The sequence below is a fragment of the Candidatus Cloacimonadota bacterium genome, assembly GCA_020532085.1.
In the GTDB taxonomy this organism is placed as follows: domain Bacteria; phylum Cloacimonadota; class Cloacimonadia; order Cloacimonadales; family Cloacimonadaceae; genus Syntrophosphaera.
Genome location: JAJBAV010000007.1, coordinates 1 through 56,940 on the forward strand (window position 1 = coordinate 1; position 56,940 = coordinate 56,940).

Sequence of the window (56,940 nt, forward strand, 5' to 3'; positions counted from 1 at the left end):
ATAGAGTGACAAAATATGAGCCTATCTATTTTGTCAAGAATTATTTGCAGATTTCAAAAACTACTTTTTGATCCTAAATGCTCTTACTTTTTAACCAGACCCTGAGGATTATGTGCAAAGGTCTTATAGTAGAAATAGCGGGGTTGATTGGCAGCGCCGCTATGCGGGCAGGAGGGACTGCTGAGGCCGCTCTGCAGCAGGCTGAAGCCGGAGTGGGGATCGCTGGAGAAGTAGATATCGTAGGAATCCGCCCCTGGCACCACGTCCCAGCTGATCAGGATGTCGTTTCCCGAGGGCGTGAGGGTGAAATCCACCGGGGCGCGGGGTTTGGCGTTCCAATCCACAAAGAAGCGCCAGGTGGGGCTGAAGGTCTCATTGTTGCTGAGATCGGTGGCTTTCACTTTCCAGTAGATGAGGCTGCCGGGGGCGCAGAAGCCGGAATAGATCTGGGTGGCGTCAGTCGTGAAGGTTTGGGCGTTCTCAAAGCCGGCGGAGATGTCCTGATAGATTGTATATGTGACCAGGTCGCCGGGATCCGGATCGACCGCTTCCTCCCAGCTGAGCAGATTGCTGGTGAAATGCACCGTCGCGTTGTAAGCTGGCGAGAGGGGATCGAAGGCCTGGGGCGCTTCCGGCACCATGGTGTCGAACCACCAGTAGTTTTCGTAGCAGAGGGTGACTTGTTCCTGAAGGTCGGTGGCCTTCACGCGCCAGTAGTAGCGGCTGTCGTCTTCAAGCACCGCGGCCGGGAGGTGGTAAACCGAGGCGGAGAGCGGCGTGATGGTGATCAGGCCCAGGGTGAAGCCGCTATTTTCAGCGATCTCCAGGGTGTAGGTGACCACGTCGCCCGGAGTGGGATCGATGGCTTCCTCCCAGTCCAGAACTGGCTCCAGGGTCTCCAGCACAGAGGTGTCTGCCGGAGAGAGCAGATGGAAGCGGGCCGGGGCGTCGCCGATGTCGGTGTCGCGCCAGTCGCCGTAATCCACGTGATCCGAGACGGGATCGCCTCCGCCGCTGGGATTTCCCGTGTGAGTGGGCCCGGATTCGTGGCCCCACCAGTTGTATCTCGCGTTCACGCTGAAAGCGGTGCTGGTGTTTTGCACGGCGTAGTCGGTGTTGCCACTGAAGCTGTTGCCGTCACCGCTGCTGCCGCCAATGAGGGGATTGGCGCCGTTGGAGCAGTGAATGCCCACGGGGTTGCCCTGGATGTAGTTGCGGATCAAAGAGGGCTGGCTGTTGGCCCCGTAAACCCTGATCCCATAATTGCTGCCGTGGCGGATCACGCAGCTTTCCAGCAGGGGAAAGGCGGAGTTTCCAAAATAGACGTTGCTACCGGCGTATTCCACCACGCAATTCCTGATGTAGCCGCTGGGAGCCTCGTATAAATAGGGGTTCAGGGTGATGCCGGCCCAGCCGCCGGCGGTTCCGTTCAAAGCTGAAAAAGTGGCGCCATCGGCCTGGAGGCTGCCCTTGTAGGAGTTACTGGTGTAACCCACTGAAAGTCCTGTCGATTCAGTGAAGAGCAGTGTAAGGCCGGAGTTTATCTTCAGGAGGCAGCCGGCCCCCGACCAGACATTGATGCTCGAGGTCACCTCCACCGGCACGCTGGGATTGCCCCAAACGTAGTTCTGGTCCAGGGTTCCGCCAGTGATCTGGATGCGGTTGGGGGTGTTGCCGCTGAAGAAATTGCCGGTGCCGCTCACGGCCTCGAAGGCTTTGGCGCTGGTGCGCACGGGATGGGAGCCGTTGTTGATGAAATCGCAGTCGGTGAGGGTGAATCTTGCCAGGTCCGACCCCGCGATCCCGCTGCCGGCATTGTTTTGGAAGCTGCAGCCAAGGAAGCTGGGAAAGGAGTTGTTTACATAAACGGCGGTGTTGTGGCTGGCATCCCGCAGATTCTCAAACACGCATCCTTCCAGCACGCAGAGGGCATGCGTGAGATAGGGATTGAAGAACAATCCGTAGGAAATCCCGCCGCCGGGAACGCTGGTGAATATAACGCCCTCGGCTTCCAGGGAGCCGAAAAACGAGGCGCTGGTGTAGCCCACGGTCAGGGTCCCATCCGCGGGCAGATAGAGCACCGTTCCCGGCAGTATCTTCAGATGGATGTTGCCGCTGCCATAGATGCCCATTGTGCCGGTGAGGAGATAGGGCACGCCGGGGTCGATCCAGGTGCAGCTTACGTTCACGGTTTCGTGCCGGACCTCCACCCGGTCGCATTCAGGCAGGTTGTTGCCGCTGAAATCGTTGCCCTCCCCGATGGCGCGCACGCAGTTGGCCGGTAGGGAAAGGGGATAGGAGCCACAACCGCTGATGCTGTTTCCGGTGAGGGCCACTTGGGTTTGGCTGGTCTCGTAGCGGATGCCGACAGCCAGGCAGTTCAGCACCTGGCAACCGGTCATGGTGGCGGCTGGGACCTTGAAGCGCACTCCGGCCACATCCCCGTAACCGGCATCGCGGATGGTGCAGCCGGAGAGCAGGCTGCTGCCTCCATAATATTCGAACAGCAGGCCCTGCCAATGGCCGGCGCTGGGGCTTTCACCCCTGAAAGTGACGCCAGTGGCACTCACGGCCCCGGTGTAGGAGTTGCTGGTGTAACCCACCGAAAAACTGGTGTTGGAGGCAAACTCCAAAATGGTTCCCCAGGGCAGGGTCAGAAAGCCGGCCGCGCTGAAACGCAGGTTGATGCTGGCCTGAACCAGGACAGGGGTGCCCTGGTTGGTCCAGAGGGCAGATTCATAAACGATGCCGCCCCGGCAATGCACCCGGTTGTCCGTGTTAAGCTGGTAAGTGTTTCCCGGGCCAAGTTTGTGCAGGTCCCTGGCAGCCACGGACACGCACTTGTTGTTGTTCTGAAAGTCTGTCCCGCTGAGGCTGAAGGGGGCATTGTCATTGGCATGGAGCCCGTAGCTGTCATTGCAGCAGATTTCACAGTCCGTGATGCTCACAGCGAAGTTGGTGTTGCGTAGCCAGACCGCGCCGGTGGCGGTGGAAACCACATCCCTCACCGTGCAGTTGTCCAGCGAGCTGGCGGTGATGTAGGGCTGGAACTGGATGCCATTCCAGTCCATGCCGTCACAGCCGCTGAAAGTCGCTCCCGTTGCCACCAGACCGCCATGGAATGAGTTGGATGTGTAGCCAACGATCAAGCTGTGGCCGCCACCAAAGCGGATTTCCGTTCCTTCCATTATCTGCAGCAGTCCGCCCGCGCCCATGCGCACCTGCAGATCATTCTCCGCTTCGTAGGGCACACCCTGGTCCAGCCAGGTTTGCGGCGTTGAGATGATGACGTCCCGCAGCAGGATGCGGTTCTGAACATTGCCCGTGTAGCTGTTGCCCGCGCCCAGTTTGCATGCCTGGTTGGCATTGGCCTGCAGCGGGTAACCGGCGTTGTTTTCAAAGACGCAGTTGCTGACGCTGGCGCCGATGGCCGCGTTTGTGGAAATGTGGTATAGGCCTTGGTGGGAGGAATGGCTGAAGACGCAGTGATCGAAGCTGGGGGCGAATTCTGGCTGGAGATTGTTAACGTTGAACATGCCGGTTGAGGAGCCGCCGTATGCGAATGCGGTGTGGGTGAAAGTGCTGGCCACATGGGCGTAGGCCAGGGTTTGCAGGCAGTCCCAGAAACCGGGCACCGGGGTGTCGGAGTTGGCGGTAAAGACCACCGGTTCGGCCTCGGTCCCGTTGCTCACGATCGCGCCACCCTGAGTGGAGTAGGGCGTGCCGATCGAAATGCTCACTCCACCGTTCAGCCTTACCTCCACCCCCGCCTCGATGGTGAGGACTGGAGTGGCGCTTCCGCCCACGCTGATGCTGTTGGTGATGATGTAGGGCGAGCCGGCCAGGGTCCAGGTCTGGGAAGTGCTGATGTTGGCGCTGATGCTTGTCTCGCCCGCGAGCGGGAGCACCAGCAACAGACAGAAAAGAAGGAAAAAACACGCTTTCATGATATTCTCCTTGTGATGGCCAGGGTGGGGGGGCCACCGCTTATCAGTATCTTTTTTTGTTTGCTAGCATATTCTTCCGATATGTGTCAAGCAAAAGGAGGGGCAGGTGCCGATTAAATTGTTGACAAAACTCAACACCGTCAAATCTGGGTAACATCCTTCCGCGGTTTTGGAACCATCCGGAACAGCAGGATGGATATATTTTTCAAGGACAAACATGAAACAAGAATACATACGCAACTTCTGCATCATCGCGCACATCGACCACGGGAAATCCACCCTCGCGGACCGCTTTTTGGAAAGCACCCACGTGGTGGGCAAGGTGGACATGGCGCAGGTGCTGGACAGCATGGACCTCGAGCGCGAAAAAGGCATCACCATCAAGAGCCACGCCATCCGCATGGTGCACAAGTACAAAGGACAGGACTACGTTCTGAACCTGATCGACACCCCCGGGCACGTGGATTTTTCCTACGAGGTCTCGCGCGCGCTGGCTTCCTGCGAAGGCGCCATCCTGCTGGTGGACGCCTCCCAGGGCATCGAGGCCCAAACGATGAGCAATCTCTATCTGGCGCTGGACAACGATCTGGAGATCCTGCCGGCCCTGAACAAGATCGACCTGCCCAAAGCCGATGTGGAAGGCACGGAACACGACCTCTGCGAGATCATGGGCTGCCTGCCGGAAGACATCCTGCGGGTGAGCGCCAAGGCCGGAACCGGGGTCACCGAGCTGTTGGACGCAGTCTGCGCAAGGCTTCCAGCCCCCAAGGGCGATCCCGAAGCACCGCCCAAGGCCCTGATCTTCGATTCCTATTTCGACATGTACCGCGGCGTGGTGGTGCTGGTGCGGCTCTTCGACGGCTCGCTGGCCAAAGGCGACAAGATCAAGCTCTTCGCCACCGAACGGGAATACGAGATCGAGGAGATCGGACACCTGGGGCTGAAATTCGCCCCCCAACAGCAACTGAACACCGGCGAGGCCGGCTACGTCATCGCCAACATCAAAGAGGTGGCGGACGCCCGCGTGGGCGACACCCTCACCCTGGCCAAAGGCGGCTGTGAAGAGAGCTTGCCGGGCTTCATGGAGCCCAAGCCGATGGTCTATTCCGGCATTTTCCCCATCAACGGCGAGGACTATGAAAACCTGGTGGAATCGATCGCCAAGCTGAAGCTCAACGATGCCTCCCTGATCTACGAAAAGGAAAACTCCAGCGCCCTCGGCTACGGCTTCCGCTGCGGCTTTCTGGGCATGCTGCACCTCGAGATCGTGAAAGAACGCCTGCTGCGGGAATACAACATCCCCATCATCGCCACCACGCCCAGCGTGCGCTTCCTCATCACCCTCAAAAACGGCGACGAGATCGAAGTGAACAATCCCATCGATTTTCCCGATCCCAACTACATCGAAAGCATCATGGAACCCTTCATGGACACCGAGATCATCGTTCCCACCGACTTCATCGGCAACATCATGAAACTGGCCCAGGAACGACGCGGAGTGCAGAAAAACATCCAGTACATCGATGAAAAGCGCGTGGCCCTGCACTATGAGATGCCGCTGATCGAGATCATCTTCGATTTTTACGACAAATTGAAAACCGTGAGCCGCGGCTACGCCTCGCTGGACTATGCCTTCAAGGAGTTCCGCCCCTCCCGCGTGGTGAAGGTGGACATCCTCATCAACGGCGAAAAGGTGGACGCCATGAGCTTCATCTGCCACCAGGACAAAGCTCACAACTGGGGCAAAAGCGTCACCGACACCCTGCAGGAGGTGATACCCCGCCATCTCTTCAAGATCGCGCTGCAGGCCGCCATCGGTGGCAACATCATCGCCCGCAGCACCATCAACCCCATGCGCAAGGATGTGCTGGCCAAATGTTACGGCGGCGACATCACCCGCAAGCGCAAACTGCTGGAAAAACAGAAGGAAGGCAAGAAAAAAATGAAGGAGATCGGCTCCGTGACCGTGCCGCAGGAAGCCTTTCTGGCCGTGCTGAAGGCCGACCGCGATTGACCTTCCGGCCATGACACGCTATCTGCTGGCCGCAGTTCTGCTTCTGGCCTGGGCTCTGGCCCCGGCCTTGAGCGTGGGCAAGATCAGTTTCTCCGCCAATTTCCCCCTCGACGAGACCGCGTTGCTGCAGGCTTCCGGATTGGTCACCGGCAGCGATTACGCTCCCGCGGATGTCAACGCCGCCATCGGCCTGATGCAAGCCTGGCTGCAGGCGAACGGCCATCCTTTCGTGAAGATCGCCAATCCGGAGCTGGTGCCCCTCTCCGAAACAAGCCTGGAACTGGCCTTCAAGCTCACGGAAGTGCAGCCGGCCCAGAGCTGCGAGCTCCGCTTCCGCGGCCTGCGCTATTTCTCCGAGGGCAAGCTGCGCGACCTGCTGCTGCTGGCTGATGAAGGGAAGGTGGGCCTGTCCGAACTGCCCGGCCTCATGGACCGCGTTCTGGACGAATATCACCGCCGCGGCTACCTTTTTGCCAGCGTGCGGCTGGATTCCCTCACCTTGGGGGAAAACCTCGCCGCCCATCTCGGCATCGACGAAGGCAAGCCGCTAAAGCCCGAAAAATACTACTTCCAGGGCAACAAATACACCCGCGACCAAACCCTCATCAAACTGGCCGGCTTCAGCTCCGGACAGGTGGTGACCCCTGAGGCCATCCGCGCCGCCGAGGACAGGATCCTGGGCAAAAGCTACATCGAGGCCTGCCTGATCGAGCCAGTGGACCCCGCCAGCCTGCTGATCAAGATCGAGGAAGGCAAAATGACCTCGCTGGAAGGCGTGCTGGGCTTCACCCGGGTGGGTGAGAAAAACGAGTTCACCGGTTTCCTCAACCTCGGTTTCCTCAACCTCTGGGGCAGCGACCGCGCCCTGGCCCTGAACTGGAGAAAGCTGCCGCGCTCCAGCCTGCTCAGCTTTTCCTACCACGAATCCGGGCCAAACAGCTTTCCCCTCTCCGGAGACCTTCGGCTTTCCCGTGAAGAGGAAACCGAAAGCTGGATCAAATCGGCCGTGGGCGCCGATGTCTATTCCTATTTCGACGCGCACCGCTACGGACTGGAACTCGCCGCGGAAAGCGTGAATTACTATGTGCCCGCCGCCAGGGACAGACTACCGGTGGAAACCACCTCCAGCCGCGGCATCGGTGCCTTCTGGCGCCTGGACAGCCGCGACCGCGCTTTCAACCCCTCCCGGGGTATGCAGACCAACATCACCTACCGCCTGCGCCAAACCGCAGAGCGCGGCTGGAACAACGCCCTGGAGGCCGACCACACCCAATACATCGGACTGGCGCCACGCTGGAACTGCGCCCTGGGCGTACACCTGCGCAGCCTTTCCGACAGCAGTTCCGTGGCCTATGAGACTTACCGCCTGGGAGGCTACAACTCGCTGCGGGGCTACCGCGAGGACGAATTCAGCAGCTGGCGCCTCGGCTGGGCCTCGCTGGAACTGCGCTATCTGATCAGTTCCCAAGCCCGGATCTACCTCTTTTACGACCACGGCCTGCTCGCCCGGGCCGAAAACAGCCTGCGCGCCGATCTGCTGGCCCCCGGGCTGGGCATCAAACTGCGCACCCGGCTGGGCGTGCTGAGCATCGAATACGCCCTCGGTTACAGGGAAAACGGCTTCGCGGACTTCGCCGCGGGAATGGTGCATGCCGGCCTCGATGCAAACTTCTAAAAAAAATAACTTGCCAAAAAATGCGGCTCCTGTAGTGTGGCCACAATTAAGCAAGCACATAGACGTGTCTAAGGACTGTGTGAGAGGTTGCTAAAGGCTTCGCGGCGCTTCAGCCCCCTCAGCAAAAAGCCCGGTACGGCTTTAAAATGCCAACCAAATCAACAAAAAAAACAAAACCAAAAATACGATTTCACTGAATGGAGGAATCAAAATGAAAAAACTTACTCTTATTGCTCTTCTCGCAATGATGCTCATCGGCATGCTGGCCTTCGCGGCTTGCAACGCTAAAGACGCCGAAGAACCCACCGACGAAACCGTCATGACCCATCAGGATTCTTTGGATCAGGGTTTGACCCAGATGACAAAAGCCGACTCGATCACTGCCGGCCTTATTGACGAAGCCGGAAACGCTCTCCAGAAAGCTGGCGAAGCTGTCCAGGAAGCTGGCAAAGCTGTCGAAGAAGCTGGAAAAAAATAGCTGATAACAATTAGCGCAGTCCTTAAAAAACGGGTGTCCACTAGGATGCCCGTTTTTTATCTCTCAAGACAATAAGAAAATAGGAGGAACAATGAAAAAGATCATCAGCCTTGTCCTGTTGGCCACGCTGCTCCTCGGAGTCCTGGCCTTCGCGGCCTGTCGGGCTCCGCAACCGGAAAGCGAAAACGCCACGGAAACCGAAGTCCAGTCACCCGGTTCCGATCAACCCGCGTCGGACACAGAACTCATCAGCACAGAACAAGATACGACCACTATCCCTCAGGATAAAAACTGATCTGACCAAAACTCAAACCCCAAACAAAGTTACCGGCACTACATTTCGGTTTTCTTGTAAAGTGGTTTTCACGGCTTATAGACTGATAGTAAAAGAGGAGTTATGATAATTTTCCAGCCAGTTTCGATTATTAAACCAGGAAAATTCCTTGACGAATTTGCGGAGTTTTAAAACCATGTTTGCATCTATTTAGGGTAGGATTTGACACTGATCTAAAAGGAAAATAAGCCTCCGGCGGAGGCGACAGGAGCAAGGTGGTGAAATTCGAACAGGGCGCGAAACTCAATAATTATCAGATCATCCGTCTGCTCGGCGAAGGCGGCATGGGCGAAGTCTGGTTGGCCCGGGACATTTTACTGGAAAGGGATGTGGCGATCAAATGCCTCAATCCGTTGCTCACCCGGGACCAAGAATTTTCCGAACGCTTCCTTCGAGAAGCCCGCATCCAGGCCAAACTTACCCATTCGAACATCGTGGGGCTGCACGCCTTTTTTGAGGCTGAGGGCCACTATTACATGGTGCTGGAATACGCCCCCGGGGTTACGCTCAGAAATTTGATCGACAAAACCGGCCCCATCCCCGAAAAACGCACCCTGGCAATTTTCAACCAGATCCTCTCCGCGCTGGACTACGCGCATTCCAAGGGTATTGTCCACCGCGACGTAAAACCCGCGAACATCATGATCGACACAGCATGCAACGACGCCGTGAAAGTGATGGATTTTGGCATCGCGCGCCTGATGGACGACGTACACATCACCCGCACCGGAACACGCTTGGGCACCATCAGCTACATGAGCCCGGAGCAGGTGCGCGCCGCCAAAGACATCGACCAGCGCTCCGACATCTATTCTGCCGGCATCATCCTCTACGAAATGCTCAGCGGCAGATTACCCTTCGAGGCAGATACCGACAGCGAATATGACGTCCAACACAAGATAGTTACCGAACCCGTGCCCGATCCGCGCAAAGTTTACCCCTACATCGGCGACACCTCCATCTCCCTGCTGCTAAGAATGACCCAAAAAGAGCGGGACCGACGGCCGCAGAGTATCGCTGAATTGCTTTCAGCGTCAACCGCAGGAAATCGAAATCAAGATTATATTGCTCCTGTGAAATCGCCCATGATATCGCCAAACTTGGATGAACATTCTAAATATGAAAAAAGTGAAACATACAAGTACGGGGGTATATTTATCCTAATACTTGTTGTATTTGTGATTATTGGCATATTAACTATCGAACCTTTCGGTTGTTCCAAAGAGGATGAATATGTGGAAGAAACCACCGAAACCGTTGTTGACAGCGCAGCCGCTGTTTTCGACACAGTATGGTATCCCTATTATTATCCTGACTATGACGCTATTGTCGACACTGCAATGGTTAACGCTACAGAAGCTTTCTAGGAAGCTGGCAAAGCCGTCCAAGAAACCGTAACGAAATAATCCAAGCTGATAACAATTAGCGCAGTCCTTAAAAAACGGGTGTCCATTAGGATGCCCGTTTTTTCTATGAAACCAGCATAATCCAGAACATAGGAGGATCCATGCAGAAGATCATCAGCTTCATCCTGTTGGCCGCCCTGCTCATCGGCATGCTGGCATTTTCAGCTTGCCAGCCCCCGCAGGAAAAAACCGAAACCGAGCTGGAATCTGCCGCCCCGGAATCCGGCTCCGACCAACCCGCCTCGGACACGGAACTCATTAGCACGGAAGCGGATACCCTAAGCACCACCCAAGGTCAAAACTGATTTAGACAAGCATCCCACCCAAGCAGTATCACCGGCAGCACCCTGCCGGTATTTTTTTCCCGCTGAAGAACGGACAGAATAATCTGGCTCTCTTTCAAACCGAGTGGGTTGAGTGACAAAATGACCGAAGAACCTTAACCCAACAAGTATCGTTCGTCATTCCGGACACAGGTGCTTTGGCGCCGGAGATCCGTCGGGGTCCTCGCCGGACAACCTGTTGGCCGGAGCCGGTTTCCGGGTCTGGCACAGCTGGAGTCGATGCTCCTGCGTCGCTCGACTCCAGCATCTCTCGACTCCAGCTTCACCGCCCGGAATGACGGAACGGGAGAAGGCGTTGGAAAGTTTGTATCCAGCCGATCCCTCCACCCACACGATGCGAAAGAGAGCCAAAAATGCTTACCCCCCGCAACGTCCTGTCAGTTACGCCATGAGCGCTCGCTTCCATCCTCCTCCCACGTTGCCCGCGTGATCATCGCATCAAACGCGGCCATCAGGCGGGAGGCGCGTCCGGAACCCGGGAAATGGCCTTAATGGCCAAAGGGGCACCGTTTCGCTCCTCCGCAGGGTCCCCGGCCACTTCACCCTCACGCCAACGTATTTCGCGTCTGGGCTTTACCCACCCGATTTGAAAGGGTGCCAATAATCTGCTCACTACAGGGAGGCCGTCTTTCTGGCTCAGATTCATTTATTCTGGGTGAAACAGAGGACGCTCCTTCGAACCAGGCGGGAGATTCGGTGGTTTTCGCAAGGTTCAGCCCGGAGTGGGTAGATCATGGCGAGGGCGGGAACCGAGCGCCAAGACGGAAGGAGGGGGCGGGAACCGAGCGCTAAGACGGAAGGCGAGGGCGGGACTGAGCGCCAAGACGGAAGGCGAGGGCGGGACTGAGCGCCAAGACGGAAGGCGGTGGCTTCAGCCACCGTGTCCCGAAATTATTGGAGCAGGAAAAAGACGATGTCCGGTCGGCTTCAGCCACCGGAGATGGGATCGGCCTGCCCTGGCGTTGGTAAAACATGCCGGCGGTTGAAACCGCCGGAGATCGTATCCCTTGGGCCGCTGATGCCCGGGAACGGTGGCTGAAGCCACCGCCTTCCGCCTTGCGCATCAGGGTTTCACATCAAGGAAAATCAGGGGAGGTAAATCAGGGTCTCACATCAGGGTAAATCAGGGAGGATATCAGAGGATAAACCAGGTGGGCAAAGCAAGGATAATCAGGGGGGCAAAGCAGGGTTTCACATCAAGCAAAATCAAGGGGTAAATCATGGTTTCACGTCAGGATAGATTTGGGCAGATAATCAAAGAAGCATAATTCCTCTTCCGCTTGAAGACCCTGCTCCCATGTCAATATGGGATCAACCAAGAATTTCCCAGAGTGAGGGTTCTGAGCAAAGCTTTGGCCAAGATCCCAAGCCGGAAAACATCTCTCAGAAAACACAAGTCCAAACCGCTGCCTGTAAAGCGATTGCGGCTCCGAAGCCAGGCCCGGTCCAGGCTGCGTTGCGTCCGGCCGGCTCAGCCCTCCGCCCGGTTCATTTCCCGCAGGTGTTTGGCCAGGGGGCGTTTCACCAGTTCAGTAACCGCCAGATAGAGCAGCGCGAGGCCCAGGATCAAGCCCAGGTGGGCGGGCCGGGGAGCGTGGAATTCGAAGAATCCGGCGGTCCAGGGCAGCGTGGGCAAAGCCACCGCCAGCAGTATGGCGATGCCTGAAAGCGCGATGATCATTGGTGCCGGCCAGCCGGCTTTTTCGATGTTTTGCAGCGAACGGATGGAAAACAGCAACAGCAGTTCCATGGTTACGCTGGCGATGAACCAGTTGGTTTGCAGCACGCCGGGCTCAAGGCGGAAAAAGAGGCCGAAGCAGATGAGGTCGAAGATGGTGCTCACAAAGCCCAAAGCGAGGAAGGTGATGTAGAGCGAGCGGAAATCGTAGGTTTGGGGGCGTTCCACCTCGTTTTTGGGCACGCGGTCGAAGGCGATGGCCAGCATGGGAAAATCCGAGAGCAGATTGAGCAGCAGCAGTTGTTTGGGCAGCATGGGCAGAAAGTTGATGAAGACGGAGCCGATGGCCACGGCGTAGAAATGGCCAAAATTGGCCACCAGGGTGGCCCGGATGTATTTGAGCGTATTGGCATGGGTTTCCCGCCCGGAGCGGATGCCGTCCACGATCACGCGCAGGTCGTTTCGCAGCAGCACGATGTCCGCTGTCTCGCGGGCCACGTCGGCGGCGGATTCCACCACCAGCGAGACATGCGCGGCCTTGAGGGCCGGGGCGTCGTTGATCCCCTCACCTAGAAATCCCACCGTGTATTGCCGTTTGAGCAGTTTGATCAGCTGGAGTTTCTGCTCCGGGGTGGTGCGCGCGAAAACCCTGATCCGGCCAGCTTTGGCGGCTTGTTCCTCCGCGGGCAGGGCCAGGAAAGCGCCCGCTTCCGTGACCTCGTCGGCGCCGGTCACCAAGCCGGCCTCACGGCCCACGGCCTCCGCCACCAACAGGGCGTCGCCGGTGATCACGGTGATCTGAACATGCAGTTCACGCGCGGCTTTCACCGTTTCCAGGGTGCTGTCTTTCAGCCGGTCGATGAAAGAGACAAAGCCGGCGAATCTGGCCTCGCCCTCCTCGCGGTAGCTCACACCCAGGATGCGGTGGCCCTGGCGTTCCTCCTCCAGCAACCAGGCATTTAGGCTGTCCATGCCGGCCAAACCCTGGTCCATAAAGTATTCCGGGCTGCCGCGGCGGATGTGGACGCGGGCGCCGGACGGGGTTTGCACCAAGGCCCCGTTGCTGCGCAGAGCGGGATCGAAACCCTCTTCTTCCAACACTTTAAAACCATCCAACTGCTTCCGCAGCTCATCCGAGACCGCTTCATCCAGGGCCCGGTCGAAGGGTTCGGGATTCTGCCTGTCCAGGTCGTGGGCGGCCAATCTGGCCAGCAGCAAAGGTTCGAAGGCCGCGCCCGGCGCTTGTTTGGCGCCCACCAGCGTGAGCTTGTTTTCAGTGATGGTGCCGGTCTTGTCCGTGCAGAGCAGATTCACTCCGCCGAGGTCCTGAACGGAGGAGAGCCGCTTCACGATCACGCCTTTTTTGGCGAAACGCAGGGCCCCGCGGGAAAGGGAAAACGTGAGCACCAGCGGCAAAGCTTCCGGGATCACGGAAACCGCCAGCGCGATGGCGAAGATCAGCAGGGTCGGCAGGTCCTTGCCCTTGTTCAGAAAGAGATTGGCCAGCACCACGAAGACGAGGGTGATCAGGGTCACGCGCAGGATGAATTTGCTGATGCGGTCGATGCCTTTGGTGAGTTCGCTTTCCTGCTGCACCTCGGAGGTGGTGGCGGAGATCGCGGCCAGCCGGGTGGAGGTTCCGGTGGCGGTTACCTCGGCCAAAGCGTTGCCCCGCACGATCACCACGCCCTGCAGCAATTGGTTCTTTTCAGTGGGTTCAACGCCTTCCGCCACAGCGTGTTTGGCCACCGGAATGCTTTCCCCGGTGAAGGTGGTCTCATCCGCCGTCAGGTCCCGCGTCTCGCGCACCACGGCGTCGGCGGGAACGATGTCGCCGGGCTTGAGTTTGATGATGTCGCCCGGAACCAGTTCCGCTGTGTCAAGTTCCTGGTCGCGCCCGTCCCGCAGCACCGTGATCCTGTTCACCAGATAGCTCTTGAGGCTGGCCGCGGCGGCGTTGGCCTTGAATTCCTGATAAACGTTCAGGGCGGTGCCCAGAATGATGAAAAAGAGGATGAAGCCCGCGTCGGTGGCCTCCCCCACAAAAAAGGTGACCACCGCGGCGGCCAGCAGCAGGAGGTTGAAGATACCCTTAAGTTGGCGCCAGATCAGTTTAAACAGGCTGAACCGGCTTTCCGGCAACACGTTGCGGCCGTGAGCAGCCAGGCGGTCGCGGGCTTCCGCGGCGCTGAGTCCTGTCCATTGTTGCATTGCTGTCATCCTTGTGATGCGATTTTTGGCGGCGTGAGTCAGGTTTCTGATCAGTGATCGCCTCCCACGCCAACGGCTTTGCGGGCCAGGCGCGGAGGCAAGGTTTGCAAAATCCCCGCGCGGCGGAAATGTCAAGCTAAAATTCCGCGGGCGGGAAAAGGGTTGACTTCAGCGGCGGGAGCAGGGAAGTTGTCCGCAAAAGCTTTCCGAGGTGATCGATGTCCCGATATTTGGTGTCGCTGGTGGGGGAATTGGTGATTCCCAACCTTCTGTTGATCAAGACTTTGAGCGATTGTGACCACTATGTATTCCTCTGCCCCAGGGGCGGGGAGGCGCGGCAACAGGTCCAGCGCCTGTGCGCCGTTTCCCACATCGAAGCACCCCTGGTGCTGGAGATGAACGAATTCAGCCTCGAGAATATCGACACGGTCCTGAAAAACCAGCTGAACGACCCCGCGGCGGAGTATTGGGTGAATCTCACCACCGGTTCCCGGATCATGGCTCTGGCAGCCTTTGAGCACTTCCGGAAACTACGCTCCCAGATACTCTATCTACCGCCGCAGAGCAACACCTTCCAGCAGCTCTGGCCCAGCCACGTGGAACAGCACTTGCCGGTGAAGCACAGGCTGGATTTGGACAGCTGCCTGCAGGCCCACGGCGTGCAGGTTACGCGCAAATCACTGCAGCAGCACAGCCTGGGCCAGATGGAAGCCATGTTCGCCATCATCACCCAAAACTCCAATTCCCGCTTCATGAGCAGGCTGAACCGCCTGGGCTCGGAAAACCGCGGGGCCAATGAAGAGAAAAGCCTGGCCCAGTTGAACCGAAAGTTCAGCCAGGCTTTGGGCATTTCCAGCCACGAAGTTGAAAGACCCGGCTGGCTGTCTTTCATCAAAGGCGCCTGGTTCGAGGAATACATGGCGTACTGGCTGGGCAGAAGCGTGGGTGAGGTCTTTCACGGCGTGGTGATCGAACGGGACGGAGTGCAAAACGAACTTGACTGCGCCTTCATGCACGAGAACCGACTCCATTTCGTGGAACTGAAAGCCTCGGCCAACCTCGGCGACCTCAACGAGTTTCTCTACAAACTGGATTCCCTGGGCAAAGATTTCGGGCTGTTGCCCCGCTGTTTCCTGGGCATCGCCGATCCCGACGTGGAGCAGGGCCTGCGCCACAATCAGCATTACCTGCGCCGGGCCAGAATTATGGGCATCCGGATCCTCACCTACAACCAGCTGAAACCGCAAAACATCGAGAAAAGCCTGCGGGAGGCACTGTTCAGTAACGGATGAGGGCTTGACGCGGAGGGAAAGGGCGCTTGTTTTGAAAAAGGCTCATGTTTAAATAGAGTGGGTGCGACTGTGTCATCCCAGCGTAGGCTGGGATCCAGAACCTACTACCCGCCCCGCCCGTCATCCCAGCACAGGCTGGGATCCAGAAAGACATTCACATGTGCTAATTGCTTTAATTAACAAAGTGTACCAGTTCTGGATTCCAGCCTGCGCTGGATGACGCTCGATTTTTCCCACCATGAATGAACTTGAGCCGAAAGAAAACCAAAAGAAGAAGCGATATAATCAAGAACTTATTCAGAGGGATAACCTGATGGTTTTAACCCCAATACGCAAACCCGATCTCTGTGTCTCTGTTCCTCTGTTTTTGTAATGGACTTTCAGACGATGGCGACGTAACAGGGAAGGTCTTTTACCACAAAGCGATGGATCGCCTCGGCACCCAGTTCCGGCCAGAAGTATGTTTCACGTGAAACCACGCACTGGGCCAGAAGGGCGGAAATGCCGCCCACACAGACCAGATAGAGCGCGCCGTGCTGACGGATGGCGGTTTCGATTTCAGGCGAACGCTCGCCTTTGCCGATCATGACCTTCAATCCCATATCCAGCAAAGGAATAGTGTAAGGGTCCATTCTGTAAGAGGTTGTGGGCCCGAGCGAGCCGCTCGCCTGGCCTGGAGGAACCGGAGCCGGTCCGCAGTAAAAGATGGCGGTGGCGCTGATATCGAAGGGAAGCGGCTCAGCTTTGTTGATCATTTCCACCAGGCGTAGATGCGCCTGGTCCCGGGCGGTGTAGATCTCACCGCTGAGCAGGACCTTGTCGCCAATCTTATAACCGGAGTATACCGCGGGTAAGGCGGGGAGGGTAAGTTCATGTATGATCATGTTTTGCTCAAGCTGGCCGGCCATGTTTCGCGTGAAACATCAGATCACCCGGGTGCTGCTCCGGTGGGCGTGGCAGTCAAGATTTACCGCCACGGGCAGGGAAGCTATGTGACGGGGCCGGGTGAGGATGGAAACTTTCAAGGCGGTGGTGGAACCGGCAAAGCCCATCACCCCCCTGCCAAGTTCATTTATGCGTTTGAGTATCCTCGCTTCCATCAACTCCAGTTCTGGGTCTTTGGGTTCATTCAGCATTAAAGCCCGTTTGGCCAGGATCGCGCAAGCTTCGAAATCACCTCCGATGCCGACACCCACAAAGACCGGCGGACATGGTTTTCCTCCGGCCGAAACAACCGTTTGGACCACAAAGTCCTCTATCTCCGCCAGGGTGGCGCCGGGCAGGAACATCCTCAGCGCGCTGCAGTTTTCCGCGCCGCCACCTTTCAAGGCCAGGTGCAGGGTCAGTTTGTCACCCGGAACCTGGTTGAGGTGCAGAATGAAGGGCAGGGAAGTGCCTAGCGGTTCTGCTCCGGAAAGCCTGGCTTCACTGTCAGACACGCTGTTCCGCCCGGGATACGCGGCGAGGGAATCCCGCAGGTAATATTTACGCCAGGCCTCGCCGGCCGCCTCGCCGATCAACTCTTCCAGGGTCCCACCCGTGATCAGCAGCTCTGTGCCGATTTCGGCGAACACGATCAGCAACCCCGTATCCTGGCAGAGGGGTAGTCGCTCCCGCGCGGCGAGCTGGTGATTTTGCAGAATGGCGGCCAGCATGTCGCGGGCGATCTCATCTGGTTCGCCGTCCAGGGCCCGGAGCAAAAGCTCAGCTGTTTCAGACGTAGGCCGGCAGAAAATTTCCCCAATGCCGGAAATCACCGCGGCCTTGATCTGAGTGGCGGAAACGGTTTTTACCGCCATGGCCCTTTAAACGCCCTCAGAGGCGTGTTTTTGGAGTTTTGGCCGTTTGCGCACATGCAAACCCTGCCTCATCCCTTTTTACGCATCAGGAGGTATCTCAGAAGCAGGTCTTCCAGCGGGGTGGCAGTGCTTACAGGGTTGTATTCCACCTGATATTGGTGACAGCCGGATTTGAGCTGGTTGATATGGCCGGAATAGCGGGACAAATATTCGCCCCTGATCTGCCAGGGGTTGACCACGATCTTTTCACCGGTCTCGCTGTCCACGAATTCGGTTTCCTGGCGGAAGCTGAATTTGTCTTCCTGGAGGTCGGTGATGTGGAAAACCAGCACCTCGTGATGCTGGGAACGGAAATGCTTGAGGCCCTCGATCACGCGGGCGGGGTCATCCAGCAGGTCCGAGATGAGGATGATGAGGCTGCGTTTGCGGATGGAGGACGCGATCTGGTGGAGGTTTTCCAGCAGGCGGGTGGAATCCTTGGGCTCCAGTTCGGCCAGCACGCGAAAGATCTGGCCCAGATAGCCGCGGTATGCCTTGGGCGGCAGCATGGAGGTGATCCGCTCGTTGAACGTGACCAATCCGGCGGCGTCTTTCTGCCCCACCATCAGCCAGGCCAGGGCGGCGGCCAGACGGCAGGCGTAGTCGATCTTGGTGCTGTCACCGGAGCCGTAAAACATGGAGCGGGAATGGTCCAGGATGATGTGGCAGCGCAGGTTTGTCTCTTCCTCGAAGCGCTTCACGTAATAGCGTTCGGTTTTGGCCACGATCTTCCAGTCGATGTTTTTCACGGGATCGCCGCTGTTGTATTCGCGGTGGTCGGAAAATTCCACGCTGAAGCCGTGGTAGGGGGATTTGTGCAAACCCACCAAAAAACCCTCCACGATCGCCCGGGCCTGCAGCTGATAGCGTTTCAGCCGGGCCGCGGTCTCCTCTGTGAGCAGGGCCAAGCCTCAATCCTTGGGTTTGCTTTTATAGAGCAGCCCAAAGGGGATCAACACCACATAGGCCAGGATCAAAAGCAGCGGCGAGATGGTGATCTCGTTGGCGGACATGATCACATAACCCAGGATGAGCAGCACCGCCGCCACTCCCAGGATGATGAAATTTACGGGGCCCAGTTGCAGGCGGTCGTTGTTCTTGGCCATGATATCTCCTCTGTTATGATGAAAGTTGGGTGTCGTAGCTGTTGAAAGTGTCGCGAACCCTCTCATAGACGAGCTCCGCCAGTTCGCCGCGGTTTCGCTGGGGATCGTATTCCACCGGGTCCAGAAAGCAGATCTCAGCCTCTAGCCGGCGCGCCATCAGGTTCCAGTAATACTTCAAAAAATTCACGCCTTTGTACCAGCAGATCACGGAACGGTTCTTATCCGTGACCGGAGAGCCATCCAGGCGCAGATAGCGGATGCAGACTGGCACCACCGTGCAGGCGGCGTCCACGGCCACCTGGAACAGCGAGCGGCGGAATTCCTTCACCTGGGAGCCGTCGGTGCCCCGCTGTTCGGGGAACAGCACCAGTTTGAAGCCAGCGCGCAGAGTTTCGGAAAAGCGCCTGATCTCGTCGGGCAGGCTCACCTTCTTTTTGCGGTCGGTATAGAGGCAGCCGGCTTTGCGGATCACATCGCCCACCACCGGGGTTTCGCTCATGTCCACCGAAGTGATGAACACAAAGTTTTCCACGGCGCCCAGCACAAAGATGTCCAAAAAAGAAGCGTGATTGCCCACCAACAGATAGTTCTGGTCCTTCAGCTCCTGCAGGCGCTCGGGATTTCTGATCTTCAGCTTCACGTTGAACGCGCGCAGAAATCGCCTGGAGGTGAGGGTGGTGTTTTTGATCTCCAGCCAGCGGCGTTTGATCGGGTTCCGGGCAATCAGCCGGATAAAGAAAGACCGCACGAAGAATCTGGCCAGAATAAAGCTGTGCCAGACAGTGTGCAGGGTCCTGATCATCCACTTCACGGCTACTCCCATGTGCGTTTTTGGAGGTGGTTCCACGGAATCCGCCTCGGATGGGCAAACTGCCGTTGACTTGCAAATCTGTCAAGGATTTTTGGGCTCCTCCCCCTCATCCCCCTGTTTCCAGGCTGTGGGAGGCGACATAAAACGATTACCAACGGTTCTGTCGCCCACAGGGGGGGCTCATGTGTTCTTTGGACGCCGACATCGAGGGGCTCCGCTCCGCTGCGCGCCCTCGCTATCGTTCCGCCGCCTCTGCAAGGCTACCCTCTGTCTCTCTGTGCCGCTGTTTTCATAAAATCTTCTGCTTTTCTCAACCCGTCTCTGCTTTTCTCTGTGGTGAAAACCCCTCACAAACAGACGGTTGAGCCGGGGATTGCAGGATTGGATCAGTCAGTCGCATTCACCTAAACAGGCTTGGAGCGTGTTTTTTCAGATGGCTTTCATGTTTCTTGCCCTGAAACCGCCCTTTGCCCCATCCTACTCACATCCCGGTAACAACCCACTTAGTTCCCACCTGACAGGCGGGAACTCAACGGGAAGTGAAGGGGATGTGAGTAGGATGGGGCAAAGGGCGGATTCCGGCATTTTAAGGGGGATGTTTGTGGGTGTGACCAATTCTCCTGGCGAGGGGTTCCGATCGCTACGCTCACTCCACGTCCTCGTTATCGTGCTGTCGCCCTCCGGGCTTTACCCACCCGGTGTGAAAGAGTGCCTTAAAAAAACCCATGGGAAAACGATAAGCCGGATTCTGTGGCCCGTGCTCACGCGCGGGCTGATGTCCATTCCTCTGGACCCGCTCTCACGAACGGGTTCAAGCTGCCTACCCGGAAGCCGTAACCGCGCGGGCCGCGCTTCGTGGCTTCCCTATTTGGCATTGCACCGGATAAGGCATTCCCGTCAAGCCCTGTCACCAAGGCTTCCGGTGGTCTCTTACACCACCATTTCACCCTTGCCCGGCACAAAAAAGCTGCGGTCTCTCAACGGCAACCAAAAAAGGAGCGCGCCGGGCGGTTTGTTTCTGTGGAGCTGCTCCGCATTGCTGCGGCTTCCCGTTAGGAAGTATCCCGCCCTGTGGTGTCCGGACTTTCCTCTGCACCCGCGAGGGATACAGCGGACATCTGGTTTTCCCATGGGTCTGGAAACAATTTAAGCGGGACAGTGATATAGTCAAGGGAAAAACGCAGATTCTGCCTAAGTATATATTTGAGGTGAAGTTATGGTTTTTGTTCGTATAATGTTATGATCAAGTTGGTTTTAATGATGTTTTATGTCTGCCCAGACGGAAGGGATCAGGCGCTTCAGCGGGTTTTGACCACCCGGCGCAGTTCCAGGCCTGGGCCGGATTCCGCGCGCAGCAGATAGATGCCGGCCGGAGCGGGTTGCCCGGATTCCAGAGTGCCGTCCCAAACGCAGCGGGAGCCGTCCGGGGAGACCTCCAAGTCTCGAATCCTGGCTCCGCGAAGATTGTAGACGCGCACCCGGGGTGGGTTGGGGCGGGAATCCAGATCGAGGTTGAGTTGGCTTGTGAAGGGATTGGGCCAGGTGCCGCGGATGAGGTGGAATTCCGGCTGCAAATGGTCTTCGGCCGCGGTTCCGGGATGGGCGGCCACGCTCACGACGCGGCTTTGCATGGCGGGAAGGTTCACCTGCACGTAGCAGACGTTTTCGGCATCTGAACAGTCCACCTGGAGCAGGGTGCCGTTGGTGACGCTGTAAGACCAGTTCCCGGGCGGCATGCGAAACTTGAGCAGGCTGTGCTCGAAAGCCACGCTCTGGTTGTTGTTGAACATGGCAGCCACGCTATCGGCGACAGCTGTGTTGGAGGGTAACCAGATCACGTTCACCGCCTGGGAGTTGCTGCCGGCGTAGATGGTGTTCAGGGGCTGCAGTTGGGTGCCGTTCACCCTCACCAGGCGGTAGGCGCGGTTGCCGTTGCAAACGCTGCGGGTGGCAAGGTTGTAAGGATACGAGGAGATCGAGCCGCTGTTGGAATGGATGTGGCCCCAGAGGGCAAGATCGATCCCCAGCGCGGACAGGTCCAGCTGCTCCGAGAAATCGTAATGGTGAAAGAGAACCCTGGTCTTGTCCGGATGCATGCTCAGACGCTGGTTCAGCCAATAGAGCTGGTCGTAGATGAAGCTTTGCCCGCCGTAGATGTTGGCGCGCCAGTTGTCATAGTTGTCGTAGGCCTCCAAACCGATGAAGTGGAGGTCACCGTAGATGAAATCGTAATCCTGGGTGTGCAGCGGCCAGTTGGAATCGGGGTTGTTCAGCCAGGGCCAGCCGAAATAGCGCCACCAGTTGCGGCGCGAACTGCCTTGTGGTGGCGGCGTGGCGTTCCAGCCACCCACGTCGTGGTTGCCGATGGTCACGTAGCAGGGGACCTCAAATTCCTCCAGCAGGCGCTGGGTCCAGCCAAACCAGTGCTGTCCGGCAAAGCCTTCGAGTTCGCCTTCGTTGAGCAGATCGCCGGTGAGAAGCACGAATTCGGGATTGATGAGGTTGATGTCGTCGATCACGGCGCGGAAATCGTTCACGGAGGTGGAGTCACTGTCGAAGCCGCTGTCCGGGTAGTAGATCCGGGTGGGCAAATGGAGATCCGTGATGTGGACGAAATAGTAGCTGCTTTTGCGGGTGGGCACCACTTTCACGGCGTTGGCGGTGGTGTCGTCGAGGCCGCCGGAGGCGGAAACACGCAGATCGTAGAGCTCGAACACAGGCAGGGAGGGGACCACGGCCTGCAGCTCCCAGCGGTCGGGAGTGTTCAGATACTGGCTGGATAACAGTTCCAGGTTCACGGACTTGTGTTTGTGCCGCAGCCACACCTGCCAGCCGGTGGTGGAAGGCGGCGCGATGCAAGTGATGGTGAGGGTTTCGCCAGGGATGTGGATGGCCGGCACGTTGAGCAGGGGCAGTTGGATCAGGGTGAGGGTGTCGCCCAGAGCGTTGTAGGGGCTGAGCGCGGCCACAGGACCCAGCAGCAGCAGGAACAGGAGGGTAGGGAAAACCGCTTTGCCCCAGCCACGCCATCCCGCGGTGACGGGATTCAACCGGCCCGCACAGCACACCTGGACAGGGGTTTTGGCACTCAGCTTCAAAGGCCGCCCAGGATCGAGCTCACCTGGTCCATGGGAATGGCGAAACCGATGCCGATATTGCCGCCGGTTTCAGATACGATGAAGGTGTTGATGCCGATCACCTCGCCCTTGATATTCACCAGCGGGCCGCCGCTGTTGCCGGGATTGACGGCGGCGTCGGTTTGGATCATGCCGCGGTAGCTGCGTCCTTCCTGGGGTTCAAAACTGCGGTTCAGAGCGGAGATCACGCCCACGGAAACGGTCGGTTTGGGATCGCTCATCATGAAACCGTAGGGATTTCCCAGCGCGATGGCCCACTCGCCGATCATGAGGTTTTTGGCGCTGCCGAGCTTAGCCACGGGCAGATTGGAGCCGGTGATCCGGAGCTTGGCGATGTCGTGAACGTCGTCGATGCCCACCAGAACGGCTGGAAACTCCCGTTTGTCGGGCAGCACGACGGTGATCTCGGAAGCGCCCTGCACCACATGGGCGTTCGTGACGATCAGGCCCTGGGGATCGTAAATGACCCCGCTGCCGATGCTCTCAACCTGGCGCTGCATGGGGATATCACCAAAGAAATCGAAGAAGCTGAAGCCCGAAAAGCGGCGCACATACTGGACCTTGGTCACGTTGACGCTCACCACTGCGGGTTCCACGGCCTGAACGGCGGCGGTGATCTCGTTGTGGCGCTGGTTATCGGAGACAGCGACCTTCGCGGTTGGTTCGGGCAGGAGGTTGAAGCCCTTTTGGTTGATCAGGACGAGGGTGATGCCGGCGTTCAGGATCAGCACCACCAGGGCCAAAACTATGGCGGTGGAAGTTCTCATGGCTACACCTACTTGAATTTTTTGATGGCGAATTCGATGCTGGCGATGCTGACGGTGGTTTCGTGGCAGGGTCCTTTGGGCCGTTCGTTCAGAACCGCGTAGATGGGATACTGCCAGGCGTCGCGCAGGCCTTCCAAAAGGTCGCGGTGACAGGCCACAGCCACGATCACGTTGGGTTTTTTATCCTGAATGAGCTTGCGGGCCAGCGAACCTCCGGTGGCCACGGCCGCCTCCACTTTTTGCTGCTCCACCAGCTTCTTGATGGTGGCGATGTCGCAGCCGCCGCATTCTTCGCAATTGATGATGTCCGTGGTGATGCGAACGGTGCAATCGTCCTTTTGCAGGCAGTGCGGCAGCAGCACCAGGATGTTGGAATTGCGCACGTCCTTCTGGTCTGTGAGCACGATCTCATTGTTGAAATTGAGAAAGGATTCCGTGAGCACGTTCCGCGAGGAAAAGGTGATGGAGCCCACAGCGCGGGCCAGGGGGTAAAACACGTGGGTGAGCATCCATTTGCTAAGCCGGCTCATCAGGCGTGATTTGATGCGGATATGGGTGGACATCAGGGTCCTCACCCAAGTGAAAACCATGAACACGATCGCGACCAGCAAAACGATCAGCAAACCGCGCACCAGATATGGCACCGTTGCCGGTTTCTGCAGCAGAAAATAGACCAGGCCGAGATAGACGGCGCTGATGACAAGCAGGCTGAGACTGACAAAGGCGGGGAATTTGACTACGGACAGATATTGGTCCTGATCTTTCATTCTTCCTCCCGAAGGGGGTTTGAGGGTTGAGAGGTTTGGGGTTGAGAGAAACTGTCGCCGCTGGCCAAACGCGCCCCGAGCTGCCAGGCCCAGGCGTCCATGACCTTTTTTCCGGCGGCTTGCACCCGGGTGAGCAGCAAACGCTGGGCGCCGCAATTCACCTCAAATCCGGTGTTCTTTACCAGGGCGGCCAAAGTTCCGGGCGCTCCGCTGGCGGGTTCCGGCACCAGTTGGGCAGCCAGGATCTTGAGAGGTTTTCCTCGCAGCCAGGCCTGGGCCCCAGGCTGGGGTGAAAAAGCCCGGATTTGGTTTAGAACCTCAGTCGCGGGTTTATACCAGTCCAGATCGAGGTCCTCTTTGCCCAGTTTGCGGGTGTAGCTGGCCGCGGAGTCGTCTTGGGCCATAGCTTCACAGGACCCGCTTTCCAACTGGGGCATGAGGTTTCGCAGCATCAGGGCTGAGAGATTGGCCAGCCTTTCGTGCAGGCTGCCGAAATCGTCTGTTTCAGTTATGAGCACTTGATGCTGCATCAGGATCGGCCCTGCGTCCAGCCGGGCGTTGAGGCGGAAAATGCTGACCCCGGTGAGGGTATCGCCATTCAGCAAAGCGCTCTGGATGGGCGTCGCGCCGCGATATTGGGGCAGCAGCGAAGGATGCAGGTTCACAGCTCCGAAGCGGGGCAACTTCCTCAGCTCACGCCTGATCAGGCCGCCATAGGAAGCCGTGACCAGCAGATCGGGAGCGAATGCCCGGATCCGGGCCAGGCTGTCCGGAGCGTTCACATCCTCAGGCTGAAACAGATCCAGTCCACTCTGGCGGGCATGTTTCGCCACTGGACAGGGCTGGCGGCGCAGATCGCGGCCGGCCGCCTTGTCCGGCGGGCTGATGATCAGCAGTGGAGCATTCCGCGCTTGAAGCATTTGCAGGGAAGGCATCCCAAAGGCTGAACTGCCGGCAAAGATGACGCGCATGGTGGCGGGTTGTCTGGCTCAGTCCTCACCGCGGAGGTTGACCCCGTTCACGGCCTTGCGTTCGATATCCTTGAGCTTGCGTTTCACCTTTAGTTTGGCCACGGTGCCAAGGCGGTCCACAAACAGGATGCCGTTCAGATGGTCATATTCATGCTGGACCACCACAGCCGGGTAGCCCACCAGCTTCATCAGCCGGCGCTCGCCGCTGAGGTCGGTGAAGGAAACGCTGATCCGGTCGGGCCGCAGCACCCGCGCGTAGATGCCGGGAACGCTGATGCAGCCTTCTTCCGTTTCGGTTTCGCCTTCGCTGGATTCGATCTCGGGGTTGATCATCACCAGTGGTTCGCGGCTGGCGCCGTCTTTGCTCCAGTGCGGGTCCACCACCACGACGCGTTTGCTTACGCCGGTCTGCGGCGCCGCCAGGCCCACCCCGTCACGTTTGTACATGGTGTGGGTGAGGTCCTCGGCGAACTGGCGCAGCTCGTCGTCGATGGCTTCAACTTCCGCGGCCCTGAGGCGCAGCACGTTATCGCCGTAGATGCGGATATCCAGAAGTTTGGGGCTGCGGGACATCAGGACTGGACGGCGTTGGTTTCCCCGGTGACGATCGCGGCAACGGCTCCGCGCTGAAATTCAACCCGCACGTGGTTGGTTTCGTCGATCTCGATCACGACGGTGTTTTTGTCCGGCTTGATGGTCGCGACGCGGCCGTAGATGCCGGAAGTGGTGATTACCCTGTCGTTCACCTGCAGGCTGTCCAGCATCTTCTGCAGTTCTTTCTGCTTCTTTTGCTGGGGCATGATCATGAGGAAATAGAGCAGGGCAAACATGATGATGATGGGCAAAAAGGACATCAGCGGATTGCTGGTCCCACCAGTGCTTGTGGCTCCGCCGGCTCCGGTCATTAGTAGTGTGTACAGCATTGTGTTCTCCTATGAGCCAAAGAAACTTGGCTTCAGTATTTTTATGAGTTGGATCACCAGATTCGCGTACACCCCGGCGATGAGGTCGTCGATCACGATGCCCCAGCCGCCGCGCAGGCGCTGCGAAAGGTTTATGGGAAAGGGTTTGGCGATGTCGAAAACCCGAAACAGAACAAAGGCGTAGAGGGCCAGCAGCGGTGATTTCGGCAGCAGCAGCACGGCCACGAAATAGCCGCAAAACTCGTCGATCACGATGGCCGGGGCATCGTGGCCCAGGGTTTTTTCGGCCCGGCCGCTGATCCAGACCGCCGCCGCGGACACCAGCAGCAGGCCTCCACCCAGCCACCACCAGCCCTGCCCGCCAAAGAGGCTGGAGGGCAGCAGCAGATAGACCCCCGCGGCAAACAGGGTGCCAAAAGTGCCGGGGGCGAAGGGGATGAAACCCACGCCCAAAAGTGTGGCCAAAAAAGTGATCGGGCTGAGACGCCGGGCAATCATCGCGGGATGATCCGCACGAAGGAATCGGCGATCAGAGCTTTGATCCATTCGTCGTACGCGGCGTTGAATTGTTCCTGGTTGAGGTAGTTTTCCAGAAGGGGTTTCACCTCTTCATAGCTGAAGATGCGGGTGGGCATTTCTTCCAGCCGGGAGAAAAGCAACAGCACCCCCTCGTTTTCCAGCACGGGGGTCATTTGTCCCACTTCGGTGGCAATGATCTGCGGGGCATAGAGCTCAGGAAATTCATCCAGCGCCAGTTCGCCGAGGATGCCGCCATTGGCGGCGGATTCCTGGTCATCCGAATAGAGGGTGGCCAGGTTGGCAAAGCTGTCGGTCCCGGAGTTGAATCTGGCGCGCACGCTTTCCATCAGCTGATAGGCGTCCAGAGTGTCCTGTTGGGTGGGGGAGAGGATCTTCAGAATGTGCCTGGCGCGCACTTCGTTGTCACGTTTTTCCTCCACCTTGATGAGGTGATAGCCAAACTCCGTGCGCACGACGGGCGAAACCTGGCCCTCGTTCAGCGCGAAAGCCGCGTCCTCAAAAGGCTTCACCATCATTCCCCGGCTAAAGAAACCCAGGTCCCCGCCCCGTTCCTTGCTGGGGCAGTCGCTTGTTTCAGTGGCTAGGGCGGCGAAATCCGCGCCCTGGTTGAGGCGGTCCTGAATGGCGAGGATCTCGGCCAGTTTCGCTTCTTCGGAAGCTTGGCTGGGCTTGATCTCGTGGATGATGATGCCGGTTTTCCAAGTGACCGGTTTCACGGCCAGGCTGTCCTTGCTGGTTGCGTAGAAGGCCAGCATTTGCTCTTCGGTTACTTTCACCTTGGACTTCACATAGAGGTCGATCAGCTGTTGGGACAGGTAGCTTTCCTTGATCTGTTCCATGTAGAGGTCCAGAAGCTCTGTTTCGGTGAGGTTTTCGCGTGCGAGGTCGGCGGCAAAGGCCTGCTCGGAAGGGTATTTTTCCTTGGTTTTTTTGATCTCATCCTTGGCATATTTCTCCACCCGGTTGGCATCGATCTTGAGATCCATGGCCGCGGCTTTTTGGAGGATCACCTTCTGTTCAACTATCTGGCGCAAGGCGGCTTCTTCATTGATGGCATCAGCAGGGTAACCCGCCGTCTGCATCTGAAACATCAGTTTGTACACATCACTCATCAGCACGATATCCGAGCCGACCTTGGCGACGATGCGGTCAACCAGCTCCGCGGACAGCCCGAGTAGCAGCAACGCTGCCAGCAGGGTGAGCAGGGTCTTTTTCATAACTTTCCTTGTTGGGTTGGGTTGGGGTTGATCAAGACTAGGTCAGTAATAGTAAATTTCCGGGGTTTTCATCTTGAGTTCCCGGATCAGATCATCGTAAACTTGCTGTTTGCGTTCCTTGAGCAGGATGGAACGGATCTCGGCCTGATATTCGGCGAAATTGGCGTCCTGGGTGCCTTCACGTTGCTGGATATGGCGCAGGATATAGGTCTGGCCATTGATGTTGGCGATCCCCGGAGTGTTGGCCGGCAATTCATGGGCGGCGCGCCAGAAGAGCGAATCAGGACCGGCGGCAGTTACAAAGCCCATCCTGCCCTGGCTGTTCTTCAAAGTTTCCTGGGAATGTTCGGCGACGGCCAGATCGAATTCGTAGCCTTCATTCAGCAGCCTTGGCAGGAGGGTGGCGGCGCTGGCGGCGTCGGAGCAGAGGATGCGCTGGATGTCGTATTCCATCAGCTTGCCCTGAAACTCACTCAGGTGGATGCGGTAGTAGTTGAAGAGCTCTTCCTCACCGATGGCGATGCTGGCCAGGCGTTTGGAGATCAGGGCGTTGGCCTTGATCTTTTTGGCGGCATAATCCACCCGTTGCTTCACGGCCCTTTCCTCATCAAGCTCTTGGGCCTCGGCCTCCTGGGCCAGCAGGGTGAGGTTCACCCAGTTTTCGATCTCCTGCTTCTTTTGCTCGGCTGTGAGGTTATTCCACTGTTCGTCCGTGAAAGTGGAGCGAAATCCTTCCAGGGTAAGCACATCGCCATTCACCTCGGCCAGCGGGGTAAGCTTTTCCCGGGCATCTTTATCCCGGTCGCAGGCGGCAAACAGCGCCAGCAGCAAGACCAGGAGCGGAAAGAACTTACGCATGCTTTACAGAAACGGCGGAGTGTAGGTGAGACGCAGCTTGGGCCGTTTGTCCGGAGGAGCGTCCTCGAAGTGCCAGAATTCGATCCTGCCATAGTTGATAAGTTCCTGCAGCGAGCGGATCACGATGCCGTATGGCACCTTGTCGCCGGAGCTGTAGGCCTGGATGATGGGCGTGATATCCACCACCAGGCTGTCGCCACTCACCAGTTGCGCCGTCTCTATCCCTGAGGCCAGGCGGGAATCGGCAATTTCCACGGGCAGGGTAACGTCCAGGGAATCGTTGAGCCGGTCGGCCCGTAGCTTGTAGGTGTTGCCGCCTGTATAGTAGGGGTTGTTTTTCACATACAGCACCAGCCTGGCTTGGTTGATGGTGGTGCGCCTGCGGCTCAAACTGTCCATCACATTGCCCTGCATGTCTTTGAACCAGGCGTTGTCGATGGCGAAATTCATGTAGATGCGGGAAGGGGTGATGTTGTTTACGATCCAGCGGTTTGTGAGCAGCGGCGCCGCGTCCTCATCGACCCTGTAACTGTCACGGGTGGGTCGCTGTTCATAGTTGCTGTCATCGGTGTTCTCTGTATCGTCCAGACGGTAGAGGAAACGCAGTTGTGGGCCCCGTCCGGTTTCCAGCGACATCGCCTCCATCCAGAAACCGTTCATGGTCCGGATGGCCAGGGTCAGGCCCAGGGAATCCGCAGGGGTTTGCCAGGACTCGATGGCGTCGATGGGAATGGGTATCCTGATCTCGGTGCCCATGGTGCTGATGCTGTCGGGGATGGGCAGGTTGATATCCGAGATCTGGATCAGGTTGGCGTCTTGGATCTGTTCAGTATGGATTATGCCGGTGCTGTCCGCGGCCCAGGTCTGATCCAGCTTGTAGATCGTGAAGTTGATCGGATCTCCCTGAGGGGCGGAGCGTCGCGTGAGGGTCAGGGTAAGAAAGGTGGAATCCGCGTAGGCCGCTGGGATGTGGAAAGTGCCGGGATCCGGCAGGCCAGTGAAGCGCATGAAGGCCACGGATTCGATCCCCTCGTAATTTCCGCACAGCAGTGAGGGTTCGGTGCCGGTTATTTTGGCACTGCCGGCAAAGCTGTAGCCGGCGATCATGTCCAGGGTATCCGTCACCGTGATGGGTCGCACGTTCGACCAGTTGTTTCCGGTGGGGTTGCCATTTTTGATGCAGCCTGCCCCAACCAGAACCAGCAGGGCTGTCAGCAGCGGCAGAAACGTTCTCTTCAATATCATATTTATTATACCTGTAAAAAGATCCTTTCTCAAAAAGTAGTATTAGTAGGCATCGTGGATAAGTGGATTATCGGTCAACCTTTTTTTTAAGTGGCTGTCCTCAAAGCCTTGACAAAGCCATCTGGATTGTGGATAACTTGTGCGCAAGCCGTGCCTTGCGACCGTTCTTGTCCACAGCGGCAGGCGCGTGCAGATTCAAAACCGGCTTGTCCACACTTATCCACATAAATTATCCACTTATCCACAAAATAAAGCGCTCAAGCCCTGATGTTCTTGATCAGCTGTTCGATATGCGAGCGGAAAGTGATGTCTTCCCGGAAGCGGTTGTCGATCATTTTTTTGGCGTGCAGCACGGTGGTGTGGTCCTTGCGTTTGAAATAGTCGGCGATCTCCTTCAGGGAAAGCTGGGGAATGAGCAGATTGGCCAGGTACATGGCGATCTGGCGGGGATAGGAGATCTGCTGGCGGCGGGTTTTGTCCACGATCTGGGGAATGGTGATGTTGTAAGCCAGGCAGACCTGCTGGGTGATGGCGTCCAGGGAGATTTCCTTGCGGTGTTCGGAGATCATGTCGCTGAGGATGTTGCGCACGGTCTCGGTGTCCAGATCGGTGGGGTTGAGTTTGTTGTAGGAAGCGTAGGCCAGGATGCGGATCAGCGATCCTTCGAGGGCGCGCACGCTGGAGGAGATGGATTCCGCGATGAAGGAAAAGACATCATCGGAGAGTTCGATGTTTTCCGGCTCGGCTTTCTTGCGCAGGATGGCCACCCTGGTTTCGAAATCGGGGTTTTTGAGGTCGCAGAGCAGGCCGCTCTCGAAGCGGGTGACCAGACGTTTTTCCAAATCCGGGATATCCTTGGGCGGCCGGTCAGAAGTGAGCACGATCTGTTTGCGGCTGTCAAAGAGGGCGTTGAAGGTGTGGAAAAATTCTTCCTGGGTGCCTTCCTTGCGGGAAAGAAAATGGATGTCATCAACCAGCAGCAGGTCCACCTTGCGGTATTTGGCGCGGAAATCCGGCATCTTGTTGGAACGGATGGAATCGATCATCTCGTTGGTGAATTCTTCGCTGGTGGTGTAAAAGATGGAGCAGTTGCGCCCCTCCCGGGCCACGAAATTGCCCACAGCCTGCATCAGGTGGGTTTTGCCCATGCCGCTTTCGCCGTAGATGAAGAGCGGATTGTAGGTATAGCCCGGCGCTTCGGCCACCGCCTTGGCCGCGGAGTAGGCAAAGTTGTTGTTTCGTCCCACCACGAACTGTTCGAAGCTAAAGCGGTCATTCAGCTTGGTGTTGAGGATCACCCGGTTGCCCGAATACTCGGTTTGGGCGGCTTTGTTATCGGCCAGATAATGGGGAGGAGAGGTGAATTTCACCTGATAACGCTGCTTGTAAAGGGCGTAAGAGATCTCTCCCAAAGTGTCGGTGTAATTCTGGTTCAGGTAGTTTGCCGCGAATTGCGTTGGTACCCTGATCACCAGGGTGTTGTCCAGCATGTCCACCAGCTTGGTGTCCGAAAACCAGGTCCGGAAACTCTGGTGATTGATGTTGTCCTCGAGCTTGTCTAAAATGTTTTGCCAGATATCTTGGTCCATCATCTCTATCCTATTGAAAAAATCGTCTTTATCCACACGCGGCAGCTTTCTCATCCCCGTGCTGGATGGCTTGAATCAAACGCTTGCCGCTCAATGCTTTATGCCGTATAAATGTAACCCTGAGCCACCCTCCCGCGAAAAGTTATCCACATCTTGTCCACAATTGCCGGGGGCCAGGCCTAAAAGCTGCTGGCCTTGCAGTTACACAACCGCGCAGGATCGAGCGGCAAAGGCATCCCAAGCTTTTTTCCCGGCGTTCTTTTGTCAAGCAGCTAAATCGTTTAACACAATAACCCATGGATACATCACATTCGCTAAACGAACTTATTTGGAGGCAATTAAAGGCATGCCGGAGCAAACGGGGGATTGGGTGAAATGGTGAGATTCCTCTGTGGGCAGGCAGTTTAGGGAAATTTTTCCGCCCCGGGGGCATTTCCAGCATGCCTGCTCCACAGGAAGCGGAGTTGAACATCGGGCTTGACAGATGGCCATGGCCCGCACAAGCTGCATTTTAGCCCCAAAGGAGTTTAACATGGCCAAAACTTGTCTGCCGCTGATCCTGCTGGCACTGCTCTTTGCGCTGTCCTGCCGCGCGGAGGACCCTTCCCCGCGGGAAAACCCCGCGCCCCAGCCATCCGCGGGCGCGTCCAAGGTATATTTCACCAGCCGCATCGATGCCCAGGCCGTGCGCGACGTTTACGCCCGGCTGGAGAGGCAACTGCCGGGACGCATCGGCATCAAGGTCCACTTCGGCGAGGAGGGCAATCAAAACTTCCTGCCCGCCACGCTGATCGCGGGGCTTTGTGCCGACCTGAATGCCACCCTGGTGGAAACGAACGTGCTCTACGGCGGCAAACGCGGCCAAACCGCAAGCCACATCAAACTGGCCCGGGACCACGGCTTCACCTTTGCCCCCATCGACATTCTTGACAGCGAGGGCAACATTTATTACGACTGCCGGCTCAAACATTTCAGCAAGGTCTATACCGGCAGCCATTTTGAAGGTTATGACGGCTTTCTGATCTTCTCCCATTTCAAGGGTCACGGTTCGGCGGGTTTTGGCGGCGCCATCAAAAACATCTCCATGGGCCTGGCCAGCAAGGAAGGCAAGAGGTTTTTACACAGCGGCGACTACCCCATTTACGACCAGTCCAAATGCATCTCCTGCGGCATTTGCGCCGCCTCCTGTCCGGAACAGGCGATCAGCCTCTATCCCTTGAGTATCGACCACCTTAAATGCATCGCCTGCGGAAAATGCGTCACTGTCTGCCCGGAGAAGGTGTTTCAAATCCCGCCGGACGATCAGCAGGATTTTTTGGAAAGGTTGGTGGAGTATGCCTTTGTGCTCACCCAACGCAAACCCATGCTCTACATAAACGTTCTGGCCAACATCAGTTCCTCCTGCGACTGCTATTCCCGGGCGCCCAGGCCCTTTCTGCCGGATATCGGCATCCTGGTCTCCACCGATCTGGTCGCCCTGGAAAAAGCCAGCCATGACCTCGTTGACAAGGCTCACAAATGTTCCGACGCCTTTCTGAAAGAGGTCTCGGTTTCCGGAAAGCGCCAGATCGAATTCGCGGCGGAACTGAGACTGGGAAACTTGGAATATCAGCTTATCGACATCGATGCCGCAAAATGATCAGGGATAGCTTGGAACAGCTTCAAACCAGGTCTTTGAAGCTGAGGCCTCTCTCCACCAGCTGCTGCTGTTCCTCCAGCCAGGCCTCCAGGCCGATCTCCCTAATGCGTTCGTTGTTGACGGCCAGTTTGGCATAGTGGCCGGCGTAGAAATCCTGCAGCGGCTGGCAGGGATAGTCCGGACAATCCGCGCAGAGTTCCAGTCCCTTGTCCCGCGCGCAGATACGGAAAACACACTCCGGGTTGCCGCAACCGCCCTTGCACATGGGGCAGCTTTCCTTCAATCCGCTCAGGTCGGCCAGCACCTTCCAAAATTCGGCAAACTCCGGATAAAGCTCAGGACCGTACAACTCCCAGCCGTCGTCGCGCATGATCCCCAGCAGTTTGGCAGCGGCATCCGGCAGAATGGTGGTGAGGTTGCAGAGCCGGCAGTTCAGCCCGCAATAGGCTATGTCTTTAAGGGTGAGTTTTATATCCATCTTTCGTTCTCCCTGGATGGCATCCTTGCCGGCCGGCCGGTTTTTGTCAACCGATTATCCATCCCCGTCCGCAAGGGCAGACAAACATAAGCCCTGATCCAGCATCCCGGGCGGGAATCCAGCAGGCGCAGATAAACCTTGACAAGATTTTGCCGCTTCACATTCTGTACGTACTAATGTTTCCATGAGGTGTAAGATGAAAACTCTGAAGTTATTGGCGGTTTTAATACTGGCCCTCGCCCTTTTTTCCTGCAAGGAGCCAACCACGGAGCTCATCCAGCTGGACGATCCCATGTTCAGCAACGCCAGCGGCACCTATCTCTCCGGCCAGGCCATCTATCTCACCTGCCCGGAATACGGCGCCTCCATCCATTACACCACCGACGGCAGCGAACCCACCAACCAGGACAGCCTCTACACCAATCCTCTGATCATCCCGGACTTTTTCCCGGATGGTGCCACCACCGCCACCCTGAAAGCCCGCGCTTACAAAGCCGGCTTTGATCCCAGCAACGTGGCCTCCGCCACCTACACAGTAACTTTTTTCAACACCGTGACCACGCCCCACTTCTCCCCTCTCTACGGAAACATCACCACTGATACTGAGATAAACATTCAATGCTCCACCCTGAACGCCGATATCCACTACACCCTGGACGGCAGTGAGCCAGATCAGAGCTCCGCTCAGTACACGGCGGGCTTCACCATTGCCCAGACCGGAGAGGTGACCCTGAAAGCCCGGGCCTACCGCAGCAACTGGAATCCCAGCGAGATCGCGGAGACCAGCTATACGGTAAGCGCGCCGTAATCAGTTTTCTTTAATACATATTGGGGCGGGAAAACGTTTGGGTAAAAGTTCTTAATGCTGTGCCTGGGCGCTGGTAATACCTGTTTATGGAGACAAAATGGCTGTAATACCCGGCTTAAGGATCAGAGATTTTGTGATTTTGCGTCAGCTCGGCCAAGGTGGCATGGGCGAGGTTTATCTGGCGGAGGATGTTGTTCTGGGCAGGAAGGTGGCGATAAAATGTTTAAACACTAGGTTTCTGGGCGACCAGACTTCAATTGAACGATTCACGCGAGAGGCCAAAATCCAAGCCAACCTTGTCCACACCAATATTGTTGGTTTCAATGCCTTTTTCAATGAGGGTGATAGCTATTATCTCGTGCAGGAATATGTGCCTGGCATCACCCTGCGGGAACTGATCTCAAGAACCGGACCCCTGCCCGAGCAACGCAGCCTGAAAATATTCGGACAGCTTGCCAGCGCTCTGGATTACGCCCACGCCAAAGGGATCCTGCACCGTGACATCAAACCATCCAATATCATGGTGGATCCAGAAAACGGTGATTTCGTTAAGGTGATGGATTTTGGCATAGCTCGCCTTGTGGATGATCTTCATCTCACCCAAACGGGAAACACGGTGGGAACCGTCTACTATATGAGTCCGGAACAGGTTCAAGGGGAAAGGAGCATCAACCACCGCAGCGATGTTTTCTCGGCAGGAATTGTCCTCTATGAAATGCTTACAGGCAGATTGCCCTATGATACGAACACGGACAGCGTGTTCAAGATCCAAAGCAGAATAGTGAATGAAACCTTACCAGACCCGCGCGACGTATACCCCCATATCAGCGAAGAAACGGTGCGGCTGGTTACTACCTTGTGCCAGAAGGACCCAGCACGCAGGCCAAATTCACTCTTGGAACAGCTGGCTGCCAAAACAACACCAGTGCTTCCACCAAAGTCGATCCAACTTGTAACCGAAACTTCCATTCCAGCACATAACACTATACGCAAAGTGGCTTTCATGCCTTACCTGATCGGCCTGCTGGTCCTGGTTGGCTTGGCTGCGGTATTACTACCTGTGTTTTTGAGACAGAAAGAGAAAGTGGCGGATATGGCCACAACGCAAAACATAAATGAAACCAAAACCCAAAACAACACCCGGCCCCAAAGCAACCCCAGGGTTGACGATCTGGTTCTGATACGCGGCGGCACCTTTCAGATGGGCTCTTACAATCAGGCGGATGAGCAGCCTGTTCGGGAGATCAGCATTTCCCCTTTTTACATGACTAAAACAGAACTATCCCAGAGCGAGTGGACCGCGATTATGGGTCAGCATAAGTTCGGTGAATCCGACGGCAATTTACCTGCAGACAACGTTGACTTTCAGGACGCCATTGATTATTGCAATCAAAGAAGTTTGCGTGAGGGTTTGCAACTTTGTTACAGCTATGTGGGAGATCAACTGGTCTGCGATTGGAACGCTTCAGGATATCGCCTGCCCACTGAGGCGGAGTGGGAGTTCGCTGCCCGAGGGGGAAATAGAGGCATTGGTTTGTTGTATAGCGGCTCGAACGATGTTTACGAAGTTGCTTGGTTCAAGAATAACAGCAAAACCAAACAGGCGGTGGGGCGCAAGCTTGCAAATGAACTGAATCTTTTTGACCTTAGCGGAAATGCTTGGGAATGGTGCTGGGATTTTTACGGACCTTATCAGGCTGATGTTTTCAGTGATCCCCATGGACCTAGCTATGGCTCTCAGCGCGTGGTTCGGGGAGGCTGTTACATTGATGATGAGTATAAATGCACAGTGAGCTTCCGCAGTAAACTGAAACCTTTACAGAAAGGCAAATTCATTGGTTTCAGGATTGTCCGCTCCGCCGACTGATCCGCTTCTTACCGCCCCGTCATCCGGTGGGCGTAAAAGAACATCAGCTGTTCCAGTTCCGGCTCGAAGCTCAGCAGTTCAAAATCCTCCGGCAGCTTGTCCGCCTCTTGCCGCGCGACCTCCAGATATTCACCAAACCTTTGTTCCGCGTCATCGATGCTTTCCGCTGTTTCCGGTGCGTCCTTGAATCCCAGTTCTATGTCCAGTTCCAGCGGTTTGGGCATCTTGTATTCCAGATGCCCCCATTCCCCGTTTTTCAGATTGAACTCATACTGGGAGATGAATTTATGGCCGTGCTCGAGGATAAATTTCACCGCCTCGATCAGATAATCCACCTCCGCCCCGGTCATCGAATAGTGCAGATTCAGCCGCACCCAGCCAGGTTTGATGCCGTTGTAGCCGGCGTTGGTGATCAGGCAGCGGTAATAATCCGAAACCTGGCTGCCGATGTGCATCAGTTGATGTCCATAGGGCCCGGCGCAGGAACAGCCGGCCCGGGTTTGGATGCCGAAGAGGTCATTGATCAAGCGGGTAACGAACTTGGGATGCAGGATGCGGTCGCGGTGCCGGATATTGAAGGGCACGATGGGCACCTTTTTCGCGGGGTCCAGCGGTCCGTAAAAAATGATCCTCCCGTCACCGGCGAACGCCGCCATGAACCTTTCATAGAGGTGTTTTTCCAGCCGGTCGATCGTGGCCTGGCCCACCTTGTTTTTCAGCTGGAAGGCCAGCGCCACGCGCAGGGCCTGCATGATCCCCGGCGTGCCCGGTTTTTCCCGGCTTTCGATATCGGTGAAATACTCTTCCTTGCAGTTCGAAACAAAGCTCACAGTTCCGCCGGCGGAGATGGTGGGCGGCAGGTTTTTGGGGTAGATGCTCTCGTTGAAGATCAGCACTCCGCTGGTGCCGGGTCCACCCAGGAACTTGTGCGGGGAAAGGAAGATGGCGTCGAAACAGCTTTCCGGATCCCGGTTCATGTCTATCTCCACATAGGGAGCCGCAGCCGCGAAGTCGAAACAAGCCAGGGCGTTGTGCCGGTGGAGGATCCTGGCCACTTCATAGACCGGGGTTCTCAAGCCGGTAACGTTGGAGGCGGCGGAAAAAGAGCCGATCTTCAGCCTGCCTGCATAGCGGGGGTCGGACACCATTCTTTCCAGGGCGACCAGATCCAGCTCCGAATCCTGGTTCAAAGGTATCTCCACGCTCTCGCAGAGCGTCTGGCGCCACATGATCTCATTGGAATGGTGCTCGTAGGGGCCAACGAAGACGATGGGCTTGCTGTGGTGCATGAAGTCGTGCAGGGCCTGGTTGCAGTCGATCCCTGCGGGGTTGCGCAGCAGACAGCTTTTCAACACCTCGCCGATCCTTTCGCGGGTGGCCGGAGGCCAGTACACGCCCAGGATCTGCATCAGCTTGTTCACACCGCCGGTGCTGCCGGAGCCGGTGAAAACGATCTTGCCGCCGGGACCCGCGTTCACGCAGTCCTTGATGATCTTTTCAGCGTCATGCAGCAGCGCGGTCATCGTTTTTCCGGTGAAATCGTCCTCGGTGTGGGTGTTGGCATAATAGGCCAGAATCCTCTGCGTGGCACGCTCCACAGACTTCAGTCCGCGCCCGCTGGCTGTGTAGTCGGCATAGACCAGGGGCCTCTCGCCAAAAGGAGTGGGGATGGAAATGTACCGGCCGATGATGTCTTCTCGCAGCCAGTCCAAACTTCGGATCAGTTCATTCGCGTTAATCATGGTGTTCCCAAAATGGACAGACCGCCATTTTCGGCAAGAAATATTCTTTCCGCCGGAAAAATTGCCGGATCCAAACAGGTTAAAACCTTATCAGGCTTTGTCTTTGTCAGCGAACAGCAGCCGGTAGATGAATCCGCCGCCCAGGCCGCCAATGATCGGGAACACCCAAAACATCCACAGTTGCTGGATGAAGATGGGCCCGGCAAAGAAGGCCACGCCGGTGCTGCGGGCGGGATTCACGGAGGTGTTGGTTACCGGGATGGTGATCAGGTGGATCAAAGTTAGCGCCATGCCGATGGCGATCGGCGCCAAACCGGCCGGGGCGCGCTTGTCCGTGGCGCCCATGATCACCAGCAGGAACATTCCTGTCATCACCACTTCGGTTAGCAAGCCCGGGATCACCCGGTAATTTTCCGGTGAAGCGCTGCCCACGCCGTTGGCGGCAAAACCGCTGGCCGCGAGGTCAAAACCCCTCACGCCGCTGGCAATGATGTAGATCACCAGGCCGGCTATCATGGCTCCGGCCACCTGGGCGATGATGTAGGGGATCAGGTCCTTGGCCGGAAAACGGCCGCCGGCCCACAAGCCCAGAGAAACCGCGGGATTGAGGTGGCAGCCGGAAATATGGCCGATGGCGTAGGCCATGGTGAGCACCGTGAGGCCAAAGGCCACCGAAACCCCGGCCCGGCCAATGAACGCTCCCGCCAAAATGGCGGACCCGCATCCTCCCAGCACCAGCCAGAAAGTGCCAAAAAACTCTGCCCCCATGCGTCTTGCGATGTTTGGCATGATTCGCTCCTTGCTGTTGTTTTGCCACCGGGAACGCCCGCTCGGGTGAAAACCAAAAGTTAAGCCGCGGGGGGCATACTCCAGCGCGTTTACACCTTGCCCCGGTCGGTGTTTCAAGTCAAGCTTTTTCTCAGCTCAAGATCATTCCCGGGCTCCGGCGCAGGCCTTTTTCCAGCCTGGAATTCCCCATTTCCGAAATCCCCCGGTTGGATTATCCTGTCTTCATCATCACAGCCAAGGAGAGTCCAAACAATGAAACCCCGCCCCGAATTCAGCCACCCCGTGCATGAAGTGATCCAGAAACGCTGGAGTCCGCGTGCCTTTGCGGATAAGATGTTAACTGAAGAGCAGGCGCTCACTTTGTTTGAGGCCGCCCGCTGGGCCGCCTCCTGCTTCAACGAACAGCCCTGGCGCTTCATCTGGTCGCGCAAGGACGGCTCAGCCAGGTATGAACAGCTTGTTTCCTGCCTCAACGCAGGCAATCAGGCCTGGGCCGGCTCCGCGCCCCTGCTGATCCTGGCCCTGGCCAAAACCACCTTTTCCGCCAACGGCAAACCAAACCGCTGGGCCTGCCACGATCTGGGCCTGGCCATCGGCAACCTCACCACCCAGGCCAGCCTGATGGACTTCTATGTGCACAACATGGGCGGTTTTGACCGCCACAAAGCCTCTGAGATCTTCTCCCTGCCGGAGGATATCGAGCCCCTCACCATGATCGCCGTGGGCTGGCTGGGAGATCCTGACACCTTGTCGGCCAAGGATAAACAGAGCGAGTTGCAGGTCCAGACCCGAAAAAACCTGGCCGAGCTTTTCCTCTGACAACGGATACCATGGCGGACACCACTTAATCCCAAGGGAAAATCAGTCCCCTTCGCTCCTGGTTTACGCGAAGCGAGATAAAGCTTGACACGGCAGCGCTTTCTTGGCAGATAACCTTGAAGCCGAGTCAGATGAAAAAGGAAGTTCCAATGCCAGTTACAAAGATGCTTGTTTTTTTGACGTTGCTGCTGCTGGCCAGTCTCTGTGCCGCGCAGGAACAGCCGGATTTCACCTTTCAGCCCGGGCGCTACGGCACCCTGGGTTTTGGTTATGGCCTGCCCTACGGCGGGATCGGTTTCAGCGCGGACATGTATGTTTTTGACCAGCTGGCGCTTACTGTGGATGTGGGCACCTTTTTCTACGCCGCCGGTTACGAACTGGGTCTGAAATACCTGCACGGCAACGCCGGCAAACTCTGGCGGCCCCAGGTGATTCTGCTTTACGGGGTGAACGGCATCATACCCTACAACTTCGCGAACACCGAAGTGATCCAAACCGAGGTTTACAAAGGCTTCACGGCCTGCCTCGGATCACAGTTCATGTTTGGAAAACAGCGCCGGCACGGCCTGGACCTTGGCGCCACCTACGTGCTCAGCTCAGGTCTGTTCAAGCGCCTGGAAGAACTGGAGGGATACGAGTTCGAAGTCTCCAGCCGCCTGGGATTTTATCTGGGTTACCGCTACGCGTTCCAGTTCCTTTACTGAGCCGGCCCCTCTCAGGACCTTCCCAAACAAGCTCAGATAGGCTTGGTGAACCTCTCGAAATCACGCACTTCCGGCAGCAGTCCGGCCTCCACCGCGGCCTTCACCGTGCGGCAGGGCAGGTTTTGCGCCTCGATTTGCTCGCGGGTGATGGTTTTCAGTTGCACACCCAGTTTCTTCTGCATCGCGAACATCAGTTTGTTGTAAACGTTCGTCCAGGCCTGCGCGTTCTTGCCGGCGTTGTCGGGAAGCTGGTTGTAGAGGATCAGGTAATCCTTCAGGTCGCGCTGGTAAGCCGGGGATGGTTTGAGCGCGTAGATCGCTTTTTGCGCGCCGGCGAAACCTGGCTGGCCGGGATGGTTTTTGAAGGTGAACTGCTTGCGCACGTATATTTTACCGCCAGGTTTGCGGCGGTAATAGATCAGATTGTCCAGTTTACCCGTGAACTCGCCCAGCAGATTGGCTCTCGTGGCTTTCATAATTCTCTTTCTCCTTTGCTGCCAAATGATTTGTATGCCCGGGGGCATCTTCTTTTGCCTGCAGCGTATCCCAGATAAGATAATCAGCCTGCCCCTGATGTCAATACGGGATCAATACGGATTTCATCCGTAGTGATTAGCTGTTTGCCTCGGTCCCGCGCCAGCCGCGCGAGCCAGCATCAGCGGCCACGAGACCAGTCCCGCAGCAGTTCCGCGATAACTTCCGCGCGGGTGCCTTTGGCCACGCTGTGCAGGGTCAAACCCTTGTGCTGGTGGAGTTTCAGCAGGCGCAGACAGATCCGGGAGGCCCGGTTGCCGGCACAGAGCAGCTCCCGCCATTGCGCGGAGAATTCAGCCTTGTTCCAATAGAGGTTGATGATCTTGGCCAGTTCCTGCAGCCGCGCCACCTGCTCAAAACTGAGCGCGTCGGTCTGCAACACCTGCCAGGGCGGGTCTTTAAGCCAGAGGTATCCCCTCTGGGCGGCGATGTCGCGCATCGGCGTGTCGGGCAGGATTTTAAGCATTCCCAACTGAATTTCGGCCGGCAAGGTGGAGGCCAGTTCGTCCAGGGAATGCAGCACCGAGGGATAACTTTCCCCGGGCAATCCCACCAGCAGATCGGCGTGCACGCAGATCCGGGTGCGTTCGCGGAGGGCGTTGAGCGCGGCTTTCACCTTGCGCCAGTTGGAGTTGCGACCACAGGCCCGGGCCACGGCCGGGTTCACCGTTTGCACCCCCACCTCGAAGCGGATGCGGCCGGGCGGGGCTTTCTCCAGGATTAGCAGATCCTCTTCAGTAAGCAGATCGGGGTAGATCTCGAAGTGGAATTCGCAGGCCTCGCCTTGCCGGATGGCGTGATCCCAGATCAGCCGGGCGAGGCTGGGATGCGCGTTGAAGCTGCGGTCCACGAATTTCAAGGTGCGCGGTTTAAGCTCCAGCAGGCGGTCCAGTTCGGAATACAACTTGCGGCGATCCGAGGCCAGGGAGGGATCGAAACGCGCTTCATTACGGGTGTCCAAAGCCGACAGGCAGTAGGCACAGCGGAAAGGACAACCCCGCGAGCTTTCGTAATAGACCAGTTTGCCCTGCAGCGCGGCTTGGTCGGTTTTGTGGTAGGGAAAAGGCAGATCGCGCAAGGCCGGGGCCGGAGCTTCGTAAACCCCACCGGGCAGCTTGAATCCGGCTTCCGCCAGCACGCGAAACACGCCTTCACCCGGACCTTTCACCACAAAATCGCCCTCTGACAGGCCAAAAGCGCCGTCCAGCGCCTCGGGACCGCCCAGCACGATCTTCAGGCCAGGCTGCAGTTTTTTCAGTTCCGGAAGCAGCTGCCGCAGTTGACCGCTGTTCCAAACATAGGCAGAAAAGCAGGCCACATCCGGACGGTCACGGACGATCCGGGTCAGAATGTCGAAGAGCGGCTCGGCGAGGGTGAATTCCCTCAGGCTCAGCGAATAAGGTAGCCCGCGCAGACACCCGCGCAGATAATAGAGCGCCGGATTGCTCTGGTACCAGGCGCTGTTCAACCCGATCAGGCTGATCCGAAGCTTATTTCTGGCGGACAGGGACCCAGACCTCCAGCACGGAATCCGGCTGGCCCCAGCGAAAACGCCAGTCGTAGAGCTCAAAATCCAGGGTTCCGACCCGCTCGAGAGAGTTGGCCGGCAGCCACTCAGAATAGATCTTCCGGTAGGTTTGGTGCAAACAATCCAGCGCTCCGCGATGCTCGAAAACCGCGTAATCCTGCGCTGGGATCACCAGCGCTTCCATGCCCGCGGGGATGTCGTCGGCGTTGTCAACCTCCACCCCGGCCAGATAGGAAAAGCTGGCGCCGGCGGGATCGTCGCCCTCTTCAAAATAGCAGATCCCGTACGCGGTGCGGTCTGTAACGGTGTGGGGAATGCCGGCGCAGACCTTGTTGAAATCGTCCCAAAGCTGCGGAATTACGTTGTCTTGCATGCGCGTGCGGCACTTGAGGCCCACCACCGTGAAGGCTTCGCGGCTGACCAGTCTGGGTTCCATCTTATCTCCTTTTTGACAGGACCATGTGGATCACGGTCCCCACTTCAGGCTTCAATATTACAGCCGGGCCAGACTGTCAAGAGATTTGCGGCGTCTGCTTTCATAGGGTTATGCGGACATTGAAGATACATGTTTTTGGCTCATGTTCAAATAGAGTGGGTGTGTATGAATGGCACATGGTGCCGTCATCCCAGCGTAGGCTGGGATCCAGAAAAGCCCCGTGGCGCAGGATTCCGATCCTGCGAAAAGCCAAAACGCAGCATTGGCATGCTGCGCTACGAACCCGACAAAAGACCTGGATTCCAGCCTGCGCTGGAATGACGGATAGGATACTAGAGTTTACCCACCATAAATGAACTTGAGCCATGTTTTCAGCCTGATCGTTCCTGCTTTGGCTCCCAATATCAATACGGTATCAATACGGAATCATTACGGATGAAATCCGTATTGATTCCGTATTGATACCGTATTGATATTGGGAGCGACCCTTGGTTAGTTAGGCTTTTTCCCAAGGTGGAGAGCCAGTATAAACGCAATTAATGGCATTGAGTAGAAAACCGCGGCTGGAGACCCCAAAATCAGTTCTGATGCAGATTGGAGTCTCAAGAAACTTGCGTTTGTCTGGCCTGAAATTGCACCGGCCTGGTATTGTTCCAAATGATTTAGCCCTTAGCAAGGGTACTGAATATCTTCAAGACTTTATCCAAGATGTTTGTATGGAGAAATAACTTGACAAAATTTTATGGGTTCAAGATAATCTCCTCAGCAGCTTGGCTTGCATAGATTGAAAAAAAATGCTGCCAGGTGTTCCCAAACAGCCTGAGCAAGAACGGTTGGGCTTTTCGCCAGCAGCTGGCACGCAAAGATATGAGAGGTGTACCATGCCTAAGAACCCAATCGCTTTTATTGCCTTGGCTGCACTTTTGTTGATGGGCATGTCCAGCTGCCTGACAGCACCAAGGGTGTTGTCAATGCCGGCATTCACCCCTGCGGGCGCCACCTATTATCTCCCGGTGGAAGTGACAATATCAGCTTCAATATGGGAGAAAAGCACCACCCATTATACATTGGATGGAAGCTATCCCAACTCCTCTTCAGCCGTCTATTCCGGCCCAATCTACATTGCTGAGACAACCACCCTTAAGGCAGTGGCTTGCAAGGATGGCTGGATGGACAGCGTGGCAGCCACAGCCGTTTACACCATAACCATCGAGCCCGCCCAGATGATCTACGTTCCTGGCGGCACCTTCACCATGGGCAGAACGACCGGCTCTGGTGAAAGTGACGAACTACCCGCGCACAGCGTTTCCCTGAGCCCCTTCCACATCGGAAAACACGAGGTCACACAGGCTGAATGGAAGGCGCTGATGCTCTCAATCCCCTATCAAAATTCGGGAATCAATGACAACTTTCCGGTTTGCAATGTCTCCTGGTATTCCATCCTCAAATACTGCAACCTGCGCAGCCTGGCAGAGGGGTTTGCACCGGTTTACAGCATTTCCGGCTCCACGAACCCCGCGTATTGGGGCAGCGTGCCCACCTCCAACAACGCCACCTGGAACGCCGCCATCTGCAAATGGAGCGCCAATGGATACAGGCTGCCAACTGAGGCGGAGTGGGAATACGCCGCCCGGGGCGCGACCAATGACCCGGATTATCTTTATTCCGGCAGCGATGACATCAATGCCGTGGCCTGGTATAAAGGCAACGCCGGAAGTGCATTGCCGGGTGGTGACACCAATCCGGATTATGGCGTCCATCCCGTTGGGACAAAGGCCCCCAATGGCCTCGGCATTTGCGACATGAGCGGCAACGCTTTGGAATGGTGCTGGGACTGGTATGGTTACGAATATTACAGCATAAGCCCCGGCAGCGATCCAACCGGTCCGAGCAACGGAAGTTACCGGTTGCTGCGCGGTGGCGTCTGGTACAACAATGCCAGCATCTGCCGGGTTGCCAAACGTCACGCCCATAATTCGTACATCAACAACCCTTTCTCCGACGGGTTTCGTCTCTGCAGGTCCACAGATTGATTTGTCTTTCGGCTGTTGTTCCTCCGTTTTGAGTAATGACGACGCAGCCAGGCTGTGGCGCAGCATTCCGATGCTGCGAAATGAACAAATGATCTTTATTATGGCAGAGTCGCATGATCGGCATCAGGCGCTACGGACGAATACCACGCGTGGCGCAGCATTCCGATGCCGCGAAACTTTGGTCCTGATTTGTCCACGGAAAACGCGCATGGTCGGCATCAGGCGCAACGCTGACAATTCCTCCAGATAACCGGGGGAGTTCGAAAACGGCAGATTTAGCTTGACAAGGCCCTGCCCGCGGAATAATTTGCCGGCATTAGCATAAAGAGGTTTGCAGCATGGAACTCAGGCTTGAGCAGCTTCAATTTCCCCCAAACGCCAACGTCATACTGGGTCAGAGCCACTTCATCAAGACCGTGGAGGACCTCTACGAAGCTTTGGTGAACAGCGTGCCCGGCATCAAATTCGGCCTGGCCTTCTGCGAGGCCTCCGGTCCCTGCCTGGTGCGCAAAGAAGGCACGGACAACGAACTGATCGAATGCGCGGTGGCCAACATGCTGCGTCTGGGCGCGGGGCACAGCTTCCTGATCGTGCTGCGCGATTCCTTTCCCCTCAACGTTTTGCCCGCCGTGAAAGCCTGCCGCGAGGTGGTGGGTATTTTCTGCGCCACGGCCAATCCGGTGCAGGTGGTGCTGGCCCACAGCGAGCAAGGCAACGGCATTCTGGGCGTGATCGACGGTTCCGCGCCGCTGGGCATTGAGCTGGACACAGACATCACCCACCGCAAGAAATTCCTGCGGGACATCGGCTACAAGCGCTGAATGCTGTACCGCGCCTTCATCGCCCTGGAAGTTCCGGCCGCGCCGCGCGCCTGCCTGGCCGAAAAGCTGCGCTGGCTGCGGGCCACCCCCGGAGTGAACTGGGTGAAGGAAGACAATCTGCACCTTACCCTGCTCTTCCTGGGTGACGTGGACAGTACCCGGATCCCTGATCTGGCAAAGATCCTGTCCGAAGCGGCCGGACGCAGCGCCCCGTTCGAACTGGCATTGAAAGGCCTGGAACTTTTTCCCTGGAAGGCCCCGCGGCTGGTCTGGGCAAGTTCGGAAGCGCGGGACGACTCCCTGACCCGCTGGCACAAACAGCTGCTGAGCGCGATCCGCGCCGAAGGTTTTGAGCCGGACGCCAAACCGCTGAAGCTGCACATCACTCTGGGCCGGATCAAAGCCGCCCTGCCGCCTGCGCTGGAGCGGGAGATTTTAGCCAGCGAAGTGGAGCGCGGCGGCTTCCCTTACGACAGCGTAACTCTTTACCGCAGCGTGCTCAAGCCCGAGGGACCCAACTATCACAGTTTGTCACAATACCTATTAAGATAAAACAAAAGGATGTAAACATGCAGGACAAAAACAAAGAGACCGCCCTCAAATCCGCGATCTCGCAACTCGAGAAGAAATACGGCGTGGGCACCCTGATGCGCCTGGGCGACAAACCGCTGCAGATAGTGGATGTGATCCCCACCGGCGCTTTCAATCTGGACCTCGCCCTCGGCATCGGCGGCATCCCGCGCGGCCGCATCACCGAGATCTACGGCGCCGAGGCCAGCGGCAAGACCACCCTCGCGCTGCACATCGCGGCGGAAGCGCAGAAACTGGACGGCGTGGTGGCCTTCATCGATGCCGAACACGCCCTGGACACAGCCTACGCCAAAAGGCTGGGCGTGCAGACCGAGGAACTGCTGCTTTCGCAGCCGGATGGCGGAGAACAGGCTTTGGAAATTTGCGAAACCCTGGTGCGCAGTTCAGCCGTGGACCTGGTGATCGTGGACAGCGTGGCGGCTTTGGTGCCCAAACAGGAGATCGAAGGCGACATGGGCGACAGCCACGTGGGCCTGCAGGCCCGCCTGATGAGCCAGGCGCTGCGCAAACTCACGGCGATCGTCTCCAAATCCAACACCGCGGTGATCTTCATCAACCAGACCCGCATGAAGATAGGCGTTACGGCCTACATGAACCCGGAAACCACCTCCGGCGGCGTGGCATTGAAGTTCTACTCCTCCGTGCGACTGGAAGTGCGTTTCGCCGGAGCGATCAAGACCGGCGGCGCCGAAACCGAGGTGATCGGGGCCAAGACCCGCGTGAAGATCGTGAAAAACAAGCTCGCCCCGCCCTTCAAGACAGTGGTTTTCCCCATCATCTTCGGCGAGGGGATCTCTGAACTGGACATCATCCTGGATATGGCCGTGGATGCCAGCATCATCAAAAAGAGCGGCTCCTGGTTCGCCTACAAGGATGTGAAGCTGGGCCAGGGCGCGGAAAAGACCAAACAATATTTGAAGGAAACCCCCGAACTGCTGGCCGAGATCGAGGCCGCAGTGAAACAGAGCATCAATCCGGACAAGCTTTTCGACAAAGCGAATGAAGCTGAGGACAGTTCCGAAGAATAGATACACGGTACGCGTCGAACTGGACGGAATTTGCAGGGGCACCCTGCCGACGAGGGTGCTCCTGCCGCTTTGGCCGGACAACTTCGAGGGCGAGATCGCGGCGGGCGAAGCCACCGAGCTGCTCGCCACGCTCGAAAAGCAGGCTTTTTCCACCCTGCTGGACTATCTGGCCAAGGCCGAGCACAGTGAATTTCAGTGCCGCAACCTGCTGAAAAGGAAAGAGTTCGAACCCCGGATCATTGAACTCGCGCTCAAGCGCTGCCGGGAGCAGAACTTTCTGAACGACGGGCGTTTCGCGGAGGTGCTGATCCGCTCCTACATCACGCGCAAAGCCAGCAAACGCGCCATCATCGCCAAGCTGCGCGAACAGCGCGTTCCCGGGGAACTTTGGTCAGACCTTCTGGACGAACTCTACCCCCGCGAGCAGGCCGGCGAAAACATCTCCGAACTGCTGGCCAAATACTGCGTCACACATCGCGGCCTGCCCCGCCAGAAGCTGAGGGAAAAAGCCTTCGGCTACCTCTTCCGCAAGGGTTTTGAGCTCGCGGACATCCAAAGCGCCTGGGAGGAGCTGGCTTAGGTTCTGTAAAAGGCCTGGCGTCAGGCCTGCTGTTCCAGCGCTTCCGCCAAACCACCCAGGCCGAGGCCAAATCCGAAGATGATGACGGCCATCAGGATGAAGGAAATCACAAACATCAGCAGATAGGCGCGGGCAAAATTGCGCCGGTTGGGGTTTTCGCCGGTGCTGGCGGCCCAGACGATGAGCAGGATGATGTTCACGATGGGGATGTACATCAGCAGCAGGGTGCCGATCCAGCTTCCAGTGCTCATCACCGGGGCGACGTCGGTTTGGGGACGGTAATTTTGTTGCGGGTACTGTTCCATGTTTCACTCCTTATACTGTAAGTTTAAGCCTTTCCGCCACAATGTCACGCGGAAATTTCCACCCCAATCCGGGCGCAGTGTTTGAAGACGGGACACTCGGAACAGCGGGGTTTACGGGGCGCGCAGAGGTTTTGGCCGAAGGCCACCACATGGGAATTGTAGGTGAGCCAGTATTTTTCCGGCAATACCGCGCGCAGGGCCATTTCAGTTTCGAAGGGGGATTTGGTGCTCACGTAGCCCCAGCGGTTGCTGATCCTGTGCACATGCACATCCACGCAGATGGCGGGCAGGGAGAAAGCCACCGCGCGCACGAGATTGGCGGTTTTGCGTCCCACCCCGGGCAGCTCGAGCAGTTCGTCAATTTCGGAGGGGACGATTCCGCTGAAGCGTTCTTTCAGCACGGCGGGAAGCTGTTTGAGGTGTTTGGTCTTCTCGTTGTGGAAACCCACCTGGTGGATGAGGGAGTTGAGCCTGGCCGCGCTGATCCTCTCCAGGTCGTCGGGACCGCTTACTTCCGCGAACAGGGCCGCGGAGGCTTTGGCGGTGGTCTCGTCCTTGGTGCGGGCGCTGAGGATGGTGGCCACCAGAACCTTGAAGGGGTCTTTGGTCTGCACCTGGATGAGGTCCACGATGGGGGTTTTCACCCGGTCGAAGTGTTCGGAGAGAGCTTTCATCACGGCGTCGATATTGAATCTGGGCATGGTCTTTCCTTTGCGCGGCAGGCTTGGCAAAGCGGCCGCAAAAATATATGTTGCAGAATTTCCCGGAGCGCCGAATCTGTCAATCAGAAGGAGTTAAGCATGTGCGGAAGATTTGCCCAGGTGATCAAACACGACCGGCTGCAAAAGCTGGCCAAGGAACTGAAGCTCACGCGGATGGCGGAGCAGGAGGAGCTGAATTTCAACGTGGCGCCCACCCAGACGGTGATGGCCGTGCTGAGCCAGGAAGCGGGCCGCTATCCGGGTTATTTTCGCTGGGGCCTGGTGCCCTCCTGGAGCCGGGAACTGCCAGGCTTTGCCCTGATCAACGCCCGGGCCGACACCATCACCTCCAAACCCTCGTTCCGCGGCGGCTTGCAGCGCCGGCGCTGCCTCGTTCCGGCCAATGGTTTTTACGAATGGCGCGTCAGCGACAAACAGCCCTTTTTCATCCACGCCGCAAACGACGATCTGATCTGGATGGCAGGCATCTACGACGCCTGGAGCGGTCCGGACGGCAGCTACGTTCCCTCCCTGGCCATCATCACCACGGACGCCAATGCCGCCATGGCCCCCATCCATCACAGGATGCCCGTGCTGCTCTTCGGAGAGGACCGGCTGGCCTGGCTGGACCACGTACAGAACGACGCGCTGGATTTCGTGCCGCTGCTCAAACCAGCTCAGGAAGGTGAACTGGCCCTGCGTCCGGTGAGCAGGTTTGTGAACAAGGTGGGCAACAACTCTGAGGAGTGCTGGGCTCCGTTTAAAGCTTAGAAAAAGCGGATCAGGATGTAGGCGGTGCTGATCAGCAGCGAGACGAGGGTAAAGACCACGCTGATCTTGGTGAAATCCCAAAACGAGATATGAAAATCGTTCTGCTTGGCGATGCCCACGGCCACGATGTTGGCGGAAGCGCCGATCAGGGTGCCGTTTCCGCCGAGGCAGGTTCCCAATGCAAGCGACCACCAGATGGGATCCATCAGTCCGGCGTTGTTTATCACCTGGCTGATGTGCTTGAGAACCGGGATCATGGTGGCCACGAAGGGCACGTTGTCCACGAAGGCGGAAAACACTCCGGACAGCCATAAAATAGCCATCGAGGTGGAGCGGGGATTTCCGCCTGTGGCGCCGATCACCTTTTGGGCCAGCAGGTTGATGAAGCCGGTCTTGACCAGGCCTTCTACGATCACAAAGAGCCCGATGAAGAAAAAGAGGGTCACCCAGTCGATGTCTTTGGCCATCACGGGCTCCATCTTTTTGCGGTTGCTCACGATCATCAGGATCAGCCCCGCGGTCATGGATATGCTGGCTGTGCCAATGTGCAGATATCCGTCCAGGGCCAGGGCCAACAGCATCAAACCCAGCACGGTAAGGGAGATGGTCAGCATCCGCTTGTCCGTGATGAGTTTTTCCTCCTTGTAACTCATCAGCTTGGCCCGGTTGGTGAGGCTTACCTGGAGCTGTTTGCGGTAAAAAAGGAAGATCAGGCCAAGGCTGGCCAGCACGGAAACGATGGCCGCCGGGGCCAGGTTGATCACAAAATCCAGAAAGGTCTTGCCGATGGCGCTGCCCAGGATCACATTGGGCGGATCACCCACCATGGTGGCGGCACCGCCCATGTTCGCGGCCACGGCCATGGTGATGATGTAGGGCACGGGGGTGGTTTTCAGTTCATGGCAGATCAGCATCACCACCGGCACCAGGATCATCACGGCGGTCACGCTGTCCAGAAAGGCCGCGAAAAAGGCGGTGATGGCGTACATCAGCATCATGATGGCCAAAGGATTTCCGCGCACCAGTTTGGCCGTTTTGATGGCCACATACATGAACACACCAGTTTTTTTGAGCACGGAGATCACCAGCATCATCCCGATCAGGAAGAAAATGACGTTCCAGTCCACGGCCAGAAAGGCCTCGCCCTGGGTGATGATCCCTGTGATAACCAGCAAAAAGCCTCCGATCAACGAGGCCAGCATCTTGTTGATCCATTCGGTGATAATGAATACGTAGGCCGCGGCAAAGACCAGCAGCGCAATGAACATGGTGAGGGCAGGGCTCATGCTTTGATCACCTTCCTGAAGATGTCCATGGCTGTCACCACACCCACCAGTTTGCCTTTCTCCACCACGCAGAAGTATCTGCGGCCTTCCTTGATCATGTGGTAAACCGCTTCCACGATGGAGTCGTCGGGATCCAAAACCTTGCGGTCCTTGTGCATGATTTCGCCGGCCCGGATCTCCTCTTCCTTTTCAAAGAGGTTTTCCAGCGGCTCGTAAGATTTCAGGAATTTCAGGTCTCCCATGCGCATCAGATAGTCCGGCACCCCCACCTTGAGGATGTCCAGGATGTTCAGCTCGCCCAGGTATCTGCCGTCTGTGGCGGTCACCGGCAGCAGCGAGACCTTATGTTCGTTGATGAGGCTGTCCACCAGGCTTAGTGTATCTTCCGGCCCCACGCAGACAGGGTTTGCCACCATGATGTCGGCGATGGTAACATCTGATCCCACCTCGATATTCGCCTGCCTCAGCCAGTGGATCACGCCATGCCCGTCGTGCAGGTCATGCAGGCCGCACATGGCCTCTTCGTCCTGGGAAAGTTTCAGCAGGGCGGCCACGATGTTCAGATAGACCTTGGAGGAGGATTTGTCCGTGAAAATGAGCACCACCCAGTGCACCCTGATGCCGTTGTAGTCCAAAGGGTTTTGCAGAAAAGTCATGCCGATGAGGGTGTCCGCGAGGCCCTCCACCCGCACGTGGGGGATGGCGATCCCGGTGGGATAAACCATAGGGGCTTCCTGCTCGCGTTCCAAAATGGCGTCCAGCATGGGTTGGCCGCACTTCGGGGTGTGGTGATGCCGCTGGGCGCAGATCCTCTGGATGATCTCCAGATAGACCTGCTCCCGGGGCAGGATGCGCTGCTCGAAAGCTATCGCCCGGGCGTCCAGAAAATCCGCTAATAACATCTGTTTACCTCTGCAAGGTGAAGTTTTGCGGGCAGTTTCTGCCGTGGGCGATTCCGGTCAATGTTTTTTATGTTTTACCGGGTGGGTTTTCCTCAGCCTGATGATGTTTGATGACCTTGCCGACCGCCAAATAAACCGTGTTTTCCGCCACGTTGGTGGAAAGATCGGCGATGCGCTCCAGGTTTTTGGCCACGCGCAGCAGATGCAGGCAGGATTCCGTGAGCGGGGTGTCATGTTTGATCAGTTCCACCAGCCGGTGATAGACCAAGCGGTTGAGTTCATCCACCTTGTCGTCGGCATCACAAACAGCCCGGGAGGCCTCCACGTTTTCCGCGGCAAAGGCGTCCAGACTGTTTTTCAGCATGGCAAAGGCGGCATCTCTCATCTGCGCCAGTTCCGAGACCTGGGATACCACCGCTTTGCCGGCCAGATGTTCAGCGCTTTCGGCGATGTTCACGGCCTGATCGCCGAGCCGCTCCAAATCATTGTTGATCTTGAGGATCATCACGATCTTGCGCAGGTCCTTGGCTTCCGGCTGGTAGAGGGCGATGGCGGCGATGCATTTGTTTTCGATCTCCAGTTCGAGTTGGTTGACCCGGTCCTCATACTCGTTCACGATCCTCAAAAGCCCGTTCTGGCGGGAGTACAGGCCGTCCGCTGCCAGGGCGGCCATTTTTTCCACGAGGCCGGCTTCGGTGAGCAGCATTTGCTTCAATTCCAATATTTTGCTTTCTAACATTGATCCTCCCAGATCAACCAAAAACGCCGGTGAGATAGGCTTCGGTGCGTTTGTCCGCGGGTACGGTGAAAACTTGCTCGGTGGAACCGAACTCCACCAGTTCGCCCAAATACATGAAAGCGGTCTGATCAGAGATCCGGCCCGCCTGGGCAACGTTGTGGGTGACGATGAGGATGGTGACGTTGCGCTTGAGTTCCAGGCACAGTTCCTCAATTTTGGCAGTGGATTGGGGGTCCAGCGCCGAAGTGGGTTCATCCAGCATCAGCACGTCGGGACGGTTGGCCAGCGCCCGCGCGATGCACAGCCTTTGCTGTTGCCCGCCGGAGAGGCACATGGCGGAGCAGGCAAGCCGGTCTTTCACTTCATCCCAAAGCCAGGCCGCTTTCAGGCTTTCCTCCACCCTGTCGCCAATTTCGCTTTTGCTGAAGCCACCCTGGATCTGCAGCCCAAAGGCGACGTTGTTGAAAATGCTTTTGGGGAAGGGGTTCGGTTTTTGGAAAACCATGCCAATGCGGGAGCGGAGCCGGGAAACATCGGCCCGGGGCGCGTAGATGTCCTGGGTTCCAAGCATCGCCGTGCCTTCAATGCGGGTGTTCGGGATAAGGTCGTTCATGCGGTTGAAGCAGCGCAGCAGAGTGGATTTTCCGCAGCCCGAAGGCCCGATCATGGCTGTCACCTGTTTGGCGTGAACCGGAAGATTCACATCATGCAGAACGTGGTTTTTTCCGAACCAAAGATTGAGGCCCGAGGTCTGTAATTGTAGATCTACCATTGTCTTTTTCTCCTGATGGAAGCGCGGATGAAGATGGCCACGGCGCTTACGGCGATCACCAGCAAAAGCAACACCAACGCGGTCCCGTAAGCTATCGGGACCTGCTGCGCGGGGTGGGTGCCCTCGGTCATGAGCGCGTAGATGTGGTAAGGCAGGGCCATCACCTCATCGGAAAGGCCCCGCGGCAACTGCCGGGAATAAAAAGTGGCCGCGGTGAACATGATCGGCGCGGTTTCTCCGGCCACGCGGCCGATGCTGATGATGGCGCCTGTAAGGATGTTTGGCAGCGCGGTGGGCAAAAGCACGCGCGAGATCGTCTGCCGGGTGGTGGCGCCCAAGGCCAGCGAGGCTTCGCGGAAATCAGCAGGCACGCCGCGCAGGGCCTGTTCCGTGTTGTTGATGATCACCGGCAGGGCCAGGATCGCCAGGGTGAGCCCGCCGGAAAGCAGCGAAATGTCGAAACCCAGCAGATTGGCGAACACGGCCATGCCGAACAGCCCGAAAATGATGGAAGGCGTTCCGGCCAGGGTGTTGATGGCCACACGCAAAATGCTCACCAACCAGACCGGTCTGCCGTAATTGGTTAACCACACGGCTGTGAAGATTCCCAGGGGCAATGCCACCAGCATCGCCAGCGCTGTGAGCAGAAAAGTTCCCACCAGGGCTGGATAGATGCCGCCAGCCCGCATGGCGTCGCGGGGAGCGGTGAAGATGAATTCCCAGCTCAGCACCCTGGCGCCCTGGGAGAACATGCGGGCCAGAAACAAGGCCAGAAACACGGCCGTGAGCCCCAGCATCAGCGCCATGATGCCGGTGGCCAGGCTGTTCATCAGTTTGCGGCGGTTCATCTTCCGCCCCTTTTCATCAGCAGGGTTTCCGTGATCAGGTTCGAAACGAAGGTGATCAGGAAAAGGATGATGGCCAGGGCGAAAAGTGACTGGTAATGCAGGTCGCCCATCACGGTTTCGCCCATCTCCGCGGCGATGGTGGAGGTGAGGGGACGCGCCGGATCGAAGATGGAACCGGGGATGCGGGCAGCTCCACCCGCCACCATCAGCACCACCATGGTTTCGCCGATGGCGCGCCCGAAACCCATCAGCACACTTCCAGCCAGGCCGTTTTTAGCGGCGGGCACCACGGCTTTGAAGATGGTTTCGGCGCGGGTGGCGCCCAGGGCCAGAGAGGCTTCCCGCAGGTTTTTGGGAACGCTGGAAAGCGCGTCCTCACCCATGCTGCAGATCACCGGCACGATCATCACGCCCAGGATCAGTGAGGCCGTGAACACATTCAAACCGGTGTCCAGGCCAAACCACTGCCGCACCAGCGGGGCGAGGAAGGCCATGCCGAAAAGGCCGTAAACCACAGAGGGGATCCCGGCCAAAAGTTCGATCACAGGCTTGGCGATCTCGCGCAGACGCGGTCCGGCAATTTCGGAGAGGAAGATCGCCGCCCCCAATCCCAGCGGGATGGCGATGATCAGGGCGCCCAGGGTTACGATCAGCGATCCGGCGATCAGCGCCAGGGATCCAAACTCCGGTTGCGCGTGGGTGGGATACCAGTTGTTGGTGCCCAGAAACTCTTTCAGGCCAACGCTTTCAAACAGCGGCAAGCCTTCCCGGAAGATCCCGAAGATGATCCCCAGCAAACAGGCCACTGTGAACAGCGCCGCGGTGTAGGTTAGCGCCTGGAAGCTCCTTTCCTTAAAGTTTTTCATCATTTCCTGCCTCAAACGGGGAGCCGCAGCTCCCCTGTGAATGGAGGTTTTGTGGTGGCCGCATCAGGCTATTTGAGAGCGATGAAACCCTGCTCCACCACGATTTTTTGTCCTTCGGCGGACTGGATGAAGGCGATGTAGCTGCTCACGTCACCTTTCGCCTTGCCGTTCGTGTACATGTAGAGTTTGCGTGAGAGCGGGTAGGAGCCGTCCTGAACGGTTTTGGTGGTGGGGGTCACTCCGTTGACCTTCACAGTTCTGATCTGGCCGGTGAGGTAGCCCAGGCCTATGTAGCCGATCCCGCCCGGAGTGCTGCCCACGGTGGTGGCCACGGCGTTGTTGGAGGCCAGCAGTTGCGCGCTGGAAACCACCTTGTTGCCGCCGAGGGCTTTTTCGTTGAAAACCTCGAAAGTGCCGGAAGCCACGTCGCGTGAGATCACCACGATCGGCAGGCTGGCTCCTCCAACTTCTTTCCAGTTCTTGATCTTGCCGGTGTAGATGTCCCGGATCTGGGCGATGCTGAGATTCGCCACGGAGTTGTTGGCATGCACCACGATGGCGATGCCGTCCAGGGCAATGGCGTAAGGGGTGGGGTTGATGCCTTTGGATTTGGCCTGGGAAATTTCCTTGGCCTTCATGGTGCGGCTGGAATTGGCGATCTGCGCGGTCCCGTTTTGCAGCGCGGCGACACCCACTCCGGAGCCACCGCCGCGGATGGAGATGTTCACGTCCGGATGCTTGTCCATAAAGGCTTCCGCGGTGGCCTGGGCGATCGGCAGCACCGTGGTGGAGCCGGAACAGGTGAGCCTGCGGGGCTTGGCAAAGGCTGAAGATATGGCCAGAAGCAGGATCAGGGCAATGATCAGATGTCTATGTTTCATTATTGGTTCTCCTTAATTGACTGCGGCGGCGAAGCGCCATTTAAGCTGGAGCATGACGGTGTCCGTGTCCTTCTTGCCGTTGGCGTAGTCGGAGCCGGAAACGCTTTCATCGTAATCTTTTTTCACATAGTTCAGCTGGGCCTGCAGGGCGGGATTGCCGCTTTCGTCGGCCATGAAGTTGTAGTTCAGACCGCCGGTCCAGGCGTTCAGCAGGTTTTTCTTCTTGTTGTCCGGAAGTTTGGTTTCGTCCCAGCGTTCATAGCGACCGGTTAGTTCGATGTCCTCCCCGATCAGGCTTTTCAGCTTCAGGGTGGGAAACACGCTGAGGCAGGTTGCCGAGTAATCCTTGGCGCTGAAAGCGGGCGCGTGGCTTACATCCTTGTATAAATACTCGGCCCAGACGTCCAGCGGACCGAAAGCCGCGCGCAAAATTCCATCCGCGAGCAGCTGGGTGTTGTAGGCGGAATTTTGGGTGGCGTCAGCCAGCTTGAGCATTCTCTCGCTGCCGTTGGTCATCACCGATCCCCCCAAAGTGAGGCCGGCAATGGGGGTCAGGCGCAGGTTGGCCAGGAAGGCTGGGTCGATGTTGTCTTTGAGGTTGGCGCCGTAGTTTTTGTAGCCCTCGCCGTTGTACATGCCCAGTTGGTATTCGCCCCAGCCGGCGGGCAGGAAACCGTTCAGCGAGATTCCGTAATCCGCGGAATTGGCCAGCTTGTACTCATCCGAGGGCGCTTTGCCGATCAGGCTGTAGTTCCAGTCGTAGATGCTGCCAAAATAAACTTTTTGCAGGCCCACGCTGGTGGTCAGGTCCGGGATGGGGATAAGTTTGGAAAAATCCACATAGGCATATTTTAACTTCAACCCGGCTCCGTCCTTGAGCAGGTCCGTGCTGAAAATGTCCACCGTGAAGCGGCCTTTCACGCTTTCGCTGAATTTGGCTTCCAGGCCCACGTAGCCGCGCTCCAACGCAAAGAGGTTTTTGGTGATGCCGGGCCCGTAGGCCGTAAGCGAAGTATCGGCTGGCACCTGACCTTGTTCCAGGGTCCAGCGGTTCCACATTTCCCCGCTGATCTTAAGCTCCTGAGCGCCCAGCAGCGCCGGCAGCAGAGATATTCCCACCAGGGTGGCGAGAAGCATTATTTTCATCTTTTACTCCTTTTGAAGTTCTGCCCCTATCATACCGGGGGAATGTTAAGATTTTATATGGATGAGGTTAAGATTTGTTAACTCTTATGGTGAAATCCCATCTGGCTCCAAATATCAATACGGTATCAATACGGAATCAATACGGATGAAATCCGTATTGATTCCGTATTGATACCGT

The 56,940-nt window shown here is 57.3% G+C and carries 52 protein-coding genes and 1 other RNA gene; 18 read left to right on the plus strand and 35 right to left on the minus strand.

Annotated features, from left to right (window positions below):
• Positions 1–83 precede the first annotated feature (83 nt).
• Positions 84–3,947 (minus strand): right-handed parallel beta-helix repeat-containing protein, encoded by a 3,864-nt coding sequence (locus tag LHW45_02970; GenBank protein MCB5284537.1) that lies wholly within the window; start codon positions 3,945–3,947, stop codon positions 84–86.
• Positions 3,948–4,164: 217 nt separating this feature from the next.
• Here LHW45_02970 and lepA point away from each other — a divergent pair, with 217 nt between their 5' ends.
• From lepA to LHW45_03000, 6 genes are all read left to right on the plus strand, one after another.
• Positions 4,165–5,961 (plus strand): translation elongation factor 4, encoded by a 1,797-nt coding sequence (gene lepA / locus LHW45_02975; protein MCB5284538.1) that lies wholly within the window; start codon positions 4,165–4,167, stop codon positions 5,959–5,961.
• A 10-nt stretch (positions 5,962–5,971) separates the two neighbouring features.
• A complete protein-coding gene (locus LHW45_02980) occupies positions 5,972–7,636 on the plus strand; it encodes a BamA/TamA family outer membrane protein (GenBank protein ID MCB5284539.1) in 1,665 nt (554 codons plus the stop codon).
• A 211-nt stretch (positions 7,637–7,847) separates the two neighbouring features.
• Positions 7,848–8,114, plus strand: a complete 267-nt coding sequence (locus LHW45_02985) for a hypothetical protein (GenBank protein ID MCB5284540.1) — start codon at positions 7,848–7,850, stop codon at positions 8,112–8,114.
• Between the two features lie 91 nt (positions 8,115–8,205).
• Positions 8,206–8,409, plus strand: coding sequence for a hypothetical protein (locus LHW45_02990; GenBank protein MCB5284541.1), 204 nt, complete (start codon positions 8,206–8,208; stop codon positions 8,407–8,409).
• Between the two features lie 257 nt (positions 8,410–8,666).
• Positions 8,667–9,815, plus strand: coding sequence for a serine/threonine protein kinase (locus tag LHW45_02995; GenBank protein MCB5284542.1), 1,149 nt, complete (start codon positions 8,667–8,669; stop codon positions 9,813–9,815).
• Between the two features lie 140 nt (positions 9,816–9,955).
• Positions 9,956–10,159 (plus strand): hypothetical protein, encoded by a 204-nt coding sequence (locus LHW45_03000; GenBank protein MCB5284543.1) that lies wholly within the window; start codon positions 9,956–9,958, stop codon positions 10,157–10,159.
• 1,510 nt (positions 10,160–11,669) lie between these two features.
• On the opposite strand, the gene LHW45_03005 is transcribed toward LHW45_03000, so the two are convergent.
• On the minus strand, positions 11,670–14,087 hold the full coding sequence (locus LHW45_03005) for an HAD-IC family P-type ATPase (protein ID MCB5284544.1): 2,418 nt from the start codon (positions 14,085–14,087) through the stop codon (positions 11,670–11,672).
• A gap of 218 nt (positions 14,088–14,305) precedes the next feature.
• On the opposite strand from LHW45_03005, the gene LHW45_03010 reads away from it, so the two are divergent.
• Positions 14,306–15,379, plus strand: coding sequence for a DUF1887 family CARF protein (locus tag LHW45_03010; GenBank protein MCB5284545.1), 1,074 nt, complete (start codon positions 14,306–14,308; stop codon positions 15,377–15,379).
• A 380-nt stretch (positions 15,380–15,759) separates the two neighbouring features.
• On the opposite strand, the gene LHW45_03015 is transcribed toward LHW45_03010, so the two are convergent.
• The 17 genes from LHW45_03015 to dnaA form a co-directional block, all read right to left on the minus strand.
• Positions 15,760–16,263, minus strand: coding sequence for a FumA C-terminus/TtdB family hydratase beta subunit (locus LHW45_03015; GenBank protein MCB5284546.1), 504 nt, complete (start codon positions 16,261–16,263; stop codon positions 15,760–15,762).
• Positions 16,264–16,302: 39 nt separating this feature from the next.
• On the minus strand, positions 16,303–17,178 hold the full coding sequence (locus LHW45_03020) for a fumarate hydratase (GenBank protein MCB5284547.1): 876 nt from the start codon (positions 17,176–17,178) through the stop codon (positions 16,303–16,305).
• A gap of 68 nt (positions 17,179–17,246) precedes the next feature.
• Complete coding sequence (locus LHW45_03025; GenBank protein MCB5284548.1) at positions 17,247–18,125, minus strand: DUF58 domain-containing protein; 879 nt, start codon at positions 18,123–18,125, stop codon at positions 17,247–17,249.
• Positions 18,126–18,128: 3 nt separating this feature from the next.
• Positions 18,129–18,323, minus strand: coding sequence for a hypothetical protein (locus tag LHW45_03030; GenBank protein MCB5284549.1), 195 nt, complete (start codon positions 18,321–18,323; stop codon positions 18,129–18,131).
• Positions 18,324–18,336: 13 nt separating this feature from the next.
• Entirely contained in the window at positions 18,337–19,125 is a 789-nt protein-coding gene (locus tag LHW45_03035) for a 1-acyl-sn-glycerol-3-phosphate acyltransferase (protein MCB5284550.1), read from the minus strand.
• A gap of 731 nt (positions 19,126–19,856) precedes the next feature.
• An RNA gene (gene rnpB / locus LHW45_03040) (RNase P RNA component class A) lies at positions 19,857–20,264 on the minus strand.
• 168 nt (positions 20,265–20,432) lie between these two features.
• Positions 20,433–22,184: a metallophosphoesterase gene (locus LHW45_03045; protein MCB5284551.1), complete on the minus strand. Its 1,752-nt coding sequence runs from the start codon at positions 22,182–22,184 to the stop codon at positions 20,433–20,435.
• Between the two features lie 44 nt (positions 22,185–22,228).
• The gene (locus tag LHW45_03050) at positions 22,229–23,038 is read right to left on the minus strand and encodes a trypsin-like peptidase domain-containing protein (protein ID MCB5284552.1); all 810 of its coding nucleotides are present in this window, start codon (positions 23,036–23,038) and stop codon (positions 22,229–22,231) included.
• 8 nt (positions 23,039–23,046) lie between these two features.
• Positions 23,047–23,805, minus strand: a complete 759-nt coding sequence (locus LHW45_03055) for a DUF116 domain-containing protein (protein ID MCB5284553.1) — start codon at positions 23,803–23,805, stop codon at positions 23,047–23,049.
• Entirely contained in the window at positions 23,802–24,776 is a 975-nt protein-coding gene (gene fmt / locus LHW45_03060; GenBank protein MCB5284554.1) for a methionyl-tRNA formyltransferase, read from the minus strand. The genes LHW45_03055 and fmt overlap by 4 nt, the downstream gene beginning before the upstream one ends.
• An 18-nt stretch (positions 24,777–24,794) precedes the next feature.
• Entirely contained in the window at positions 24,795–25,349 is a 555-nt protein-coding gene (def, locus tag LHW45_03065; GenBank protein MCB5284555.1) for a peptide deformylase, read from the minus strand.
• Complete coding sequence (gene yajC, locus LHW45_03070) at positions 25,349–25,699, minus strand: preprotein translocase subunit YajC (protein MCB5284556.1); 351 nt, start codon at positions 25,697–25,699, stop codon at positions 25,349–25,351. Before yajC ends, def begins: the two co-directional genes overlap by 1 nt.
• A gap of 9 nt (positions 25,700–25,708) precedes the next feature.
• Positions 25,709–26,197 (minus strand): phosphatidylglycerophosphatase A, encoded by a 489-nt coding sequence (locus LHW45_03075; protein ID MCB5284557.1) that lies wholly within the window; start codon positions 26,195–26,197, stop codon positions 25,709–25,711.
• A complete protein-coding gene (locus LHW45_03080; GenBank protein ID MCB5284558.1) occupies positions 26,194–27,456 on the minus strand; it encodes a peptidylprolyl isomerase in 1,263 nt (420 codons plus the stop codon). Before LHW45_03080 ends, LHW45_03075 begins: the two co-directional genes overlap by 4 nt.
• A gap of 42 nt (positions 27,457–27,498) precedes the next feature.
• Positions 27,499–28,314 carry a hypothetical protein gene (locus LHW45_03085; protein ID MCB5284559.1) on the minus strand — a complete coding sequence of 272 codons (816 nt, stop codon included), beginning with the start codon at positions 28,312–28,314 and terminating at the stop codon, positions 27,499–27,501.
• Positions 28,315–28,317: 3 nt separating this feature from the next.
• Entirely contained in the window at positions 28,318–29,553 is a 1,236-nt protein-coding gene (locus tag LHW45_03090) for a hypothetical protein (GenBank protein ID MCB5284560.1), read from the minus strand.
• Between the two features lie 263 nt (positions 29,554–29,816).
• Positions 29,817–31,148, minus strand: a complete 1,332-nt coding sequence (dnaA, locus tag LHW45_03095) for a chromosomal replication initiator protein DnaA (GenBank protein MCB5284561.1) — start codon at positions 31,146–31,148, stop codon at positions 29,817–29,819.
• Positions 31,149–31,680: 532 nt separating this feature from the next.
• On the opposite strand from dnaA, the gene LHW45_03100 reads away from it, so the two are divergent.
• Positions 31,681–32,787, plus strand: a complete 1,107-nt coding sequence (locus LHW45_03100) for a DUF362 domain-containing protein (GenBank protein MCB5284562.1) — start codon at positions 31,681–31,683, stop codon at positions 32,785–32,787.
• 22 nt (positions 32,788–32,809) lie between these two features.
• On the opposite strand, the gene LHW45_03105 is transcribed toward LHW45_03100, so the two are convergent.
• Positions 32,810–33,265: a DUF3795 domain-containing protein gene (locus tag LHW45_03105; protein MCB5284563.1), complete on the minus strand. Its 456-nt coding sequence runs from the start codon at positions 33,263–33,265 to the stop codon at positions 32,810–32,812.
• Between the two features lie 196 nt (positions 33,266–33,461).
• Between LHW45_03105 and LHW45_03110 the strand changes: the two genes are divergently transcribed.
• Together LHW45_03110 and LHW45_03115 are read left to right on the plus strand one after the other, a co-directional pair.
• Entirely contained in the window at positions 33,462–34,073 is a 612-nt protein-coding gene (locus LHW45_03110) for a chitobiase/beta-hexosaminidase C-terminal domain-containing protein (GenBank protein ID MCB5284564.1), read from the plus strand.
• A 97-nt stretch (positions 34,074–34,170) separates the two neighbouring features.
• Positions 34,171–35,940, plus strand: a complete 1,770-nt coding sequence (locus LHW45_03115; protein ID MCB5284565.1) for an SUMF1/EgtB/PvdO family nonheme iron enzyme — start codon at positions 34,171–34,173, stop codon at positions 35,938–35,940.
• An 8-nt stretch (positions 35,941–35,948) separates the two neighbouring features.
• Here LHW45_03115 and LHW45_03120 read toward each other — a convergent pair whose 3' ends face one another.
• Both LHW45_03120 and aqpZ read right to left on the minus strand, forming a co-directional pair.
• Complete coding sequence (locus tag LHW45_03120; protein ID MCB5284566.1) at positions 35,949–37,682, minus strand: aminotransferase class V-fold PLP-dependent enzyme; 1,734 nt, start codon at positions 37,680–37,682, stop codon at positions 35,949–35,951.
• Positions 37,683–37,772: 90 nt separating this feature from the next.
• Positions 37,773–38,471, minus strand: coding sequence for an aquaporin Z (aqpZ, locus tag LHW45_03125; protein MCB5284567.1), 699 nt, complete (start codon positions 38,469–38,471; stop codon positions 37,773–37,775).
• A 252-nt stretch (positions 38,472–38,723) separates the two neighbouring features.
• On the opposite strand from aqpZ, the gene LHW45_03130 reads away from it, so the two are divergent.
• Together LHW45_03130 and LHW45_03135 are read left to right on the plus strand one after the other, a co-directional pair.
• The gene (locus LHW45_03130) at positions 38,724–39,290 is read left to right on the plus strand and encodes a nitroreductase family protein (protein MCB5284568.1); all 567 of its coding nucleotides are present in this window, start codon (positions 38,724–38,726) and stop codon (positions 39,288–39,290) included.
• A gap of 149 nt (positions 39,291–39,439) precedes the next feature.
• Positions 39,440–39,994: a hypothetical protein gene (locus LHW45_03135; GenBank protein MCB5284569.1), complete on the plus strand. Its 555-nt coding sequence runs from the start codon at positions 39,440–39,442 to the stop codon at positions 39,992–39,994.
• Between the two features lie 32 nt (positions 39,995–40,026).
• Here the strand turns inward: LHW45_03135 and LHW45_03140 are convergent, their stop codons facing one another.
• The 3 genes from LHW45_03140 to LHW45_03150 all read right to left on the minus strand — a co-directional run bounded on the left by LHW45_03140 (position 40,027) and on the right by LHW45_03150 (position 42,492).
• On the minus strand, positions 40,027–40,470 hold the full coding sequence (locus LHW45_03140) for a hypothetical protein (GenBank protein MCB5284570.1): 444 nt from the start codon (positions 40,468–40,470) through the stop codon (positions 40,027–40,029).
• Positions 40,471–40,649: 179 nt separating this feature from the next.
• Positions 40,650–41,996, minus strand: coding sequence for a DUF4080 domain-containing protein (locus tag LHW45_03145; protein ID MCB5284571.1), 1,347 nt, complete (start codon positions 41,994–41,996; stop codon positions 40,650–40,652).
• A gap of 22 nt (positions 41,997–42,018) precedes the next feature.
• On the minus strand, positions 42,019–42,492 hold the full coding sequence (locus LHW45_03150; GenBank protein MCB5284572.1) for a GyrI-like domain-containing protein: 474 nt from the start codon (positions 42,490–42,492) through the stop codon (positions 42,019–42,021).
• A 971-nt stretch (positions 42,493–43,463) separates the two neighbouring features.
• Between LHW45_03150 and LHW45_03155 the strand changes: the two genes are divergently transcribed.
• The 5 genes from LHW45_03155 to LHW45_03175 all read left to right on the plus strand — a co-directional run bounded on the left by LHW45_03155 (position 43,464) and on the right by LHW45_03175 (position 47,545).
• Positions 43,464–44,525 (plus strand): SUMF1/EgtB/PvdO family nonheme iron enzyme, encoded by a 1,062-nt coding sequence (locus LHW45_03155; GenBank protein ID MCB5284573.1) that lies wholly within the window; start codon positions 43,464–43,466, stop codon positions 44,523–44,525.
• Between the two features lie 338 nt (positions 44,526–44,863).
• The gene (locus LHW45_03160) at positions 44,864–45,346 is read left to right on the plus strand and encodes an adenosine-specific kinase (GenBank protein ID MCB5284574.1); all 483 of its coding nucleotides are present in this window, start codon (positions 44,864–44,866) and stop codon (positions 45,344–45,346) included.
• Complete coding sequence (thpR, locus tag LHW45_03165) at positions 45,347–45,898, plus strand: RNA 2',3'-cyclic phosphodiesterase (protein ID MCB5284575.1); 552 nt, start codon at positions 45,347–45,349, stop codon at positions 45,896–45,898. It abuts the gene before it with no gap.
• A 17-nt stretch (positions 45,899–45,915) separates the two neighbouring features.
• Positions 45,916–46,965, plus strand: a complete 1,050-nt coding sequence (recA, locus tag LHW45_03170; protein ID MCB5284576.1) for a recombinase RecA — start codon at positions 45,916–45,918, stop codon at positions 46,963–46,965.
• Complete coding sequence (locus tag LHW45_03175) at positions 46,937–47,545, plus strand: recombination regulator RecX (GenBank protein ID MCB5284577.1); 609 nt, start codon at positions 46,937–46,939, stop codon at positions 47,543–47,545. Before recA ends, LHW45_03175 begins: the two co-directional genes overlap by 29 nt.
• A 20-nt stretch (positions 47,546–47,565) precedes the next feature.
• Here LHW45_03175 and LHW45_03180 read toward each other — a convergent pair whose 3' ends face one another.
• A complete protein-coding gene (locus LHW45_03180) occupies positions 47,566–47,850 on the minus strand; it encodes a hypothetical protein (protein ID MCB5284578.1) in 285 nt (94 codons plus the stop codon).
• Positions 47,851–47,894: 44 nt separating this feature from the next.
• Positions 47,895–48,551 (minus strand): endonuclease III, encoded by a 657-nt coding sequence (locus tag LHW45_03185; protein MCB5284579.1) that lies wholly within the window; start codon positions 48,549–48,551, stop codon positions 47,895–47,897.
• A 99-nt stretch (positions 48,552–48,650) separates the two neighbouring features.
• On the opposite strand from LHW45_03185, the gene LHW45_03190 reads away from it, so the two are divergent.
• Positions 48,651–49,322 (plus strand): SOS response-associated peptidase, encoded by a 672-nt coding sequence (locus LHW45_03190; protein ID MCB5284580.1) that lies wholly within the window; start codon positions 48,651–48,653, stop codon positions 49,320–49,322.
• Here the strand turns inward: LHW45_03190 and LHW45_03195 are convergent.
• The 8 genes from LHW45_03195 to LHW45_03230 all read right to left on the minus strand — a co-directional run bounded on the left by LHW45_03195 (position 49,319) and on the right by LHW45_03230 (position 56,762).
• The gene (locus LHW45_03195; GenBank protein MCB5284581.1) at positions 49,319–50,608 is read right to left on the minus strand and encodes an ArsB/NhaD family transporter; all 1,290 of its coding nucleotides are present in this window, start codon (positions 50,606–50,608) and stop codon (positions 49,319–49,321) included. The two genes, LHW45_03190 and LHW45_03195, sit on opposite strands and share 4 nt — an antisense overlap.
• On the minus strand, positions 50,605–51,510 hold the full coding sequence (locus LHW45_03200; GenBank protein MCB5284582.1) for a PTS sugar transporter subunit IIA: 906 nt from the start codon (positions 51,508–51,510) through the stop codon (positions 50,605–50,607). Before LHW45_03200 ends, LHW45_03195 begins: the two co-directional genes overlap by 4 nt.
• A gap of 67 nt (positions 51,511–51,577) precedes the next feature.
• The gene (gene phoU, locus LHW45_03205) at positions 51,578–52,249 is read right to left on the minus strand and encodes a phosphate signaling complex protein PhoU (GenBank protein ID MCB5284583.1); all 672 of its coding nucleotides are present in this window, start codon (positions 52,247–52,249) and stop codon (positions 51,578–51,580) included.
• 13 nt (positions 52,250–52,262) lie between these two features.
• Positions 52,263–53,021: a phosphate ABC transporter ATP-binding protein PstB gene (gene pstB, locus LHW45_03210; protein MCB5284584.1), complete on the minus strand. Its 759-nt coding sequence runs from the start codon at positions 53,019–53,021 to the stop codon at positions 52,263–52,265.
• Positions 53,015–53,869 (minus strand): phosphate ABC transporter permease PstA, encoded by an 855-nt coding sequence (gene pstA, locus LHW45_03215; protein MCB5284585.1) that lies wholly within the window; start codon positions 53,867–53,869, stop codon positions 53,015–53,017. Before pstA ends, pstB begins: the two co-directional genes overlap by 7 nt.
• Complete coding sequence (pstC, locus tag LHW45_03220) at positions 53,866–54,735, minus strand: phosphate ABC transporter permease subunit PstC (GenBank protein MCB5284586.1); 870 nt, start codon at positions 54,733–54,735, stop codon at positions 53,866–53,868. Before pstC ends, pstA begins: the two co-directional genes overlap by 4 nt.
• 68 nt (positions 54,736–54,803) lie before the next feature.
• Positions 54,804–55,616 (minus strand): phosphate ABC transporter substrate-binding protein, encoded by an 813-nt coding sequence (locus LHW45_03225; GenBank protein MCB5284587.1) that lies wholly within the window; start codon positions 55,614–55,616, stop codon positions 54,804–54,806.
• A 12-nt stretch (positions 55,617–55,628) separates the two neighbouring features.
• Positions 55,629–56,762, minus strand: a complete 1,134-nt coding sequence (locus tag LHW45_03230; protein MCB5284588.1) for an OprO/OprP family phosphate-selective porin — start codon at positions 56,760–56,762, stop codon at positions 55,629–55,631.
• Between the last annotated feature and the right edge of the window lie 178 nt (positions 56,763–56,940).

What these genes read in the sequence shown, in the direction of transcription:
- LHW45_03155 (MCB5284573.1), top strand. Translation starts at nt 43,464, where the DNA reads ATGCCGGCATTCACCCCTGCGGGCGCCACCTATTATCTCCCGGTGGAA.
- def (MCB5284555.1), bottom strand. Translation starts at nt 25,349, where the DNA reads ATGTCCCGCAGCCCCAAACTTCTGGATATCCGCATCTACGGCGATAAC.
- LHW45_03005 (MCB5284544.1), bottom strand. Translation starts at nt 14,087, where the DNA reads ATGCAACAATGGACAGGACTCAGCGCCGCGGAAGCCCGCGACCGCCTG.
- LHW45_03015 (MCB5284546.1), bottom strand. Translation starts at nt 16,263, where the DNA reads ATGATCATACATGAACTTACCCTCCCCGCCTTACCCGCGGTATACTCC.
- LHW45_02970 (MCB5284537.1), bottom strand. Translation starts at nt 3,947, where the DNA reads ATGAAAGCGTGTTTTTTCCTTCTTTTCTGTCTGTTGCTGGTGCTCCCG.
- LHW45_03035 (MCB5284550.1), bottom strand. Translation starts at nt 19,125, where the DNA reads ATGATCAGGACCCTGCACACTGTCTGGCACAGCTTTATTCTGGCCAGA.
- LHW45_03055 (MCB5284553.1), bottom strand. Translation starts at nt 23,805, where the DNA reads ATGAAAGATCAGGACCAATATCTGTCCGTAGTCAAATTCCCCGCCTTT.
- phoU (MCB5284583.1), bottom strand. Translation starts at nt 52,249, where the DNA reads ATGTTAGAAAGCAAAATATTGGAATTGAAGCAAATGCTGCTCACCGAA.
- thpR (MCB5284575.1), top strand. Translation starts at nt 45,347, where the DNA reads ATGCTGTACCGCGCCTTCATCGCCCTGGAAGTTCCGGCCGCGCCGCGC.
- LHW45_02990 (MCB5284541.1), top strand. Translation starts at nt 8,206, where the DNA reads ATGAAAAAGATCATCAGCCTTGTCCTGTTGGCCACGCTGCTCCTCGGA.
- LHW45_03120 (MCB5284566.1), bottom strand. Translation starts at nt 37,682, where the DNA reads ATGATTAACGCGAATGAACTGATCCGAAGTTTGGACTGGCTGCGAGAA.
- LHW45_03230 (MCB5284588.1), bottom strand. Translation starts at nt 56,762, where the DNA reads ATGAAAATAATGCTTCTCGCCACCCTGGTGGGAATATCTCTGCTGCCG.
- LHW45_03150 (MCB5284572.1), bottom strand. Translation starts at nt 42,492, where the DNA reads ATGGAACCCAGACTGGTCAGCCGCGAAGCCTTCACGGTGGTGGGCCTC.
- LHW45_03225 (MCB5284587.1), bottom strand. Translation starts at nt 55,616, where the DNA reads ATGAAACATAGACATCTGATCATTGCCCTGATCCTGCTTCTGGCCATA.
- LHW45_03185 (MCB5284579.1), bottom strand. Translation starts at nt 48,551, where the DNA reads ATGCCCAGATTCAATATCGACGCCGTGATGAAAGCTCTCTCCGAACAC.
- lepA (MCB5284538.1), top strand. Translation starts at nt 4,165, where the DNA reads ATGAAACAAGAATACATACGCAACTTCTGCATCATCGCGCACATCGAC.
- yajC (MCB5284556.1), bottom strand. Translation starts at nt 25,699, where the DNA reads ATGCTGTACACACTACTAATGACCGGAGCCGGCGGAGCCACAAGCACT.
- LHW45_03010 (MCB5284545.1), top strand. Translation starts at nt 14,306, where the DNA reads ATGTCCCGATATTTGGTGTCGCTGGTGGGGGAATTGGTGATTCCCAAC.
- LHW45_03075 (MCB5284557.1), bottom strand. Translation starts at nt 26,197, where the DNA reads ATGATTGCCCGGCGTCTCAGCCCGATCACTTTTTTGGCCACACTTTTG.
- dnaA (MCB5284561.1), bottom strand. Translation starts at nt 31,148, where the DNA reads ATGGACCAAGATATCTGGCAAAACATTTTAGACAAGCTCGAGGACAAC.
- aqpZ (MCB5284567.1), bottom strand. Translation starts at nt 38,471, where the DNA reads ATGCCAAACATCGCAAGACGCATGGGGGCAGAGTTTTTTGGCACTTTC.
- LHW45_02985 (MCB5284540.1), top strand. Translation starts at nt 7,848, where the DNA reads ATGAAAAAACTTACTCTTATTGCTCTTCTCGCAATGATGCTCATCGGC.
- LHW45_03180 (MCB5284578.1), bottom strand. Translation starts at nt 47,850, where the DNA reads ATGGAACAGTACCCGCAACAAAATTACCGTCCCCAAACCGACGTCGCC.
- LHW45_03190 (MCB5284580.1), top strand. Translation starts at nt 48,651, where the DNA reads ATGTGCGGAAGATTTGCCCAGGTGATCAAACACGACCGGCTGCAAAAG.
- LHW45_03080 (MCB5284558.1), bottom strand. Translation starts at nt 27,456, where the DNA reads ATGAAAAAGACCCTGCTCACCCTGCTGGCAGCGTTGCTGCTACTCGGG.
- LHW45_03130 (MCB5284568.1), top strand. Translation starts at nt 38,724, where the DNA reads ATGAAACCCCGCCCCGAATTCAGCCACCCCGTGCATGAAGTGATCCAG.
- LHW45_03030 (MCB5284549.1), bottom strand. Translation starts at nt 18,323, where the DNA reads ATGGCCAAGAACAACGACCGCCTGCAACTGGGCCCCGTAAATTTCATC.
- LHW45_03140 (MCB5284570.1), bottom strand. Translation starts at nt 40,470, where the DNA reads ATGAAAGCCACGAGAGCCAATCTGCTGGGCGAGTTCACGGGTAAACTG.
- LHW45_02980 (MCB5284539.1), top strand. Translation starts at nt 5,972, where the DNA reads ATGACACGCTATCTGCTGGCCGCAGTTCTGCTTCTGGCCTGGGCTCTG.
- pstC (MCB5284586.1), bottom strand. Translation starts at nt 54,735, where the DNA reads ATGAAAAACTTTAAGGAAAGGAGCTTCCAGGCGCTAACCTACACCGCG.
- LHW45_03000 (MCB5284543.1), top strand. Translation starts at nt 9,956, where the DNA reads ATGCAGAAGATCATCAGCTTCATCCTGTTGGCCGCCCTGCTCATCGGC.
- LHW45_03160 (MCB5284574.1), top strand. Translation starts at nt 44,864, where the DNA reads ATGGAACTCAGGCTTGAGCAGCTTCAATTTCCCCCAAACGCCAACGTC.
- LHW45_03110 (MCB5284564.1), top strand. Translation starts at nt 33,462, where the DNA reads ATGAAAACTCTGAAGTTATTGGCGGTTTTAATACTGGCCCTCGCCCTT.
- pstB (MCB5284584.1), bottom strand. Translation starts at nt 53,021, where the DNA reads ATGGTAGATCTACAATTACAGACCTCGGGCCTCAATCTTTGGTTCGGA.
- LHW45_03195 (MCB5284581.1), bottom strand. Translation starts at nt 50,608, where the DNA reads ATGAGCCCTGCCCTCACCATGTTCATTGCGCTGCTGGTCTTTGCCGCG.
- LHW45_03105 (MCB5284563.1), bottom strand. Translation starts at nt 33,265, where the DNA reads ATGGATATAAAACTCACCCTTAAAGACATAGCCTATTGCGGGCTGAAC.
- pstA (MCB5284585.1), bottom strand. Translation starts at nt 53,869, where the DNA reads ATGAACCGCCGCAAACTGATGAACAGCCTGGCCACCGGCATCATGGCG.
- fmt (MCB5284554.1), bottom strand. Translation starts at nt 24,776, where the DNA reads ATGCGCGTCATCTTTGCCGGCAGTTCAGCCTTTGGGATGCCTTCCCTG.
- LHW45_03200 (MCB5284582.1), bottom strand. Translation starts at nt 51,510, where the DNA reads ATGTTATTAGCGGATTTTCTGGACGCCCGGGCGATAGCTTTCGAGCAG.
- LHW45_03020 (MCB5284547.1), bottom strand. Translation starts at nt 17,178, where the DNA reads ATGGCGGTAAAAACCGTTTCCGCCACTCAGATCAAGGCCGCGGTGATT.
- LHW45_03100 (MCB5284562.1), top strand. Translation starts at nt 31,681, where the DNA reads ATGGCCAAAACTTGTCTGCCGCTGATCCTGCTGGCACTGCTCTTTGCG.
- LHW45_03115 (MCB5284565.1), top strand. Translation starts at nt 34,171, where the DNA reads ATGGCTGTAATACCCGGCTTAAGGATCAGAGATTTTGTGATTTTGCGT.
- LHW45_03050 (MCB5284552.1), bottom strand. Translation starts at nt 23,038, where the DNA reads ATGAGAACTTCCACCGCCATAGTTTTGGCCCTGGTGGTGCTGATCCTG.
- LHW45_03085 (MCB5284559.1), bottom strand. Translation starts at nt 28,314, where the DNA reads ATGCGTAAGTTCTTTCCGCTCCTGGTCTTGCTGCTGGCGCTGTTTGCC.
- recA (MCB5284576.1), top strand. Translation starts at nt 45,916, where the DNA reads ATGCAGGACAAAAACAAAGAGACCGCCCTCAAATCCGCGATCTCGCAA.
- LHW45_03135 (MCB5284569.1), top strand. Translation starts at nt 39,440, where the DNA reads ATGCCAGTTACAAAGATGCTTGTTTTTTTGACGTTGCTGCTGCTGGCC.
- LHW45_03175 (MCB5284577.1), top strand. Translation starts at nt 46,937, where the DNA reads ATGAAGCTGAGGACAGTTCCGAAGAATAGATACACGGTACGCGTCGAA.